At 51.6% G+C, this 57,671-nt stretch carries 64 protein-coding genes (1 of these 64 running past the window's edge); 56 read left to right on the forward strand and 8 right to left on the reverse strand.

Annotated features, from left to right (window positions below):
* The 6 genes from JRN21_09180 to JRN21_09205 all read right to left on the reverse strand — a co-directional run.
* Nucleotides 1–233: hypothetical protein (locus JRN21_09180; protein MDG6989469.1), on the reverse strand; the 233-nt coding region annotated here is incomplete at its 3' end.
* A 366-nt stretch (nt 234–599) separates the two neighbouring features.
* Nucleotides 600–2,348, reverse strand: a complete 1,749-nt coding sequence (gene glmS, locus JRN21_09185) for a glutamine--fructose-6-phosphate transaminase (isomerizing) (GenBank protein MDG6989470.1) — start codon at nt 2,346–2,348, stop codon at nt 600–602.
* 132 nt (nt 2,349–2,480) lie between these two features.
* On the reverse strand, nt 2,481–3,182 hold the full coding sequence (locus JRN21_09190) for a transposase (GenBank protein MDG6989471.1): 702 nt from the start codon (nt 3,180–3,182) through the stop codon (nt 2,481–2,483).
* Nucleotides 3,183–3,206: 24 nt separating this feature from the next.
* Entirely contained in the window at nt 3,207–3,737 is a 531-nt protein-coding gene (locus JRN21_09195; GenBank protein ID MDG6989472.1) for a hypothetical protein, read from the reverse strand.
* Nucleotides 3,718–4,128, reverse strand: coding sequence for an IS200/IS605 family transposase (gene tnpA, locus JRN21_09200; protein MDG6989473.1), 411 nt, complete (start codon nt 4,126–4,128; stop codon nt 3,718–3,720). Before tnpA ends, JRN21_09195 begins: the two co-directional genes overlap by 20 nt.
* Before the next feature lie 74 nt (nt 4,129–4,202).
* Entirely contained in the window at nt 4,203–4,700 is a 498-nt protein-coding gene (locus JRN21_09205; GenBank protein ID MDG6989474.1) for a PH domain-containing protein, read from the reverse strand.
* Between the two features lie 85 nt (nt 4,701–4,785).
* On the opposite strand from JRN21_09205, the gene JRN21_09210 reads away from it, so the two are divergent.
* The 3 genes from JRN21_09210 to JRN21_09220 are packed head-to-tail and all read left to right on the forward strand — an operon-like array spanning nt 4,786 to nt 10,615.
* Entirely contained in the window at nt 4,786–5,238 is a 453-nt protein-coding gene (locus tag JRN21_09210; GenBank protein ID MDG6989475.1) for a hypothetical protein, read from the forward strand.
* Nucleotides 5,231–6,418, forward strand: coding sequence for a hypothetical protein (locus JRN21_09215; protein ID MDG6989476.1), 1,188 nt, complete (start codon nt 5,231–5,233; stop codon nt 6,416–6,418). The genes JRN21_09210 and JRN21_09215 overlap by 8 nt, the downstream gene beginning before the upstream one ends.
* Before the next feature lie 33 nt (nt 6,419–6,451).
* Nucleotides 6,452–10,615 (forward strand): TraM recognition domain-containing protein, encoded by a 4,164-nt coding sequence (locus JRN21_09220; protein ID MDG6989477.1) that lies wholly within the window; start codon nt 6,452–6,454, stop codon nt 10,613–10,615.
* Nucleotides 10,616–10,666: 51 nt separating this feature from the next.
* Here the strand turns inward: JRN21_09220 and JRN21_09225 are convergent, their stop codons facing one another.
* The gene (locus JRN21_09225; protein ID MDG6989478.1) at nt 10,667–11,341 is read right to left on the reverse strand and encodes a hypothetical protein; all 675 of its coding nucleotides are present in this window, start codon (nt 11,339–11,341) and stop codon (nt 10,667–10,669) included.
* Between the two features lie 1,324 nt (nt 11,342–12,665).
* The gene (locus JRN21_09230; GenBank protein MDG6989479.1) at nt 12,666–12,827 is read right to left on the reverse strand and encodes a hypothetical protein; all 162 of its coding nucleotides are present in this window, start codon (nt 12,825–12,827) and stop codon (nt 12,666–12,668) included.
* 1,122 nt (nt 12,828–13,949) lie between these two features.
* Here JRN21_09230 and JRN21_09235 point away from each other — a divergent pair.
* From JRN21_09235 to JRN21_09495, 53 genes are all read left to right on the forward strand, one after another.
* A complete protein-coding gene (locus tag JRN21_09235; GenBank protein ID MDG6989480.1) occupies nt 13,950–14,144 on the forward strand; it encodes a hypothetical protein in 195 nt (64 codons plus the stop codon).
* A 1,011-nt stretch (nt 14,145–15,155) separates the two neighbouring features.
* Nucleotides 15,156–15,773 (forward strand): hypothetical protein, encoded by a 618-nt coding sequence (locus tag JRN21_09240; protein MDG6989481.1) that lies wholly within the window; start codon nt 15,156–15,158, stop codon nt 15,771–15,773.
* A gap of 431 nt (nt 15,774–16,204) precedes the next feature.
* A complete protein-coding gene (locus tag JRN21_09245; GenBank protein MDG6989482.1) occupies nt 16,205–16,924 on the forward strand; it encodes a hypothetical protein in 720 nt (239 codons plus the stop codon).
* Nucleotides 16,925–17,085: 161 nt separating this feature from the next.
* The gene (locus JRN21_09250) at nt 17,086–17,286 is read left to right on the forward strand and encodes a hypothetical protein (protein ID MDG6989483.1); all 201 of its coding nucleotides are present in this window, start codon (nt 17,086–17,088) and stop codon (nt 17,284–17,286) included.
* 1 nt (nt 17,287) lies between these two features.
* On the forward strand, nt 17,288–17,821 hold the full coding sequence (locus JRN21_09255; protein MDG6989484.1) for a DUF1286 domain-containing protein: 534 nt from the start codon (nt 17,288–17,290) through the stop codon (nt 17,819–17,821).
* A gap of 5 nt (nt 17,822–17,826) precedes the next feature.
* On the forward strand, nt 17,827–18,015 hold the full coding sequence (locus JRN21_09260) for a hypothetical protein (GenBank protein MDG6989485.1): 189 nt from the start codon (nt 17,827–17,829) through the stop codon (nt 18,013–18,015).
* 1,166 nt (nt 18,016–19,181) lie between these two features.
* On the forward strand, nt 19,182–20,081 hold the full coding sequence (locus JRN21_09265) for a hypothetical protein (protein MDG6989486.1): 900 nt from the start codon (nt 19,182–19,184) through the stop codon (nt 20,079–20,081).
* A complete protein-coding gene (locus JRN21_09270; GenBank protein ID MDG6989487.1) occupies nt 20,078–20,458 on the forward strand; it encodes a hypothetical protein in 381 nt (126 codons plus the stop codon). The genes JRN21_09265 and JRN21_09270 overlap by 4 nt, the downstream gene beginning before the upstream one ends.
* Nucleotides 20,455–21,963: a CCA tRNA nucleotidyltransferase gene (locus JRN21_09275; protein ID MDG6989488.1), complete on the forward strand. Its 1,509-nt coding sequence runs from the start codon at nt 20,455–20,457 to the stop codon at nt 21,961–21,963. The genes JRN21_09270 and JRN21_09275 overlap by 4 nt, the downstream gene beginning before the upstream one ends.
* On the forward strand, nt 21,960–22,415 hold the full coding sequence (locus JRN21_09280) for a hypothetical protein (protein ID MDG6989489.1): 456 nt from the start codon (nt 21,960–21,962) through the stop codon (nt 22,413–22,415). Before JRN21_09275 ends, JRN21_09280 begins: the two co-directional genes overlap by 4 nt.
* Nucleotides 22,412–23,311 (forward strand): alpha/beta fold hydrolase, encoded by a 900-nt coding sequence (locus tag JRN21_09285; GenBank protein ID MDG6989490.1) that lies wholly within the window; start codon nt 22,412–22,414, stop codon nt 23,309–23,311. Before JRN21_09280 ends, JRN21_09285 begins: the two co-directional genes overlap by 4 nt.
* Before the next feature lie 870 nt (nt 23,312–24,181).
* The gene (locus tag JRN21_09290) at nt 24,182–24,502 is read left to right on the forward strand and encodes a hypothetical protein (GenBank protein ID MDG6989491.1); all 321 of its coding nucleotides are present in this window, start codon (nt 24,182–24,184) and stop codon (nt 24,500–24,502) included.
* Nucleotides 24,499–24,813, forward strand: coding sequence for a hypothetical protein (locus tag JRN21_09295; protein ID MDG6989492.1), 315 nt, complete (start codon nt 24,499–24,501; stop codon nt 24,811–24,813). The genes JRN21_09290 and JRN21_09295 overlap by 4 nt, the downstream gene beginning before the upstream one ends.
* A 3-nt stretch (nt 24,814–24,816) precedes the next feature.
* Entirely contained in the window at nt 24,817–25,074 is a 258-nt protein-coding gene (locus JRN21_09300; GenBank protein ID MDG6989493.1) for a hypothetical protein, read from the forward strand.
* Nucleotides 25,075–25,611: 537 nt separating this feature from the next.
* Nucleotides 25,612–27,441 (forward strand): hypothetical protein, encoded by a 1,830-nt coding sequence (locus tag JRN21_09305; protein ID MDG6989494.1) that lies wholly within the window; start codon nt 25,612–25,614, stop codon nt 27,439–27,441.
* Between the two features lie 261 nt (nt 27,442–27,702).
* Entirely contained in the window at nt 27,703–28,098 is a 396-nt protein-coding gene (locus JRN21_09310; protein ID MDG6989495.1) for a hypothetical protein, read from the forward strand.
* Nucleotides 28,099–28,302: 204 nt separating this feature from the next.
* Nucleotides 28,303–28,860 carry a hypothetical protein gene (locus JRN21_09315; protein ID MDG6989496.1) on the forward strand — a complete coding sequence of 186 codons (558 nt, stop codon included), beginning with the start codon at nt 28,303–28,305 and terminating at the stop codon, nt 28,858–28,860.
* Nucleotides 28,861–29,418: 558 nt separating this feature from the next.
* The gene (locus JRN21_09320) at nt 29,419–30,264 is read left to right on the forward strand and encodes a hypothetical protein (GenBank protein MDG6989497.1); all 846 of its coding nucleotides are present in this window, start codon (nt 29,419–29,421) and stop codon (nt 30,262–30,264) included.
* A 15-nt stretch (nt 30,265–30,279) separates the two neighbouring features.
* Nucleotides 30,280–32,259: a TRAM domain-containing protein gene (locus JRN21_09325; GenBank protein MDG6989498.1), complete on the forward strand. Its 1,980-nt coding sequence runs from the start codon at nt 30,280–30,282 to the stop codon at nt 32,257–32,259.
* A gap of 34 nt (nt 32,260–32,293) precedes the next feature.
* Nucleotides 32,294–32,692 (forward strand): hypothetical protein, encoded by a 399-nt coding sequence (locus JRN21_09330; protein ID MDG6989499.1) that lies wholly within the window; start codon nt 32,294–32,296, stop codon nt 32,690–32,692.
* A gap of 1,071 nt (nt 32,693–33,763) precedes the next feature.
* Nucleotides 33,764–34,126, forward strand: a complete 363-nt coding sequence (locus tag JRN21_09335; protein MDG6989500.1) for a hypothetical protein — start codon at nt 33,764–33,766, stop codon at nt 34,124–34,126.
* 126 nt (nt 34,127–34,252) lie between these two features.
* A complete protein-coding gene (locus JRN21_09340; protein ID MDG6989501.1) occupies nt 34,253–34,468 on the forward strand; it encodes a hypothetical protein in 216 nt (71 codons plus the stop codon).
* Nucleotides 34,469–34,540: 72 nt separating this feature from the next.
* Nucleotides 34,541–34,798, forward strand: a complete 258-nt coding sequence (locus tag JRN21_09345) for a hypothetical protein (GenBank protein ID MDG6989502.1) — start codon at nt 34,541–34,543, stop codon at nt 34,796–34,798.
* Between the two features lie 5 nt (nt 34,799–34,803).
* Nucleotides 34,804–35,253 (forward strand): hypothetical protein, encoded by a 450-nt coding sequence (locus JRN21_09350; GenBank protein ID MDG6989503.1) that lies wholly within the window; start codon nt 34,804–34,806, stop codon nt 35,251–35,253.
* Nucleotides 35,254–35,284: 31 nt separating this feature from the next.
* A complete protein-coding gene (locus JRN21_09355; GenBank protein MDG6989504.1) occupies nt 35,285–35,533 on the forward strand; it encodes a hypothetical protein in 249 nt (82 codons plus the stop codon).
* Nucleotides 35,534–35,535: 2 nt separating this feature from the next.
* The gene (locus JRN21_09360; protein MDG6989505.1) at nt 35,536–35,838 is read left to right on the forward strand and encodes a hypothetical protein; all 303 of its coding nucleotides are present in this window, start codon (nt 35,536–35,538) and stop codon (nt 35,836–35,838) included.
* On the forward strand, nt 35,835–36,464 hold the full coding sequence (locus JRN21_09365; protein MDG6989506.1) for a hypothetical protein: 630 nt from the start codon (nt 35,835–35,837) through the stop codon (nt 36,462–36,464). Before JRN21_09360 ends, JRN21_09365 begins: the two co-directional genes overlap by 4 nt.
* A 26-nt stretch (nt 36,465–36,490) precedes the next feature.
* Nucleotides 36,491–38,917, forward strand: a complete 2,427-nt coding sequence (locus tag JRN21_09370; GenBank protein ID MDG6989507.1) for an ATP-binding protein — start codon at nt 36,491–36,493, stop codon at nt 38,915–38,917.
* Nucleotides 38,918–39,245: 328 nt separating this feature from the next.
* Nucleotides 39,246–40,427, forward strand: a complete 1,182-nt coding sequence (locus JRN21_09375; GenBank protein ID MDG6989508.1) for a hypothetical protein — start codon at nt 39,246–39,248, stop codon at nt 40,425–40,427.
* A gap of 95 nt (nt 40,428–40,522) precedes the next feature.
* Complete coding sequence (locus tag JRN21_09380; GenBank protein ID MDG6989509.1) at nt 40,523–40,777, forward strand: hypothetical protein; 255 nt, start codon at nt 40,523–40,525, stop codon at nt 40,775–40,777.
* Complete coding sequence (locus JRN21_09385; GenBank protein ID MDG6989510.1) at nt 40,774–41,412, forward strand: hypothetical protein; 639 nt, start codon at nt 40,774–40,776, stop codon at nt 41,410–41,412. Before JRN21_09380 ends, JRN21_09385 begins: the two co-directional genes overlap by 4 nt.
* Before the next feature lie 191 nt (nt 41,413–41,603).
* Nucleotides 41,604–41,822 (forward strand): hypothetical protein, encoded by a 219-nt coding sequence (locus JRN21_09390; GenBank protein MDG6989511.1) that lies wholly within the window; start codon nt 41,604–41,606, stop codon nt 41,820–41,822.
* A gap of 59 nt (nt 41,823–41,881) precedes the next feature.
* The gene (locus tag JRN21_09395) at nt 41,882–42,172 is read left to right on the forward strand and encodes a DNA-binding protein (protein MDG6989512.1); all 291 of its coding nucleotides are present in this window, start codon (nt 41,882–41,884) and stop codon (nt 42,170–42,172) included.
* A gap of 45 nt (nt 42,173–42,217) precedes the next feature.
* Nucleotides 42,218–42,487: a hypothetical protein gene (locus JRN21_09400; GenBank protein ID MDG6989513.1), complete on the forward strand. Its 270-nt coding sequence runs from the start codon at nt 42,218–42,220 to the stop codon at nt 42,485–42,487.
* Nucleotides 42,488–42,780: 293 nt separating this feature from the next.
* Nucleotides 42,781–43,539 (forward strand): hypothetical protein, encoded by a 759-nt coding sequence (locus JRN21_09405; protein MDG6989514.1) that lies wholly within the window; start codon nt 42,781–42,783, stop codon nt 43,537–43,539.
* Between the two features lie 6 nt (nt 43,540–43,545).
* Nucleotides 43,546–44,190 (forward strand): hypothetical protein, encoded by a 645-nt coding sequence (locus JRN21_09410; protein MDG6989515.1) that lies wholly within the window; start codon nt 43,546–43,548, stop codon nt 44,188–44,190.
* Between the two features lie 534 nt (nt 44,191–44,724).
* Nucleotides 44,725–44,988, forward strand: coding sequence for a hypothetical protein (locus tag JRN21_09415; protein MDG6989516.1), 264 nt, complete (start codon nt 44,725–44,727; stop codon nt 44,986–44,988).
* A 144-nt stretch (nt 44,989–45,132) separates the two neighbouring features.
* Nucleotides 45,133–46,296 carry a hypothetical protein gene (locus JRN21_09420; GenBank protein ID MDG6989517.1) on the forward strand — a complete coding sequence of 388 codons (1,164 nt, stop codon included), beginning with the start codon at nt 45,133–45,135 and terminating at the stop codon, nt 46,294–46,296.
* Nucleotides 46,297–46,317: 21 nt separating this feature from the next.
* Nucleotides 46,318–47,211 (forward strand): hypothetical protein, encoded by an 894-nt coding sequence (locus JRN21_09425; protein ID MDG6989518.1) that lies wholly within the window; start codon nt 46,318–46,320, stop codon nt 47,209–47,211.
* Between the two features lie 94 nt (nt 47,212–47,305).
* On the forward strand, nt 47,306–47,548 hold the full coding sequence (locus tag JRN21_09430) for a hypothetical protein (protein MDG6989519.1): 243 nt from the start codon (nt 47,306–47,308) through the stop codon (nt 47,546–47,548).
* A 201-nt stretch (nt 47,549–47,749) separates the two neighbouring features.
* Nucleotides 47,750–47,956, forward strand: a complete 207-nt coding sequence (locus JRN21_09435; protein ID MDG6989520.1) for a hypothetical protein — start codon at nt 47,750–47,752, stop codon at nt 47,954–47,956.
* A gap of 31 nt (nt 47,957–47,987) precedes the next feature.
* Nucleotides 47,988–48,605 (forward strand): hypothetical protein, encoded by a 618-nt coding sequence (locus JRN21_09440; protein MDG6989521.1) that lies wholly within the window; start codon nt 47,988–47,990, stop codon nt 48,603–48,605.
* A gap of 290 nt (nt 48,606–48,895) precedes the next feature.
* Nucleotides 48,896–49,603: a hypothetical protein gene (locus JRN21_09445; protein MDG6989522.1), complete on the forward strand. Its 708-nt coding sequence runs from the start codon at nt 48,896–48,898 to the stop codon at nt 49,601–49,603.
* 503 nt (nt 49,604–50,106) lie between these two features.
* Complete coding sequence (locus JRN21_09450; protein ID MDG6989523.1) at nt 50,107–50,586, forward strand: hypothetical protein; 480 nt, start codon at nt 50,107–50,109, stop codon at nt 50,584–50,586.
* A 151-nt stretch (nt 50,587–50,737) separates the two neighbouring features.
* Complete coding sequence (locus tag JRN21_09455; GenBank protein ID MDG6989524.1) at nt 50,738–52,132, forward strand: hypothetical protein; 1,395 nt, start codon at nt 50,738–50,740, stop codon at nt 52,130–52,132.
* Nucleotides 52,133–52,135: 3 nt separating this feature from the next.
* Nucleotides 52,136–52,582, forward strand: coding sequence for a hypothetical protein (locus tag JRN21_09460; GenBank protein ID MDG6989525.1), 447 nt, complete (start codon nt 52,136–52,138; stop codon nt 52,580–52,582).
* Nucleotides 52,579–53,058, forward strand: a complete 480-nt coding sequence (locus tag JRN21_09465) for a hypothetical protein (protein MDG6989526.1) — start codon at nt 52,579–52,581, stop codon at nt 53,056–53,058. Before JRN21_09460 ends, JRN21_09465 begins: the two co-directional genes overlap by 4 nt.
* A 194-nt stretch (nt 53,059–53,252) precedes the next feature.
* Nucleotides 53,253–55,442 (forward strand): hypothetical protein, encoded by a 2,190-nt coding sequence (locus JRN21_09470; GenBank protein ID MDG6989527.1) that lies wholly within the window; start codon nt 53,253–53,255, stop codon nt 55,440–55,442.
* Nucleotides 55,443–55,466: 24 nt separating this feature from the next.
* Nucleotides 55,467–56,207 (forward strand): hypothetical protein, encoded by a 741-nt coding sequence (locus JRN21_09475; GenBank protein ID MDG6989528.1) that lies wholly within the window; start codon nt 55,467–55,469, stop codon nt 56,205–56,207.
* Between the two features lie 3 nt (nt 56,208–56,210).
* Nucleotides 56,211–56,618, forward strand: a complete 408-nt coding sequence (locus JRN21_09480) for a hypothetical protein (GenBank protein MDG6989529.1) — start codon at nt 56,211–56,213, stop codon at nt 56,616–56,618.
* The gene (locus JRN21_09485) at nt 56,615–57,094 is read left to right on the forward strand and encodes a hypothetical protein (GenBank protein ID MDG6989530.1); all 480 of its coding nucleotides are present in this window, start codon (nt 56,615–56,617) and stop codon (nt 57,092–57,094) included. The genes JRN21_09480 and JRN21_09485 overlap by 4 nt, the downstream gene beginning before the upstream one ends.
* A complete protein-coding gene (locus JRN21_09490) occupies nt 57,091–57,456 on the forward strand; it encodes a hypothetical protein (GenBank protein MDG6989531.1) in 366 nt (121 codons plus the stop codon). Before JRN21_09485 ends, JRN21_09490 begins: the two co-directional genes overlap by 4 nt.
* 153 nt (nt 57,457–57,609) lie before the next feature.
* Nucleotides 57,610–57,671, forward strand: the 5' end (the start) of a protein-coding gene (locus tag JRN21_09495; GenBank protein MDG6989532.1) for a hypothetical protein. It continues 2,218 nt past the right edge of the window; 62 of the gene's 2,280 nt are visible here — the first part of the coding sequence; it begins with the start codon at nt 57,610–57,612; the stop codon falls past the right edge of the window.

Consider the following 57,671-nt stretch of genomic DNA (forward strand, 5'->3'; position numbering starts at 1 on the left):
GCAGCCAGGTCAGCAACGACCTTCTCGACGACAAGCGTCTTTCCCATCCCCGGGGCGCCAGTTACTACGATATGCGGTCCTGCAGCGTCGTAGTCCTGCATCGCGAACGCCTCGAATTCGGAGCGAATGGTGGAGTACTCCTCCCCCCTGTACCAGAGCTGGGTTGGATGGAATGACTCGCTCAGAGCCAGCCTGTTCTTGACGACCTGCCTTTGACCCGTCATGCTATGCAAACACCTTTCCAGCACCCAACCGACCATTAATCATCATTATCACGTTTATCACGTGGGGGGTGTACCGATTAATCACGCCAAAAAACAGGGGGTCAGGCACACACCCCTGCTCATACTGGGTTACAATAGGAGAACATGCACTGAACCGCTCGCTCCTTACCCGTTCCAGATTAGACATTAGGCGGGACGTTACGGCATCTCGGTAGGTCTTCTCGGTATTTATGGACGGCGAAATATTATCCCCCAAGGGGAGGGGGGTGTGTCTGGTCGGTCGTGCCTGCAAATCTTTCGGCGCCAACGGGGTATACCACCGGATTTAAGCTGATAGCCTTTCTTTCATGCGTTGCCCAACTCGTCGCTTATGCTCTAGCGCACAGTGACCGACTTTGCAAGGTTCCTAGGATAATCAGGGTTTACCTTCAACCTCAGAGCCAGCTCGTAAGCTATGCGTTGGAGCGGTACTGCTGCTTCTATGGCTCCACATACATCATCCTGGGAAGGCAAGTGAACAACCGCGTCGTACACCTGATCCGGGGTGTTTGTGATGCCGATCAGATTGGCCCCCCGGGCTTTGAGGGCCTCGGCAGCTGTGACTACCTCGGTATGGGACTCTCCACCACTGTCGATACAGAGTACAGGGGTTCCATCCCTGACCACGGCAAGGGGACCGTGCTTGAACTCGCTCGAGACCAGACCTTCGGCATGAACCAGGGCAAGTTCTTTCATCTTCAGAGCTCCCTCAAGTGCCAGGGGGTGCCCGAAGCCGCTCCCTATCATGTAAACATCGTTATGGCCGGCTATAGCCTTGAGAGCATATGAGACGTCAGTTTGCAGCAACGTATTCACGTCGTTTTCTATCAACCCGGCGGTCCTCGCACTCGTGATCGTCTCGATGGTCCTCGCCGCGGAGTACAGGCTCGCCGTGAAGCTCTTTGTTGCTGCTACCCCTATTTCTGGACCGCATTTCATGTCCACAACAACGTCTGACTCTCTGACAAGGGTGGACCCGGGGACGTTGACGAACGACAGGATCTTGGTTCCCTTCTTCTTGGCGGCTCTCACTGCATCGAGCGTGTCAGCGGTCTCGCCGCTCTGGCTAAATGCGATAACAGCATCGTTGGGACCGAGGTTGGAGTTCATGTATCTGAACTCCCCAGATGGGAAGGCGTAAAACCTGGCGCCGTATTTCTGGTTGAGGAGGTTCCTGAAAAAGAGTGCTGCATGGTAACTGCTTCCAGCCCCTACTAGGATGACGTTCAGAGCATTGTCTATCAACTGGCCGGCTTCAACGTAGTCTGATGTTGGTCGAGCCGCTATCTTCGCAAGCACTGCTGGCTGCTCTTCTATCTCTTTCAGCGTGTGATGCCTGTACCCGTGAAGGCCGGCCTCAGCAAACTCCCACGGGAGCTGCACCGGAGCCCCCAAGACAGTAACGCCGTGGGGGTCCACAATCTTGACCCCATACTTCGTTGCCATGAACGAGCAGCCATCGTTGACGAACACCGCTCTATCGGTCCATTTCAAGAACCCGAGAACATCGCTTGACACAAAGATGCTGTTAGCACCCATTCCTATCACGAGCGGAAGACCTCGCCTGGCTCCAGTCAGCACCCCTGCTACCGAGAACAGCGCCACGAACGCGTTGTCCCCCTCGATTTGCACGAAAGCAGCCCTAGTAGCGTAGAGAGGGTCCATGGTCTTGGTGTATGCAGCTTCGATCAGATGGGCAATTACCTCACTATCTGTCCCACTTGAGAACGTGTGCCCTTGCTCTGTCAGGGCTGCCCTCAGTTCCGCATGGTTTGTAATCAACCCATTGTGAGCTACCGCTACACGGGAATCGCAAGACAGGAATGGGTGGGCATTAGCCTCTGTGACACTCCCGTGGCTGGCCCAACGTACGTGACCAATCGCCGCGGTGCCCGGCATTACGACGCTATTGAACGGCATAAGCACGGCTTTCACCTTCCCTACACCCTTCTTGACCCTTATTTCTCCAGCATCGGCAACCGCTATTCCGGCCGAGTCGTACCCCCGATACTCAAGATATGACAGTCCCTCTACCACTATTGGGTATGCTTTTCTGTTTGCGGTGCACCCAAAGATCCCACACATGAAGCCAGAGACACGATAACGATAAAACGGTTGTCAAGCGCAGAACCAAATGTCGTTCCGTGCGGAAGTTATGCCGTTCCGAGAGTGCAGAACTAAAATCTAGCTAGTACCTGTCACTACAGACTCTGTGAACTACCACCGACTGAAGGTCGGGTGGCTTCCTGCTTCGACCACTAAGCTTGCCGAGACATTTGGAATACTGTTGAAGTACTCCAGCATCCAGGTAGCGGCCTTCGTGTCCACAGGCGTGGATTCCCTGCGTTCCGCAGGTATCTGCGACCAAATGTTGATCGCAGCGTTCAGGTCCCGGTCTATGACGAGCCCGCAAGTTTCACACTTGTAGACTCTGGCACCGAGCCCCATCTTATTCTTGCTGCTGCACCAGCAACATCCTTGGGTCGTCGGCTCGAACCTGCCCACCACGACCGGAGTGCGCGGCTTGGTCCTCAAGCCGCTCATTATCCCTCCGATCGAGGAAGAGGCTACCCGGCGGCCCCAAAGCCTCTGCCACCCGGCGACGTTATCCTTCTGGGTGGCGACACAGTCGTAGTTGCTGACGATGTAGCTGGTGACCTTCCGCCTCATATCGCGCCTCCTGTTTGTTATCCTCTCGTATTCTCTGTTCAGCTCTGTGTTTGTCTTCATCCAGTTCTTGCCGTAGAGCTTCCTCCTCGACAGCTCCCGATGAAGGCGCCGGACGCGCTTCGTCAACGGGACCACCGCCTCAACGGCGACCCCGTTGGAAAAGACAGCCTGCCTCTTGACGCCGAAGTCGATCCCGATGGCTTTCTCCAGTGGTTCCGAATCAGTGGTTTTCTTCTGGTAGGTGGTCACGTGGACGAAATAATCCCAGTTGCGTCACATCAGGATGGCCGAAGCGAGTTCGGCCCCTTTCGGAATCTGGCCCGCCCCTCTGACTCTGAGCCTTCCGACGTTCTGTATCCTGAGACGGTTCCCGTCCGATATTTCGTACGTCACACCGTGCTGCTTGAGGGGTATCGAGTCCACCCTGCTCTTGAACTTCGGTTTCCCCGCCTTCCTCCCCTTCTTCTTGGTCGCCAAAAGGCCAATGATGTTATCCTTCGCCCTGTCGATGATCTCCTGCCTCATCTGAGACGAGAGGTTCCGTATCTCCCTGTCCTCGAAGCGGTTCTTGACCTTGACCTGCACCGTCGCGGTCTTGTAGTCAGCCTTGAAGATGCCGACAGCAAGAGTATGGTTGTAGAACCACTTTGCCTCGAGGAACAGGCGGTCGAGGGTACCGACTGTCTCCGCAGAGAGGTGTGACCTGTCGACCTTCAACTCGTACGTCTTACATGCCATTGATTTGTGCCGCTGGATTGTCTCCTGCCGCGTCTTCGCTATCCTATCATTCTTGGGCTCGCTCAAATTTCTTCCCCCACTGGTTCTCGATATACTTCTGGATGGCTTCCGAAGAGACGTTGCCAGCAGTCGACAGGAAATACGACCTGGTCCAGAGGGTCGGCATCTTCAGGAGTTCTGGGAATTCCCCCCTCAACGTGTGGGAGCTCCTGCCCTTGAAGCGCTTGACGACTATCTCAGGTTTTGTCTTGGTGTCGGCAGACACAAAGAGGTGGACGTGGTCTGGCATCACTTCCATGGCGATAACCTCCCAGCCGTTGTCTCTGGCGACCTCGCGCAGGACCTCTGACAGCCTCTTTTTCCTCTTGCCAACGAGCAGCTGCCTCCTATAGCGGGGAGCGAAGACGATGTGGTAGTTGACGAGTTGGACGCTGTGCGGCGTGTGTCTGTACTGCATTTAGATACTCTACAGTATATCTAATCACGTCTATTTAACGCCATGTGTCGCCATTCCAGCCATTCATCCCCGGATTAAAATCCGGGGCTTTCTGACGTCATCTCTGTAATGGGTGCCTTGGTTTCCGGAGAAGCACTGGATGCCTTCGACTCAATGCGCTTCACAACCTCAAGGGGATTTTTGATGTTTACCATAGTTGCAGAATACCCATCAGTGGTATTGACCTCAACCGACCCGATCCCGAAGATCCTAGCAGGAAACGGCATAACACCTACAACACTCGCTATGTTGGACCTGTCGATAGATTTCGACTGTTTGAGTGCAAATCCGACGTTGATCTTCACAGTACTGGTATCGACCGCATACGACTGTGTGCAGTATACCACAACATCATTCCAAATGGCTATGGATATGAGACCCAGAAATATGAACCCCAGGAGCATAATGGTTCCATACTGCTCAGTAGCTGGGAGAGGGACAAGATACACAAGCCCAACTGAGAACAGGAGCAATGCTGCGGCTAGTATACCGGCGCTAAAGGCTGCAGGAATGAGAGTAGGCTTTACTACCAATGGGGTTTCTGAAGGCAACGAAAGAAGTACTACTGAAACCTTTTAACGGTTCACGTCTTAAAAGAACACCAGCACTAATCGGTATATGGTCAATGCTCTGGTAGAACTATTTCTTAACACTCCGGCACCATATCTCCTGATGTTCTATGTCATCGTCTACAGGCACGACCTCGGCCGTTATCACCACCCATTCAGGGACCATGATACTCCTCGGGATTGGGTGCTTGTCTTCAGGAAGATAGGTGTAGTCCCCAAAGACCAGCCAGCACAAGCATACGGCACTGACGCATTGAAGATCTTCCCCGTTGTATTCCTTGGTCTGTTCATTTGGTGGCTAGGACCATTCTTGGCATTCGGAGTCTGGTATCAGGCCATAGTTGCCCAGCTGCTATCGGCTATAGTGCTAATGTCAGCCATAACTCGTTCTCTAGGGCCATCTGCCAACATTGCTCGGCGTGACCATATGAGATATCCGAGACTCGGCTCGAGAGTGTTGCATCTTAGGGGAGACACTGAGCCAGGTGAAAAATATGACTGATAGCAAGGGCTCAAGAGAGCCAATCCGCTTCTTCAACGTAAGTCAGAAAGACGCCCACTTAATGTCGATGCCAAAGTACCCAACTGAGCAATCACTCATAGGCGAGCTGATCTATGCAATAGAGAAAGCCGCTCCCAAAGCAGCCTGGGTGCAATTCTCATTCGTTCAGAAAGATCTTACGGCAGAGCTCACAAACCTCAAGCTTGGCATGCAATCCTTCAAAGCCATGGCAGAAACCCCAGTAGAAAAGCTGGACTACGATGGAAACCCCTATCAAGTGAAACACAAAGAGCTTGGAACCGACTTCTATCGACAAGCCGAAGCAAGGATGGGAAAGATAGACACAGCGGCTCCCCTCCCAAAGATACTCATGGCGATACAGGGAATGTGGATAGGAGACGAATCCAACATCTATGACCTTCCATTCTCCCACTGCTACGATGAGATAGACCACCTAGACGAATTCGTGTATAAAGATCCAAGAATGCTGATAGAACTTATAGAACGAAGAATGGTCACCGACATAACCCCTTATTTCAGAAAATACGGAAACTCGAGACTTGAATCCCCATCATTCATAATCACGCCTGAAGAACTTCCTACATTCATACACTTCCCAACCCCTCCGTCATCGAAAGCCATATCAAGCATCAACTGGGGAATGACGGCTGGATCCATAGAAGTAGGCAAAGCCTGGACAGAAGAGGAAGCAAAACCCCAGGAGATCTCACAAATAATGGAAGCTGTAACCCTCCCTAAGCTCGAAGAACCCCTCTCGAAGGAGGCCGCCCCCAGACTGAAGCACCTGTACTCCTCGGTGCAAAGGACATTCGAAATACTCTACGAAAACGGGTCGACAAAACTCGTCCTCACATCGAAATCCGACGCCGACATGTTCCAATACAAGAGCCACCTGGAGTCGATGTACGGTCCCGTCGACCTTACGCCAGCAGAGAAGGTCCCGAATATGGTATACAGATTACCGGTGATAAAAGGAATCCTGGCAGAGCCCATGCCCCACGGAAAGAGTACTGACACCCCCACCCTGAAGACCGAATACAGTATATTCCCCGTTGAGGCCCCCATTAACGAGCCCGCCGCCCTCCCTCAGCCGGCCGGACCGACACTGCTGTCAGAGAAGAAGGACGAACCGGAACCGTCCCAGCCCGCTCAAATCTGATTCCCGTTTTAAGCACCTCCAGCCTCACTACACGTGCCGGAAGCGCTTGATGTCGACGACCTTAGAGGGCATGCATATGTCATAGGTGCAAGCCTTGAGTACAACGAACCCATAATCTACAAGAAGAACGGTGTAGTGAACATAGGAAAGATTGGCGAAGTTGTTGACAGTTACTACGACTCGCCCGAAATTCAAGGAGAACAAAGAACTTCAGACATCGAAGTGGTGACATTTGACAGGATTACGTACGAAGTGGCATGGCGCCCGATACAATACGTTTATCGGCATAGGTACGACGGAAAGATGCTCAGGTTCGGGCTCGAGTCAGGAAGAGAGGTGACAGTTACCCCCGACCATTCTCTTTTCGTCCTGAAGGATGGCAAGATAACCGATGTCCATTCTGAAGAAATCAAGCCTGGAGACTTCGTAGTTGGCACTAGGAGGATACCCGCAGATGCCACAAAAAACGTATCGATAGACCTGGCCAAGATCGGATACCACAGCAAGGCCGATCATCTCCCTCTGAAGCTAGAGATAGATGAGGAGTTCGCAAGACTGCTAGGATACTACACAGCCGAAGGCAGCGCAACAATGCGAACACACCCACCGAAACAGAGCTATTCTCTTGTGTTTCACTTCGGGCCGGGAGACGAGATCATAATCAAAGACACGGTGTCGATATTACGAAAGAGGTTCGGCGCCAAAGTGGTGGTGGAAAACGAGAAAGGCAGTAAGGGTGTGCGAGTGAGGACTTCGAACAAGATGGCGTGTCAAATCATTTCGAAGTTGGTTGGGAGAGGTGCAAGCAACAAAGTAGTGCCAGAAGCTATCTTGAACTCCCCGCTGGCTGTGCGCGACGCGTTCTATGAGGCGTGGGTGAAAGGCGACTGTAACACTACTATTTCCAGAGATTTGGCTAATGGGGTGTCGTACATGTTGCTGATGGAAGGTTGCATTGACACCATATTTCAGCGCAAATTGTCGAAGAGTATGATAGGAGACAGGATTGTGCAGTCCCGTCATCCGATATTCAGTGTGTCGTTTCCACGCGCCAAAGAGATCAAAACAGGTAGTTGGAGACGCGACCGGGTCGGTGGTAATTTTCGTTACCCAGCTTCACAGCTTCCCAATCCTCTTGTTAACGTCTACAAGAGTACCCCCACCCTGCAAAATCTCCATAGCTACATTAACCAGAGAGCACTAGACCTCATGCAACGTCGTCTCTCCAGTGGACTGTCAACTTCATACTGGTCCCGAGAAGAGAAGAAACAGATGCGGAAAGCTGCACGTGAGCTAGAGGATGTTAACCGCATCACAAAATCCTCTCTCACCTTCTTCAAAGTCAGAACGGTAACGGAAACAAAGTCAAGCTCTTCCTTTGTGTACGACTTGTCGGTAGATGGAAACGAGAACTTTCTTGCGGGGTTTGGAGGGGTTCTATGCAAAAATACCAGAAGTGGCAAGACTAATGCTCTTCTGTATACGATGGATTACCTCTCCAACGAGTCCGTTCAGAAGCGCCTCCCGACGGCGGTCGTCTTCATCGACCCCCACGGAGAGGCGTCCTTCGACCTGGCCACCAGGGTTAAGGACATCAAGAAGTTGTTCATCTTTGACCCAACATATGTCTCTTTTGGCCTGAACCCTCTGGAACTCCCATCATACAAGACAAAAGAAGAGAAGTCATTCCTGATACAGACCCAAGTATCTGAGCTTGCCACGATTCTGAAGGATTTGTTCGGTTCTGATGTCGAAAATAGTCCGCGATTGGTTTGGATTTTCCGTTCGTGCTTGTACTTTCTGTACGCAACCTCTGACGAGGCCCCAACATTCGCCGACCTCTATGCCCTTCTCTCAGACATGATAGCAAGAGATGCTGACGAGCTACAAGATATGCTCAGAAGTGTAGGAATAGAGGACGAACTCATCTCGAAGACCATCGAAGCTATCACCAAGCTCGAATCGGCCGCTTTTACGGCCGTACTCAACAGGATATCCAACTTCGTGATGCCTCCCGACAGTTTGACATCACGTACTTTTTGCGTTAGAAAAAGTACCTTGCCATTCGAAGAGATGATGAAGCCAGGAGTAGTCACGATATTCAGGCTCTCGAAGTTCCATCTTCCTAACGACTTCAGAGTGATGATTACCAACACACTTCTCCTCAAGTTCTATTTCATGATTCAGAAACGTGCACGAGACGCAGAGAGAGATGGCGGTCCGATGGTTCCTAACAACCTAATTTTGACTATTGACGAATTCCAGAACATAGGAAGCCTGGATACTATCGACTCGGTCCTCAGCGAGGCCGCGAAGTACGGGTTGTATCTGATAATGGCGCACCAGAATACCGCCCAGTTGAGGGAGGAGTTGTTCGAAACCATAATGGGTAATGTGGGGCTTGTGATGTCGTTCAGGGTGGGTCCCGATGATGCGCACAAACTTGCAAAATTGATGGATCCGAGCAAGGGGAAGGAGATTGAGACGATATTGCCGAGGCTCCCGAACTGGGTCTGCCTTGTGAGGAAGAACCCGGTGGGCGGGCGAGGGCTGTCCAACGTGATGAGAATCCAGTTCCCGAAGGTCCATGAGCCCGTGAGGACTGTCAACGAGGTCACCGATCACATGAAGAATGTCATGAACCCTGCTTATGGTAATGCAGTTCAGGATCTGAAACCGATCTATAAGGACAAGCTAGAGGAACTCCGCCGAGCCGAGGGGATGCCGCTTGTCAGCCCGCTGCAATGGGGGATAATGACGAAGCTCTTCGTCCAGCACGAGGTCACACACACGGAGATGGTCCATCAGCTCTACAATGAGAACTACTGGGATGGCTCGGTAGTCCAGGGTGGGCTTACTAACTTGCAACAGTTAGGGTACATATCCGGCATGGTGACTACTGATCCTGACAAGCGGGGAGGCGGTTGGAATATCCTCCAGAAGCAGAACAGGGGGGAGATGCCGATAATGAAGCCGGGTCCGAAGTCGCAGGACGAGATGGACAGGTCAAGGGAGATCATATACCATCTCAGCGAGGACGCGAAGAACAAGTTCTTCAGGACTCTGCCTCACGGCCGGCGTGGCGGTGGCAAGCTCCATCAACTGATGATGAATGTCCTGCTCAATGAGTACTGGCAGGGCGGTAGCTGGGTGACGGTGGACACTGGGGACCAGGCTGGGGAGAAGGCTGACCTGTTGGTGTTCTCCCCCAAGGAGAAGATAGAACGCAACAAGAGAGCTGTTGACCCCCTTAACTGGGATAAGTCACCATTCGCCGTGGAGATCGAGACCTACCCGGAGAAAAGCCAGCAGCAGGTACGGCACAACCTCGAGAAGAACGCGAAGAAGGGGTACAAGAAGATCATGTTTGTCGTCAGCAGTCCTGAGCACAGGGTACAGGTTGACAAGATTCTGCGTGACATGGGGTACCAATATGAGCTCAAGACCCTCAACATCTACGAGGACCCAGAGACTTACAAGAAGTATCTCAGCGAGGAGATGAAGTATTTCGGAGAAGAAGGCGGTGCCGAGTACTCGGAAGCAGCTACATGGAAACCTCCGGAGAAGGTAGTAGTTCAGGGTCCACCAAAGAGGACCGAAGCGCTTGACGCTATAGAGGCTGTTATCTCCGCTGTCACGATGGCGGTCGAAGCTGGGGATATACAAACTGCTCTGAGGGAGATGATGAAGGCGGCAGATATTTTGGGCCCTCTCGACGTTGATGATACTCCAGAAGCCCAGGCTGTGAGGGCCAGGTGGAAGGAGTTCGGAGCCTCGAAAGTCTACATGACACCAGCATTGAGGGATGCGTTAATTCACAAACAGCCGGAGAAGCATGAGCCTGCAATTGAGCCACCCACCCCAATCCAAACAAATAAAATCGAACCTGATAAGACACAATCAGATATTATTGCACCAGAATCGCCAAACGGGGTTCAAAACGCGCCTCTTTTAAACAACGGGGCAGTTTTATCGCCAGAAGAATTGGCTCGCCAGACAGAAGAGAAAGACAAGGCATTCAGGATAGAGATCCTCCAGCAGCTGGCCAGGACACCAAATGTCCCCATGTACAAGCTTTCGAAGATGTTGAGCACCTCGGAAAAGAGACTCGTCAAACACCTCCAATACCTCGAGTCCAAGGGCTCGGTCGTCCAATCCGGTGGAGTGTGGCGGCTGGCAGAACGGGCAACGTCATAGAGTAAGTCTGCAGAGCGCCTGGCGATTAGTTACACAACAACTGATATTGCACTAAGCAGCCAGTGCACTCAGGTCATTAGAACTGGGGGCTTGCCTGAACGGCTGGACCTCTATCGACTCGAACCTTAACGACGCGTATAGGTTCCTTTCTGTCCAAATCAAAGACATTTCCAGTGGTACATCAGATCTTTCCTGGGATTCTTGCAGCTTCGCTTCCCATCCGTCTCCCTCCCCCTGGAGCTCAACCGATTTGACCCCCTCAGCCCCAATCCTAGCCACAGGGGGTTTCCCTATCCTCCGGATCAACACCTTGGCCACTTTTTCCAAGACCCCCTCATCGAAGTTCTGGCTTGTCGCCGACATTGGGTATATACTTAACTCCACCTTCGTTGCGTCTAGCAGGATCTCCCCAACAAGGGGCACCACACCATCAGAGGAAGTAACATGTTTACGCCCCGTCTTGCTGTCTACTACCAACAAGGCAGGGGTGTCTCCAAGATAGGCAAGCCAGAGCCTCAAGGCTTCGGTGAACGCCTCGTTCTGGAATCCTCTGAGCTTCCCGGAGCTGCCGTCCTTGACCACCCTTTGTACGGCGTCTAACAAACTCTTGTTAACACGGATCGTCGTCTTGACCTCAACATCGTCAACCGCTGATTGCATAACCGGCTGCTCGGGTTGGACGGCAGGCGGTTGGGCCACCTGGGCCGGCGGATGTGCTTCTGACACGGAAAACAATATCCCCTTATGATTTAACGATGGAGTAGTTGACGTCCAATTCCTCCAACTGGAGATGGCACTATCAGATGCTGGACCATTTATGCCTATCTCGACCGACTGAGTTGATGATGGCATGATTGTCATAACTCCTTATATAGAAACAGGAGCTAACTTATCCGTCGTTCGCGACAAAAATAGTACGTTATGCCTAGTGGTATCTAAAATAAACCTAGCTTCTTGCTGGGTTATTCGACGTCCAAACCATTGGACGCCCACTTTTTGAGCTTCCTTGCTCATATCGAGATACTCTTGGCTGTCGTACTATCGCATACGCCTTTGCCCCGGATTAGCAACAATCCAAATTACCCGGGCTACGAAGAGACCTGGTCTAGTACCGAGACATCGGTACCATGCTGGAGCCTCACCTTCCAGCAGCAACTGCCAAACTAAGGCAGATGCGATCAGAGGATACGCAATATTTGAGCCACTTATCGGCTCCTGATGACTCCCAGAACACGGAGTCGACATTAACCAGCCACAACCGTTGGCCGAAACTTTGCAGGTAACCCTGCAGTCTTTGACAGCCAATTGACGACTAAGATTGTGGCGATCTGGTATACACAACAACGGGCACCCAGGAAAAAGACGATGGACACCTGGTATATGCCCTTGATTTGCAGACCGGAAGAACACACCCAGGAGACGACAGCTTGCCCTATGACGGCAAGGTTCTTACCTGGTCTGCACGAACGCATGCTCTTCGACATACAACCAGAACTAGTGGAAAGTTTGGGATGTTGGGACGGAATTAGAAAATGGGGACCTCATATAGGGCGCGCACCCTATACGCAGCGACTTTGGGAAAGTAGTCGTCCCTCCCGTCGTGCGCCCAACGTCCAAACCCACAAACAGTATCTGGTATGTGCCGATTAAGTGTCGAAAGACACTAGCATGCATCCTGATAGCAATAGACCCGGTTCCCCAAGCTGAGAGCCCTGTATTTTCACAAGGCTATGATCCGCCGGGTCCTTTGCTCAGAAACTTATGATCATTGACGGAGCACAACCTGCCAAGTCGGCCACTTTTGCCGTAGATGCAGTATCATCACCGTTGCGCTCCTTGGTGAGGGAACCGCCCCCCACTTACCTTTTTGCTTATCTCTGATGACAGCCTACTGTCCCGAGGCTCTAGGAGCAAGACCGAGAGACTCTGACTTCCGTGCATTATCTCGCCTGGAAGCAGTAACCGAGTTCCTAATACCAAAGTCCGTGCATTGGCCTGGCCCTGCTGAGCTACCCGCCCCATAATAGCGGGAGCATTGGAAGGCAGGAGCCTACTGACCATCAGGCGGGCTTCCGGTTGTTAAGAACTCAGGAGCATGTAATGCCGCATGCAGAGACCATAACTCAAAGGAGTTGAGAACCATGAACATAAAAACAATGTGCATAGTTATGTGTGTTGTGTCTGCATCCACTGCAGCAATTGCCATCTTCATGATGGTACATGGATACCCACATCCACCGGGCTTTTTGCCACCAATTCGTGCATTCGCGTCATCTAGGAACGTGGTGTAGGATGAGAGCAACAACTACACTGGCAATAGTTGCAGTAGCTGCGGTCATCGCTCTGTCGGTGCTGTTCGCAATGTCAACAACATTCAGCTACACCAGTAGTAACACAGTCACTAAAGGAAATACTATCACCACAACCTATTGGTCAGTGGCATCCTCAGTGCCAACTATCACCAACTCAGCAGTATCTATCAGGGCGCCAATTACTGTAATCACACCAAACGAGATGACAACCTTGGTAGTCATAGCGTTAGTGACAGGATTGGGCTTTCTCATTGGCCGGCATTTGGGACTACACCTCACACAGACTCGTTCGCCCCAGGCGATCACTTAGGCACCATACAAGGTACAATAAGTGCAGCATAGGAAAGGCGGATCTAACCAATCTGGCTTTTCCTACTCCTGTTCTGATGGAGTCAATCCGCTCAAAACCTCTAGTCCAGAAATGGATTACTCTCGAAAGGGAGATGACTCCACATGAGGTTGTGAAGCTGGAAGTCGGTTGCAGAGACAATCCTGTAACAACCGACTCAAAATAAGCCATTCAAATCACGAAACAGTCCTGACAGCAGAGCGGCAGGACGCCGCTCCACCGCCGGACCCCGACGCTGCTTAGAACAGCGTCCATTGCATACCTTTGCCGGGTATGCAACTTTGTAAAAGGGGTTTGGATATATAAGCTATGCGCTCATTTAGTAGGTGCAGGGCTTCAAAAGTGTGGAGAGCACGGCTTCTGTGTAGCAGCTGTCACGTCTGTCACTGAGATGGAGGGCGACGCCAACTGGGTTGAAAGGAGGTGGTACTTTGGCGTCAGTACAACCACGTATGTCGGAACTCCACAAGGAGTTCAGAGCTGCCTACGACGACCGGGACTACATGCCGGGGACATTCATGTTCTCGACAACGGAGGTGGACTCGGAGTGAGCGGGCTGGTCGAGGTAGCGAGCCCAACAAAGGGACTGTCAGAGTACTACGACGAAGGCTCTGGGGTCTTCATCGGCGTCGGCGTTCCCAGCGACAACGCGGAAAGCTGGTAGATAGTGCCGTTGGACATTATCTCCCAGGTGCTAGAGCCGCACGTTGGACTCGAAGAAGCCGAGGACGTCATCAATGCAGTGTGGGAAGACCCCACGGCATATTGTGAGTCTGCAGTCGAATGGGCTGAATGCGTCCTTGAAGACGCAGACTACCGTGCCAAAACGTCTTCAGCGGCACTGAAGTGGCTGGCTAATCTCAATTAGCCACCATCCACTTTCTGACCAAGTCATTGTCTCCAAACCAGCCCACTATGCCTCGAGAGAGGGAGACTTGGCTCGCTGGTGTGAGAGCAATCCCGCCCAAATGCTCCTGATAGCCCAGGAGACGGGGTGGAACGGGTTCGAGAAGCCCGGAATGATCGCATCCTGTATGGCGGCCTCCATTGTGAGTTGCCTGGCCCGGGTGCTGGACGAAATCCTCGTCAGACGCAAGAAAGCCTTCTGAAGGCGACAAACTTGGACGAAAACAAATGTGCACGAGACGCAAACTGGCATGGACCAATACTAGAAGACCCTAACCTCATCATAGAGGTAAAGCAGACCAGGGTTGAACAGGTTGGTCCATGCCACTACTGTAGTTCCTTCAGCGGAACTCAGGCAGAGCTGTCTAGGCACTACCAGGGAATCGGAATGCCGCAGTGTACATACTATCAGAACTCTGCGTTCTTAAGTGTGAGCACGCGGTCCCGGCCTGGAGACGACTAGGACAGCACCAACCCAAGCCCTGGCCTACAAGCTAGGGCCGTTTATGGTAATCACACGGCTCCATATTTTCACACCGTTCATGTGTGGAGCGAAGCGGCTGGTATCCGCATCTTCTGCTTACGTTAGCAGATCTCTACCCCAAATCCTGGATAGGTTACGGCTTTCCAACTAGAGCTCAAGGGAGCCGCATAAAACTCAGACCTTGAAACAAGAAGCTCTCCGCAGCCGCCCCATCCCTACACGGGTGGCATAGGTCTCAGCAGCCAAAGAGTATGAGGCTGCGCAGGTCTAGCGAACCAAATCGCAACGACCGGGAGATGTGGGTTGCCAGAAGGGCATCCCGGTCTTACGCTAAAATGAAAACCTACTTCGGTATACTGCCGTAAATCAGTCCCTAAGAAGTTCCTGGTTGGCATCAGGAGCAGAGGCAATTATTGCCCGGACCGCCCGCTAGGGCTATTCGTTATTGTGGGTATGTCAAATACCAAACCGACGGAAAACATCGCTGGGATGACCGCCAATTTTGAGAACGGCGGTCTTGCTCAGGGAAAGGTGGGTGACTACTACTTCCACATCCATCACGGCGTCCTCGTCGAGCGGCTCACCGAACCACTCGAGAACAGGATCGCCTACATAAAGGCCAACAAGCCTGCCAATGAGATCGCAACCAGATTGCGGCTCATCAGACCGGCAGTAGGAGTAGAACAGATCTTCAAGGCCTACGACGAGGTAATGGTACCTGCCTGGAAGACCTACAGCGAGGCAAAGGCATCTGCCGGGAAGACCTACTACGAGGTAAGGGCATCTGCCTGGAAGACCTACGACGAGGCAACGGCATCTGCCTGGAAGACCTACGACGAGGCAACGGCATCTGCCTGGAAGACCTACAGCAAGGCAAGGGCATCTGCCTGGAAGACCTACTACGAGGTAAGGGCATCTGCCTGGAAGACCTACGACGAGGCAACGGCATCTGCCTGGAAGACCTTCAACGAGGCGGTGGCATCTGCCGAGAAGACCTACGACGCGGCGGTAGCACCTGCCAGGAAGGCCTTCAACGAGGCGGTGGAGGCGCTGCATGCTGAGCAGTGCCCCAACTGTCCATGGAATGGGGAGACAATCTTCCCATAGGACCTGCTCTGGCCCCAATTCATTGGGGCCTTTTTTGATTGATACGTAATCCAAGCGCCTATGATGCCCTGGTCTAGCACCCAGGCCTGAGGCAATTATCGCTGCTGATAGTGTAACAGCTACCAGCGTGGGCTGAGCTCAGCTCACAATAGTGGGTGTCATATGCAAACTCAGTTGCAGCACCAGACGAGCCCCCGTGTAGGGAGCATAAGTGCGGCTTCATCCGCATCCCCCGCTGACAACAGCGGTCTCCTGCCACCAAAGCTGACATATGAATATCGGTGGCCACGGGTGGTCAAGCAGATCACCTGGTACGACTCGACCGACTACTATCCGGAGGACAGAATCGCAACCTCCGCAAAACCATCGCCTCAGTTCGTCGGCGGCTATATGCTGCTGGTGAATGACAACAAGGAGGAGTGAGAATAGTCTTGTGTGAACTTCTCACAATCGAAATGGAAGACATGGCAACATCATTCCTCCGACGGGTGTACTCCTACGGTGACTACGTGGGTGTGCCTCGCCGCGACAAGGAAGGCAAGGAGACGCGCATCTCCGATGTCTGCGATGCCCTCTGGGCCAGAGGTCTCCTAGTAAGGGACGTCGAGGATCCAGAGTATCTGTACTACAACCTCTCGGAAGGCGGCAGGAAGGTCGTCGAGACCATCGGCGCGTTTCCGAAGGCAGTCGAAGCCATGTGTGATAAGCTCTGGTTCGACTGTCCGGACCAGCCAACTGCCACAATCCGAGCAACATACCAGTGCGCCGTGAAGTCATGCAGAGCCAAGTTCTCCACCATTAATGAGCTCAAGGGCCACTACAGCAACGAATCATACCAAGACGACGGCAGCTTCAACTTCACAGAGAAGAGCCCAGAGCACAACGCGTTCCGGAAAGCCTGGATCGGCGTCATTGATGCCTATCAGTACGGGACGCACCCGCTCGCCAAGGAACACAAAGACCACTTTGCCCCATGGAACGGACCATACGCCCAGTATCGTCGCTACAACCGCATAGGTGCTCCAATCTGCCAATGGTGCTCGATGGGAATCCATGAGCATGGCGCAGAGGAACGCGGCGGCAATGATTGCAAAGTCATCCTAATCGAAGGTGGGCAATGCAATTGTTGGTGGGGATATCGGAGGGACTAGATATGGACCAAACACAACCATTTCCATACAGAACGACGAAGACTGACCCTGATGATTTGGAGTTTTGGCTTCGGCCAACAGATCCAGATCTTGGCAGAGCCTTCCTCAGACGCGCTGCGTTTGCCTATCAGTACAGTATATCACCATACGAAGACCTACTCATGGCAGCCGTCGAAGCAAAGACAATCGCAGAAAAAGCGAAGCCACTCAGCGAAGAACAGATCCACATGACCAAGGTCGCAACATGCCTCCTCAAGTTGGCGGACGCCGTCTTCGATGATTGGGGATGTGACCATTGGTCCCCCCTTGTTGATGACGACGGGATGCCATACCTGGAAGCAACATACCAGGAGGTAACATAGAATGCGTCTCTTCACACACACAATCTTCTCATGGGGTGTAGGCTTGCTGCTCTTCCACATCATAGAAGTGCGGTTTGATCCTCTTCTCATGCTATGTTACGGTCAGTTCTTGTGGGCATACATGTTTGCTGTTTCTTGGCTTGGAAATCATATGATCGACAAGCTAGGGCACGGCATCACCCCGCAGGGATACCCGAAGCGCCTCCCACGCACCCACTCTGTCTTCACAGCCCCAATCTGGGGAGTCCTAGCAACTATCATAGTGATACTAGCAGCATCACAAATTCCGTTCTTCTACGTCCCCTTCTACTGGCAGGGTGTTGTTATGATCGGGGTTTTCGTAGCATACTCTCACCTCTTCCTTGACTCATTGACAATGGCCGGCGTCTACTTCACAACAAATCGCATCGACCTCATGCACCTTAGCTGGGACAGCCCAGTTGGCAATGGGCTTGCCATACTGGCTGGTTTTGCGGCCATCTACGTGGTGTTCTTCCAGCCATCTCTGATGCATACGCTGATTTCAATGGGGTAAGTACATTGGAATACACAGAGCCAATAGCAAAGGAGCTTGAGACTTATGCCCATGGTCTCGAGTGCAACGCAGAGATTTCAACAACTGAAAAACAGCATGCCTACAGAAAAGCTGGCCGGGCTTATACACTAGCCAGCCTCTACGACGATGCAAAGCGCATGGAAGAAAAGGCAGTATCACTGAGTGCCCTGTAGGGCACCTTCCCCCCTTTGGCCCCAATGGCTCACCTCCACGTGGTGGGGCCGGACTCTTCGCAAGCAGAGACAGCCTGAATTGACAGGCATTACGAGCCAACAATATACCCCTCAGCGTTCTGAGAGGACGTTGAGACGTTATTGCTTGCTCCGGTAAGAGGAGCAGCATTGGCAGTGCGCACACGCGCATGCGGCAATCATACGCAGCCAAGAGAGATTCTTGCGTAGACGCCGAGGCCAGGCATAGTCAGATTAGTAGCGCCCAGGTCGATAATTCCTCCTGGTGACATTGTCTGACAAGTCCATCGGCCTGCGAGCGTCCGCAACGGGATTGTCTCCCGCAGATTCCTCCGCTGTATGGAGAACGCCAGCCAACAATATCTCTTACCTTCGCCAGCTCCTGGCTAGAGCAGGTCGTCGTAACCGAACTTGTCTGAAAGCTAACGGATACCACAAGCGCCACTCCAACACCATACATTGGGTGGAGTACAGAGAAAACAGGCGCCCAAGCAAGATGACAAGTAGCCCAGGTTGTTCGATTGGTCTCGAACGACAGCTAGTCCTAGGCTAGCAGCTAAACCCCTTTGCCTGACCATTAAGATGCTCGTTGAAGCCGGCTTCTTGACTGGCTGCGCCCTTCTTTCAGTGGCAACAGCAGCCAAGCAACGAGCATCTCAAAGGCAATTCCTTCAGAAAGGGGTACCAAATCCGGTACTGGATTGCAAATAATCGCAAGCTTCGATGTGCACCATTTTCGTAGCATATCATAGCTTCCACACAGCTAGTCACTGTGAGACCAACGAGGTTATCTTGTAATCTGCTTTCCGGTTTGGTCGAATCAACATACATAGAACGTATGACATTGTCGAACACGCGTCCAAAGTTACCTGCAAGATCCCCGTTGGAATCCAATCAACGGGTCCGGCTTCAATAAAAAAGTGGGGCAACCTTCTACCATTCGGAGGGGCCACATATTGCAGGGTTCACCTTCTGGACAAGCCGCTCGTGGTGTCATACTTACTTTCAGAACTACTAGTAGGAAGAGGGCTGGAGAGGTCTCCTGGGTTATTGCTCCCAGGGTTCTCCAGAACCCCCACGCCGTAATCTGACGGGCGAAAGCCCGGCCTCCCCGACTAGGAAAACCTAGCGGGAGCGAGGTAAAGAAAGTGAGTGCAAGTTCACTTCCAAATACGGGTGCCTCAGCGGAGGCATCAAATAGCTTCACTACCACAAGTAGTGATTCCCCTCAGTATGTCCTGGTACAGGACATCTGTAATGCAGCAAGCAAGCACTTCAATGCACTCGATTCTGGCAACGACATCTCCGTCTCGGTTGCAGTGAAGGGCTGGGACTTTCAGAGGGAAGAGAAGGCAATAATGGCTGTAGTTGAGAGCGGCCAAGCCGATATCAACGCAGCGATGGCCACTCTGGAAGCCCTGAGAAATGCCGGCGTCGTGATGTCTGGCACTGACGGTGGGAAGGGAATGAGGGCGGAAGACGCCTTTCAGCGCGCCCTTGTGGATGCTGGTCTGCAGACATACTGCAGATACAACACACGCAAGCGTGATGAAAGTGGGCTGTCAGCCTACATCGATGTCCACATACTCGACCACGCGTTCGCTATGGTCGTTACTGACAGTACGACCAACCGCAGTGAACCGGCACTAGTCTACCTCCCAGGGAGCACTGTAGTCTTCGAGCTGAAGTACGTCAGACGCAGCTGCGTCGGCGAAGAACTCGAAGAAAGGCTCAGAGCAGCACAGGAGCAAGCAGAAGACGAAGGGTACCTAGCAAAAGCGTCAACGACACTCCTTGTCTATGGCAACGACCTCGGGTTCACCTACAAGGTACTCGACATCGAGTCGAAGCGGGCCTCTATTGGTGCGAGGATCAGTGCACAAGTGAGAGAGAGGCACAACCAACGCTGGACACACAATCACACCAATGGCTCTCCTTACGAAGAGGTAGAAGCACTAGTCATAAAGCGAGAATTCGCCCAGAAGCGCAAGAACAATCGCCGCGACTCGGGCTCGCTTTATACAACACATGGAGGCTATTCTAGATGAGCTTCCAATACACCATCCCAGCCGAAGTCAGACAAACTCTCGGCGTAGGCCCCGAGCCAGTTCTTCAGAAGAATGACGGGTGCCCATGGAAATTGACCCCTAAGGAATACGCCCTGATGGCTGCTGATGCAAAACATGACCAAGAAACGGAAGCGAGGGGTAGAAGAGAGAGGGCCAGGCGAGAAGCCGAGTTTCTCAGGGTCCACAAGTGTGAACCCAAGTTGTTAGACCCGAATACATGCCTATGGTGTAGCAAATCTATGCCGCTTCCTCCAAGCAAGAGCGAACGCCTAAGAGCAATCCAGGCATCAAATATGAAATCGTCGGGTAGGAGGTCGGCCTACTACGACGCCATACTCAGGAGTGACAAGAGATGACAAGTCCCAAGAACACAACAAGGGTAATTGAGCTCCCGCCAGAGATAATCACCATCCTGGCACAGGTAAATGACATCTCCGTCAGGACCACAGGGATACCTGCGTACATCACCGGCGGATTTGTACGTGACCACCTCTTGGGGATTGGAGACTACCACGACATCGATGTCAGCGTCCCGGACGCAGATGCCGTGTTCAAGCTCGCCAATTTGAAGTTCGTGCCTTCCGGCGAAAGCAAGACAGAGTTCGGTGTCCAGTCAGTGTTCGTTCCGCTTGGTAGCGGGGTGACCGGCAGGCTCGACATCGTACAGCTAAGGTCGGAAGCATATAGGGCTGACTCCAGGAAACCAACAATCAAGCCAACCACTGACATCATCTTCGACCTCTCTAGGCGCGACTTCACACGCAATGCCATCGCGTGGAAGCTGGTCTCCTTCAATAATGCCAGTGTTACGGTCGAGGAAATCGACCCATTCAACGGCATAGGCGACTTGCTCTACTACAAGGTAATCAAGGCGGTTGGCGACCCAAACGAGCGCTTCTTCGAGGATCCCCTGAGGATCATGAGAGCCGTACGGTTTGCCACCAAACTTGACAACGTCGTCATCGACATCAACACACAGAAGTCTATCACCAGCAATGTCAATCGCCTACAGGATGGCGGACCAGTATCCAGAGAAAGGATTGTCGACGAGCTTACCAAGATCCTCGTCCTGCCAAATGCAGGCAAGGGTGTCAAAATGCTCTTCGACCTCGGGATACTCCAATTCCTCATCCCGGAGTTTGCCGAAGCTGGAAACATCCGGCATGACAACCGCGGGGGGCACCATGGCGAAACAATCATAGAGCATACCGCCGAGGCGGTATCACGAATAGCTCCAGAACCAACCCTGAGAATAGCCGCTCTCTTACACGACGTCGGCAAAACCAGTGTCTACAGTTCAGTCGACGGAAAGAAGCACTTCTTCGTCAAAGACCCCGAAACGGGAAGAACAGTTGGGCATGAGTCCGTCTCAGCAGAAGTAGCTGCTAGACGCCTCAAAGAACTGAAGTTCCCAAGCAGCATTGTGCGTGAAGTGACCACACTGGTCAAGTTCCACATGAGGCTGCATATGGTCAGCAAGGACAGCGACGAGTCGAAACGCAAGTCTATGGCAAAGGTCTACATCTCTCTCAGGAGAGACGCCAACCTCATAGACAAGCTCATCAAGCTCGGCGAAGCTGATTCGGGACAGTCTTATGCGTACTTCAGCGAACTCCTCAACGAATACTCACATGTCAAGCTTGTCAATGGGCTGGACATACTCGCAATCGAGCCAGGTCTTGACACCACCAATCCAAAGGTCCTTGAAAGAGCACTCAGAGAGACACAGGTACAGCAGTTGAGCAGAGGTTGGACGTTTCCAAAGCTCGTCGGCGTCATGAAGAACAACATCAACAATGCCAAGAAGCCATCCGATGATGCAAGAAAGAGTACTGTAATTGAGGCAAAGGTGGAACAATGACATCAGAATTCGACAATCTCTACGAAATCTTCAAGAAGGCCGAAACCAATTCTAGCCTAGTACCTCTCGCGATATGGCTTGCAGACATATGCATCCCGCAGGCTGATAAGAAGTATGCCAGCAAGTTATCATTCGAGGAGTACGTCAATTGGATGAACAGCTGGGACAAGAAGCGGTCAGACCTGTGGAAGAAGTATGACTACCTCTGCGGGCCAGTTCATCATGGTCTAGCTCATGGCCTAGGCCGCGACGACCCACTTGGAGACCATAAAGTGTTGAGCACAGGAACACAGCAACTCATCATCCTCATCAAGGACCTCCTAACGGGGCATCTACCTCTCAATGCTGGAGAACTGCCTCCTGACGGATACTATCGTTGGGAATACATCCTCAAGGAGTTTCCTGACGCGAAGTTGAAGCTCAAGAGCCTAATGGCAGGAGCCAAGATATGAATACCACAAGCGGCGAACTGATACAGTTCGAAGCTTCTGACGGCCTCATTCTCACAGGATTCCTAGCAAAATCAAAGTATCCTAATGAGACCGTTGTGGTTCATGTCCATGGATTTGGAGGCAACTTCGCAAGCTTTAGCAGTCTCTTCAGGATCTATGGGAGGGCACTCAAGCAGGGGTTCAGTCTGTTCACCATCAACACCAGAGGGGCGGGTCTCAAGACTCGGTTCAGATCAGACAACAAGAGCTTCACAATAGGAAGCTCCAACGAGGTGTTCGAAGACTGTGTCAAAGACATCTCAGGAGCAATCTTGGCGGTAAAGCGACTTGGATTTGAGCGGGTGATACTCTCGGGGCATTCAACGGGATGCCAGAAAGTCACCTATTACCAGTCACTTACACAAAACGAGTCGGTGAAAGGCCTCATACTGCTGGCACCAACCGACGACTACAACGCCAACAAGAAAGACTTGGGGGTTAAATTCGACGCAGCAGCAAGTCTGGCGAAGTCGATGGTAGCTCTTGGAATGGGCCACCAGCCTATGCCTGAAGAGACAGGTGTTCACTTCATGTCAGCAATGCGATTCAACAGCGTTGCCAATCTGGAGAACCCCGAAGCTAACATCTTCAACTACGAGGCACCCAAGCTCAACATTTACTCCAAGGTCGAAGTTCCTGTCCTCGCCGTCTTCGGAGGGCAAGAGCAGTACAGGACCAAACCTGTCAAACAATACATCCAAAAACTCTACAAAGACGGCAACTACCGGTACACTCTAGAGCATATCAATGTCTCAACATTCACTGGCAAGATTGTAGCCGGCGCTGGTCATGGATTCACTGGAAAAGCATCAACACTTTCAAAGATCATCGGAAAGTGGATAATAGAAGGCAAGTAGCCTTCATCCCTTTTCTTTTCACTATCCCTTGACTCACAAGCTGGAGCAATCCAGCTATGGCATGCATGGGCGAGATAGCCCCTCTGTAATGCCCGTACGCGTTCCTAAGTGAACGCAGGTGGGATGGTACACCCTCAGGGTGCAAATGAGTCACCGCGTTGAAAGACAGCCCCACTCAGGGCGCCAGGCGGTAACTGGCAAAGAGCTTTGGCACCGCAAGACTAGGACCCGGAGCGAACTATCCTCAACTCCATGCGCAACTCACCACCGCGCCCCATAGAGGCACCACGGTATCAGTGAGAGCGTTATGAAGGCAGGGACGCTTTGAAGGTACTACATTCTACGGAAGCCAGAGGGTTGTAGGCATGCGGGCGCGAGTCCGCGTGTATCAAGGAGTGAAACAACCATGAAAGTCCGAAGAGAGAACGCAGCAAAAGTAGTCGCCGCGGTTGACAGGATCAGAAAGACTCAACCCTTTGAGTGTTTCAACTGCCATCAGCCGCTGCCGGTGAGTGCACCGATCCAGGATGCCTGGATTGGCAACAAAGAAGCAGCGTACCTGTACATCGAATGCAAGTGCACATACCAGAACTCTCTGTGGAAAGTCATGCACAGGCCTGACCTTCACCACAATGGCGATGCTCTGGTCGAGCTTCCGCATGGGTGCCCGCAGTGCGCATGGGACTAGATTGGAGGAAAGTGAAGAAACATGGACACAGTCCAAGTAAGCGAGACGGCAATCTCGAAGCAAAAAGCGAGGCAGCCAGTGGGTCTTACAGTCAACGACCAAGCAGACCTGCCAACTACACCAAAAGACGTCGTTAACGAGTTCAGTCGCGCCGGTCGATTGATGCAGGAAGTGATCGGCAAATGAGCCTCTCTGGATTCGAAACGACAAAGTCGACGAGGACCAAGCTGAGTCGGGCTCACATAGAGTCGATGAGACCCAGGGCGCGTCAGATCGTTGAAGCCTTCGTTTCCAACATCAGCGACAACTCCTATGACGACAGAGTTGCCCAGAACACATTCTTCTACCTACAAGAGGCACTTCAAAACAATCCAGAAGTATTCAGGCTCATGTTTCAGGAAGTCAGGAAGCTTCCAAGAACATCTGCCCAGCAACAGATGATGCAGATAATCAACACCGCGCAGAGCAGAGGCAAGCGTCGCAAAAGGCGGGAACAAAAGTGACCCCGGAGAGTACAGCAAGGCTCCTTAACTCTCTCTTCGATGTATGTGGCGACTCAAACGTCACATGCACCATCGCAGATAACGAGAACTTCGACCTGGCGATAACTGATGGCAAGGATACAGTCCATGCCGCACTATCGCAGGAAGCAGCTCTTGGTCTTGCCAACTACCTCAAGCGATCGCAGTTGAGGACTGCATACCTCTGGCTTACTCCCATCTTCATGAAGATGGTACCACAACCAGCCAACAGCGTCATCGAAGTCGCTCCAGTCCCTGTTTCAAGGTTGGAGAGAACATTACTGGAGGCATAGTAGATGCGAACATTCAACCCGGAATACATCCACGGCAGCACTGTGCGACGTCTCAACTTGGCTTTATGGAAGTCAGGAGAGACTGACATCAAAGCCGCCAACAACGAGGACGGGATGATAACCGTCCATAAGCTCGAGAGCGGCAAACTGGTGTTGATGGATTGCATCTCCGAGGCAGATGCCAGCAAGTTTGCAGCAGACCTTGAGAGATCTCTCAAGATCAGGCTAGCCTTGATGGCAGACACAACTACAGCCAGATAGTAACAACATAGCGGAAAACGGGTAATTTTATTGCCCCGGCCCGCTATTATATGCACCTCATGGGTCAGCCGACCAGCCGGTAACCAAACACATACCCAAAAGGGGCGGCTAGGCGAGGTGCGGGCACTGTTTTGTCAGCGGCCAATGACCTTTTACCTCTGCGCAGAGGGCTGCGGTCATCCTTGGGCTGATCACCCTTGGATGGACCGATCCGGCTCATGCCCTTTCCTTCGACCTACCATGCACAACCACGGCTTCAACCGTGGTATCTGGAGGCGACAACCCGGTGCCGGGAATCAATGATTGCCGCGCTTCTCTTCGGAGAAGCCTCCGGTCCATGAGAACCGAGAAGGGCAACCTTGCAGAAAGCGTTCTCTGTTCTGCATTGTATGCCACTTTCATTCCCTCTTCTTGAAGTGTAAAACCATACCAAGCTGCCTGAAGCTGATAAATAGCTTCAAGGCCTCCGATATCCAGTCAATTTATCAGAACTGGTGACCAAGTGCTTGGATTACGATGGTTACGTTTTAAGAAGACATGGAGGAATGTGACAATGAGAACAAACAATGGAGGTACAAGGAAGCTATGATTCTGTTAGAAAACTTCCTGATCGCATTCGTCCTCACGGCGATACCACTTTTTGCCGTGTTCGGACGGGTATCAAAGTCAGCACTCACAACCGCCCTTGAGGCGCTAATCTTTTCATTCATCGAAGTCGTCGTCTTCGTTCTACTCCAACTGCCAACACTTCAACAGCTGTTCGCTGTAGCTATGATGGACCTGATTTTCATAGTCTTTTTGAGGCACACCACCTACCACGACCACTACCACTACGATTCACTATCAAACAGCAACAAAAAGAAGGGGTTCAAGGCCACCCAAGGTAAAATCGACGCTTTGGTAATCATCACCCTTCTTGCCATAACCATCGTATTCCCAATAACCATATGGACTGTACAAGCAACAGCATCCAATGCCACATATCTGCAGAACCAGGTAACTACACTGCCCGGCACGGCACTTTTTGCCAATGAAACATTGCCGATCGGAGCAGTACCACTGGTAACTGTTGACTATGCGCGCCAAATCGCCCAGTCTCACATGTCAAGGGATTTCGGTGGATCTGCCCAGATCGTTGACCACGAGCAAATAGTCTACGATCATGCCCCATACTGGGTGTTCACCATAGCCAGCACTAACACTTTCTCTCAGAACTTTGAGAAGGGGTTCATACTGGTCAACGCGGTGAACGGCAGTTACATAGAGGTCCAGCAGCAAACGGCTATCGGGCCTGGTCTTTGCGGCGTCTGCTTCTCAAGTATAGGCGTTCAGACCTGGCTACGCAATACGAACGTAGGAATAGGCAACTGGTACCCACAACCGGTATCAGGTGGCAAAATCCTCTATGTCGAGACCCTAGACCAGCCTGGAATATGGGGCGCGACAACTTTCGCAGGGGGGATCGTGTACAACCCTGACGGTAGCGTCAACACCACATACAGCTCTGTATCCAACGCCCCGTCATACGTGAATCAGCCATGGGACCGGCAATTGCTTGTCTCTATCGCTGGGCAATGGGCTTCTGCAAGGACCACTAGTGGCGAAAGCTGGTGTTCTTGGGGGTGCTTTTTTGGGCAGGCATCAACCTACCGACTACAGCTCGCAACTGATGGGAACTACTCATACGAGCTTATCCCATATCACAACGGGACAGCCGTCATGCTGTTCTTCTCGCCCGCCAATTCCCAGCGGTCGCTCTCTGGCGTCATGGTAGCCAGCGGCAGCAACATCACCTACTACAATCTTTCATCATTCAATTACATCAGTCCATCATACGCACAGTCACAGGTCCACAGTGAGATATGCCAAACAACAGTATGCTCGCTGCATGCGACCCAGCCAATCCTCTATCCTGTTAACGGCCAATTCGTGTACATCACGCCAGTGTACTACCAAGATCCGTCCACTGGAAACTACGTCTTCGACGGAGTTGGTGTAACTGGTGCTGCACAGAATGGCGCAACAGTCTACGTCCATGGAACAGACCCCACAACTACCAGAGACGCGGCACTATCACAATACTTCAACGGGATCATTACTAACACCACAACTATCACAACTACCATCAACGGGACGGTTCAGGCAACATCTTCATACATCCAGAACGGCAACTCGGTCATAGCCCTCAAGGTGAATGGCACGTGGTACACTGCCTCACCACCCTCAGGACCTACGACCACTACCACTGGTAGCAATTCGACCAACCTCAGCTTTGATGACTGGTACACAATCCAGAACATCCAGGTCGGCCAGCAAGTGACGCTGACCGTCAGAGGCACGGCGATAGTCGCCATTAAGGCATCATAGGGGCGCTTAGCGCTCCTCCCGTTTTTTGACCAAGGCACCGGTTCCATACCAGCTTCACCCGAAAGGGGCGACTTGGCGCGCTGGTGTGAGAACAAAAGTCGTCCTACCTGAGAAGCATGGAGAGACCCATGTCTGCTTGCGTTAAATTGGCCGAGCCCCCTATAGGGCAACTTGACCACAAAGACACGCAGGCCGGCATCTCTTCAAGGCTTCCAGAGCGGCGCAACACGACGGCTGAACACATGGAGGTGAAATCAGCCTATGAACCCATCTCAACATGAAGCAATCGAGACGACTGTAACTCTCATGCTTGCGAGAGACATGACAGGAAGCGAGTTAGTAAGCGTCTTCAAGAAGGCCGTAAAATCACTCGGTCTCAACTACATAGAACACGTGATAAGCCAGACTCGCGTAGCAGGTGATGGAAGCTTCACAAACGTGGAAGCACATGCAAAGTCTGGATCAAAAATTCTCGCGCTTAGAAACTCCAGCTCACCGTATATAGCACCACTCAATGGAAACACCACATACAAGACTGTGAACCTGAAGTATTTCAACTATGGGTGCTTCGTATCCCATGGGCAAATCACACAAACCCAATTCGACACCATAGCAAACACCTTGCTAGACGCTAGCCTGGCCGGCGCCATTTCTTGAACACATACGAGCGTTCAAGGCTGGCCAGTTTCCTGTACATCGAAGCAATCATAGCTAGTAGTATAGGGGTTGTGCTCCTCATAATGGCGCCATCGCTTGTGGCTTGGGTCATTACTATGAGTAGTGCAGCCGCACTAACTGTAGCCATGGGTGTTGCTCCTTCCGATTCGCCATCAAGCTAGAACTGTCCAGGAAACACAAGAAGTGATAGAACTGAAATCAATGGACATGGTGTACGAGCGCTTTCACAAGTGCAAAACTCAAAAGACACAACTAAAGGAAATCTCCACTCAGATCAGGCAGATGTTGACATTGGACCTTCCGCCTCTTGAGCAGCGGCTCGCAACAAGGCTGTTAGCAAAGCTTGAAACAGCAATTGAACAGCCAATTGACATAATGACCACGGGATACCCGCCTCTCACAGTGAAACTGCGACCCAGCGCTGTGGAAGATGGGTGCTTCGTAACAGCCATACCAATCTATAACTTCATATCGCTAGCGAAGCGCGGTATAATCAGCAGTATGAAGTACAACACAGAAGAGCATGAGACGGCCAGACTCGCTTTCTATGATGCTACACTTCCACCAGACTCGGTAGACAAATCACTGCTGTTCGCTGCAGCTCCTGAAAACGATGAGCCATATGTGACTCTCGCAACGATACCTCAGAGGGCAATCAACATCCTGAGGGAGAGAGACACAGACTTCCCATTCGGAAGCTTATTGGTATCCGATGACAATGCCCCATCAACTGTGACCTAGATGAAAGAACACACAGTTACAACCGATAACGCAGACTTCGAAATAGCAAAGCAGCTAGCAGCTGTCTGAATCAATTGGGTAGGGCCAAACCGCCCTCTTTTTACCCCAAGCCAGCTCTCAATTGGAAGCGTGTGCGCAGTAACCCTGCGCCCCTGTACCCAGGCTCTGCCACCAAAAACCGGCAGAACTGAGCTGGAGGTAAGCACCATCGAGGTGCTCAACGAATTGGAACATACCCAATATACCGCCACTCTGGTGTCTAATGACACTGGAGCACGCATCTCCCTCGCAGACATTCTGGACGACATTTCTTCAGTCCAGACGTCGCAGCGAGTTGAGACGACCGTCAGCATGTCAAGCAAATCACCTTGGCAAGCCACGAAGAAAACTCCGTTTGAACAAGCACTGACAGAGCTCGAACAGACTGCACTCGAAGCATCGATCCAGGCTAGAAAAGCGCTTACCCCTCAGGAGGAGTATGCGGCTTGGATGAATCCCATGTCGAGTGAGGAATCTCGATTCCTGGCTCTGATCCACGGCACAAGGAGCGACTAAGCATTGCCAGAACAAGTCAGCACGGCAACAGTAGCAAAGGCAGTAACTGGCATCATCATAGGTGTTGGCTCTGCCCTAAATCCGGCGAAAATCCCAATCGTTTCCCTCCTGGGAAGCACAACCGTCGAGATCGCTGGTATTGCCCTTGCAGCTGGCAGTGCTACATATGCGATAGAGAAAACTCTCAAGCACGAGTTTGCCAATCAGGCAGATAGTGTAGCATCACAGGGAAGCCTCTTCCAAACCATCAAGGACCACAATGAGACCGCGATCTCCAAGAAAGGAGCCGCGCTCTACACTCTGTTCAAGGCGGACGCAGACAAAGTGGTCACCAAGATGGTAGACGACTTCAAGGAGATCACCGCCATTCGTGCCGGTGAGGCCCAGGATGCACTACTTTCATCAGCAAGGCACCTGCTTGCCGACGCCGGAATGGCACCTCCAACAATCATCGCCGCTCAGCCCGCGCAGCGCACTGAACAGACGTCACGACTAGTAGCAGCACCAGAGGACGATCTGGTCGCAATACTCGCCGATGCCGCCGAATCAAAGCCTCTGGGTGAACTCCCCGCATCTTGGGGAAGATTGGTCGAAACATGCGGCCTAGTACATAATCCCATACTGAATGCGGCCGCGTTCAAGCACCTTACCGTCAAGGTAGCCAAGCCAGTTACCCCATCGCAGAAGGTAGCGCAAACAAAGGTAGCGCCAACCAGTGCTGGAAGTGGACAGGTCCAAAAACTACCACAACCGCCTCAGGCAGCAGAAGCAGGCACCCCCAACAGCTCAACACCACAAATCGATATGGACATACCTACTGCTGATCTATCAGCAGCTACCCAGGCATAGGTGCAAGTGATCTACATGAACATAAAACTATCGCCAGAGCTAGCAGCTGTATCAGCTAACGCAGAACGCCAGGAACGCAAGTGGCACGAGGCTGAACGCGCACAACGCCAAACCGAGCGCATCCAGACGCCGTCGCCAGTCAAGGTAGATGGTGAATATGATGTCACCATAACCAAGACTAGTAACCGCGGCGATGGCATCGCACTGGTCGAAGGCCTCATAGTCTTCGTCCCCGGTGCCGAACAGGGGTGGCAGGGCAAGGTCAAGGTAACCAGGGTCTTTGAGAGGGCAGCCACTGCTACAAAGGTGGTCGTACGTGCTCCAATGCCCGAGAAGGGAGAAGAGTACGACATCACCATCACCGGTAGCGGCAGAGACGAGTCTGGTATCACCAGAATAAATGGCGTCGTCACCTTCGTCAAGGGCGCGCCTGAAGGCTGGCAAGGCAAGGTGCGGGTCACAGGTATCGGCAAGAGCGGACGTGTGATCTTTGCCGAAAGAACCGACATGCCATCTCCGCCCAGGCAGAGGACGCGGGTATCTTACGGCCTTCTAGGTGAAGAGGGCACGAAGAAGAAGCGCGACGCCAGCAGAGAGAAGACCAGGGCATACAAGACAAAACGCATCCACGAGAGGCCTGCAAGACTTCTCAACCAGTCACTCGTTCTTGACAATCAGTTCTGTGCGGTCTGCAAGGCACAAACTGTTGCTATGAAAGATGTGAATGGTAACATAGTCACCACCCAGGAAGAGCTGGCGGCAGCAAGAGAACTGGGACCAGTCATGAGGGTGAAGATCGCCCACGAGGGATCTCACTCTCCACTACTCAGCTTCCCGGTGCCCCCGGCTCCTAAGCCAGCTAGCACGACCAAAACATCAAAACTACCCAAGCCTCAGGTACAGGTCAAGAAGACGAAACCGTACAAGCAACCCAACCCCAGCTTCAGTATCACCGAACCATCATTCGCTGTCCGCGGAGGTTACTTCAACACCCAGGAGAACAAGATTAGCGATGTACCACCTCGCTTCGTCCCATACGGTGACAACGCGGTCCTCACCACCATCGCCAACAGACCAGGCTCCACAATAGCAGACATTGTAGCAGCCACTGACCTTTCAGTTGCCGAAGTGAAGCAGGAACTCACAAGTCTTGGCTACAAGCTAGACATCACACGCAAGGGAAGGCACTTTGTCCGTGGCCAGAACGACATCCGGGCCAAGGTCGTCACCGCCCTTCCTGCCAAACCAGTAACACCGCAAAGGCCGTTGACTGAAGAACTCCAGAATGTCGCCACCTTCAAGGTGGGTAAGCACGTCCTCAGCGACGAGGCATATACGATATTCATGGATTCTGTAGTCAACAAGAACGCCCTTGCACAATTTGTCAACCAAGACGCAGAGTCCAAGAAACATACCCTAGCAGACCTTGGGTTCATATCATTCGCCGAAGCATACGGCGCCACCAACGAAATACACCTAACACCAATAGTAACCAATGGGTCCAGAGGCTCACTGTATTACTACCCTGTCGGCGGTAATACACACTCCAAGTGCTTCCTGAAGAGCACCAAGAAATGCTTCCACCTCAGGATCATCACCACCAACGGCAGACTCCCACAGACCAAACACGCCATGATCGACGACTACGGCTTCTACAAGCAAGCCTACGTACCTGTCGATGGAGGCGACACCATCCACTACATCGACGGCGAGTTCCGTAACGGAAAGCCCACCATCACTTCCTACAACGCATTCGTTTTCACTGACTTCAGAGACGGCAAGCTCATAGCTACCAGGGACACCGAAAGCAACCCAGCCAGGGTCATCGACAACCTTGTCAAGCTAGGAGCCGCACAGGGTATGCTGACCCCATACGCCCCCATGAAGGGACACTACTACGCAGCCATATGGCAGCCAATGAACAGGGTCGAACAAGCCCAGACAGTAGTCGCGGGAAGCCCACAAGCTTCCCCCGGCTCCACCGGGCGCAACTAGGCTGGCTTATAGGAAACCAAGGAGATACGAGAACATGCCAGAACCACTTACAGTGCAACTCGCAAGACCGCTGAAAGGAGAACAGATCCTGCAGATCCTGAAGGCTGCTGCAGGCAGCTACGGCGCCAAGTACACCGAGTATGTCACAGGCAGAACAATAATACTCGGACGCGGTCAGACCAGGGAAGTATTGGCTGGAATCAAGTCAGGGTCACGGGTCATATCAGTCTACTCTGAGAGGTATACCGGTCAAAGTGACCAGGACCTTTCGATCAACTCCGGCAGACTGTACAGCTCGATAGTGCTCGAGTTCAACGAATGGGGATCCTTCTTACCCCATGGCAAACTCAGAGCCTCTGACACCCAGGTCTTTGCGAAGAGCCTTATGGATGAGAGCCTAAGGCCTGCTACTCCTACCAGCTCTGAGTGGTAAGAGCATTTGCCAGAAACAACAGTACCACCTGGCAGCTCTAACCCTTTCTCTATTTTGTCCCGAACGCCATCACCTCCGGTCCCTGTCATGGGCTCAGGTTCGGGACGCTGAATCGACCATCATGTGCCCACCAGGCACAAGTCGATCAGCCCAGGCCGTATCCGCGCCCTACCTGGCCAACATGCCGGGGTGGACTACGCGGCGGCAACTCCTGGGGTCAACGGCGCTCCAGCCCAAGCGGCTAGGAAGCCGGCTAACGATGGCCAAAAGGGATCCTACCGTCCACGGTAAACACCTCCAACCGTGCAACCACCGATCTTCGCAAGGGAGGAGAACAGAACGGCTTTCCAAAAGGAAGGTGACAGAGGGCACTCCAAGGTGGGATACTCGGGGTCTAACCCCGACGGTAGGAACACCCTTTTTTCGACGTAACTCTTTCTGGTCTCCCAAGTTACGTCGAAAATAGTTTGCCGTCCAAGTCGACAAACGTCGTAGTCCTTTATATATTAGCAAGGGCTCGACATCTGTCAATTCGACAAAAAACACACTCAAGAGTGTTAGAGTGTTCTGTATCTCGTGGTCCAAAATCACGGGATTTTTGCTGTCTGCCCTTTGTGGCTTGACAGCCAACTATTGGTGATCAAAAATGAGTATTCTCTCACCACATTTCGGCCCGAGATCCGTTGAAAAGCCGTGCAAGTCGGCTAGACCATGCAAATGGGCATGGTTGATGGGGTAATCAAGCCCCTCGAAATTGGCGAAACCGCCATCTCCACGCGGAGATGGTTTGCAGGCACGTGCCTGCTCGCCAATCCGGAAGTATTCGATCTCTCAAGTTAATCTCGGGAGATTGGGGCCGCCCCTGTGGGGGCGGTTCCGTTTGCTGGTTCAGGCTGGCTTGTATGGTTGTGGACAACCTTGGCAGTTGATCTATCGAGACTATTGGTGTTTTGCCTCGGCTTATGCGACCGTTTTCTTTCGCATACCTGCTGTATTGCGAGCCTGTCGCCATGCATCTGTATGGGATGTACCAGGTTCGGTCTGTTTTAAGGGCAAAAGGCGAGAGTGAATATGAAGAGCGATCAAAAAGGAGGGTGGAACGAGTTTACGGTCAGGGTTGTTCCTGGTCGGGTGCATTTGGATAGCATCTACTTCGGGAATCTCTTGATTGAGGCTCTTGGTGCGGCGAGAGACGAAGGGTTGGGGATCGGCGGGTTCGAGATCGTGCGGGTTGAGGATTTCAAGTTTACTGCTAGGCTCCTTTCAAGTGGTACCAAATCTGCAGAAATGGTATTGAGGGGTACTCTTGAAGCGCTTCGCGATAGTGGGCATGGTCTTGAGAGCTTTGAGATTGATGGGTTGGCATTGTCTGCTGGCGAAGCCAATGTGGAACAGCCCAATGATCCGCGTGATTCCTGGTCTGACTTAAAGTGAGAAACATGGATGATATACCATATGAGCGCAAGCAGGGTTACGCTGGATTCCGAGGTAATACTGGAGTTGAGGCTGGCGGTGCAGTGCTGACTTTCGTAATGCTAAGGATTGGGAGGAGATAGTAAATTGGCGCGAAATTCTGTAACTCAGACCCGTGATGAATACAAGAAGCAGCTTGGAGAGGAGATTAGGTCCGGGGTTTCTCGGCTTGTGGTTGATGTTAGAGTCCCTCCAGACGGTGTTCATGTGAATATAACGTCGGTGGACCTGACAATAAGAGGCTTGTTTCCGCAGGAAGCAAAGAAGGTCGTCAGACTGTTGAAGGACAACGGTTTGGATTAATGGGCGGCAAACCATGCAAAGTAGCTCAAAGAAGTTCGTGAAAGTCGCAATTGATAGTCGGAGGTAATACAATTGGAAATTTCCAGCAAGTTGTCTGTTGACGATCTGGTCAGGCTGTATGCAGAAGCGGCAGTTAACGACGTTATTGACCCCTCAGATAAGACGTTCGACAGACGCGTAGAGCTCCATAATGCGTTATGCAAGGCCCTTGGTGTGGAGAGTGATAACTTCAAACCGTTAGAGTTCACCGATGGGTACACACTTGACTTCAAGATGGCTGAGAGGATGGTCAGATTGGAAATTCAGCGGCTGAAGAGGAAGACGAGTTGAGAATTATGTCTAACATGCCAATTACCAAAGACGCCGTCTCTGAACTGTATGATTATGCAGCCGCAATCTCCCTGAATGGGAATGAGAATCTAGCTGAAGGATTGCGTGCCATAGCTGACCTAGTAGTGAAAGAACGCAAATTGACCACAGCGAAGCCAACGAGCTTGATGCAGAAGAAGATAGAAGCCTTGTTTGATAATTACGACCTTTTGTCAGAGGTGGGTCATCCAGCAGATTGGTCGGCATTTCGGAACAAAGTCCTCGCTCTTGTCGCCGCAGAAGAGCAGAGTACGCAAGAGGCGGTTGCTATCTTGCAGAAAGCACTCTACAAAGAACAGGTTGCCGACACCCTGTATGTTCCACCGGAATATGTCGAACGAGCAAATCCAGAGTCAGTTAAAAGTGCCATAGCTCTTCTCGCACCCTCAGAGGACAAGGAAGGCAAGACAGAATGAAGCCGACTCGGTAAGAACGGAGTTTGAAATCTTGGAAATCGTAGAACTGAAGCATGTTCCTGATCAGGTGAAGACAAAACTTCTCAACTACCTCGGCTTCGCCGTCGACAAGGAGGGCTTCGTCACCAAGGATGGCCGGCGTGTAGTTGACAAATATTCCGGCGAAGAGGTAACCATGGACAACATGGACATAATGCCTGGTCGCAGAGGTGATGCGGTCATACTGGACCACAATATCTTGAGCCTGGCTTCATACTTCGACGAGTACGGTGAGATCTAGTCTTGAAGATATCACTTGACATTGGCGACGTAGAACTCAAGGAAGTCGTACAGTGCTTCACCGACTATGAACCACCAGCTAGTGGAAGTGGCAACTTTCAAAGGGTGGCTAAAAAGAGATATTCCTGGGCGCTCATAACTGATGACCCCCGCCTTCTAGGCCATATCCTGTATCATCTTGGGCTGGGAGAATTATACAGCCATGTTGCAGGGAAGAGACTCTACGTGACTGGCAGGGATGCCGGTGAACGCATTCTGAGGACGCTGGAGAAACTTGTTAGTACGAAAGAGGTACAAGCAAGATGAGCAAATACACCAAGCAAGATTACTTGAATGTGCTTGCCGAAGTGGCAGAAATTGTGAAGATCATGCCGAAGGGCATATCTCCTAATGGCTACGTCGAAGCGCATGTGAAAGCTCTGGCTAACTCTGAAAATTCGTTCCTTGACGGCAAAGAATTCCTCGCCATGGTCGAACCGTTTGTGGCAGAGCTTCAAACGTGTCTTAGCGGTAATGAGGCGATGAGTGAGTACTATGCTGTGAAGGGAATACTCGCGGCCGCTTCTGATCCGCTGGCTGCTGAAATACAGGTCTGTGAGTTCAACCTCGGAGTCATCGATACTCAGACCAAGATCCTGCGCCAACAGAAGCAGGAGTTATCGCAGGCGTTGGAGCAACTCCGTACCGTTCTTGGCATAGATGTGAAGGCACTGCTAGCTGAGATTGGTTCGGGCATCCAGGATCAGCCAAGCACCTCGGACATGCTAGACAAGATCAAGACTTCAGCAAAGGCCAATGAAATTGGTATGCGGTTAGCCAAAGTCGAGCGGGCAATGATAGTAGACAAGATGGCTTCGCTCAAGAAGAGGCGTGTTGCCAAGGCTAGAAATAACACGGCAACATTACGGCGAACGGCTAGGTCAGGCCGTTAAAAGATGATTACAGGTGAAAGTGTAAAATGAAAGCAATCAACGAAACCGATCTGCTTAGCACCCTGAAGCCGCTTGGTGACGTTCTCACTAGCGTCGACAAGGTACTCAGCAAGGTAGAGAAGACACAGGAACGGATAGACGTCGAACGACGTCTATTCAGGGACATCGACTTGTCCACCGGGATGACCGAAGTCATAGAGAAGCGCAGGAAGAAGAAAGTGAAGGCAAAGGGTAACGGCGATGAAGAGGAAGAAGACGATGCACGATCATTCTTCTTCGATATGTTCCGCAGCGATCGCGACCCTATCAAGTATGTGCATGTAGCCAATCCCCTCGGTCCAATCATGAGGTTGGTCGAAACCCTCGAGCCTGAGTACAGGCAACTCGTAGACAACTTGAAGTCTCTCCAGGCGGTAAGCGAGATCGGGGTGGTCAAGAACTCCATAGGGGCGTCAATGAATATACCACTCCCGAAGACACTCCTCGATGCGAAAGCCCTACTCGAGTCAGGCAACATAAATGCAATCAAGGGTGTTACCAACGCGACTCTCAACAGTGCTTACAACTCTGGAAGCTATCAAGAGATGGACGCCGCAAGAGAATTTGGGGTTGTAGCCAACTCATACACGACCATCTACATGGACTCTCTGAAGACCGCTGCCAACGTGTGCGTAGATGTATTGGGTAATGTCGACAGGCTTGAGCACACCGCCCACGGTGTCTGGGTCGAGACTGAATCGGCCTACAGAACACTGTCAAGGGAATATCTCCACCGCGAAGCCAATCGGGTCGTTCAGAATCCGATCCTAACTAACGTGCTCAAAGTGGTGTACAACGATCTCCCCGGGCTCGAAGAAATCGAGGATGGAGCGAACCTGAGGCAGATTACCCCATACAGCATCCACAAGGCAGAACGCCTCCTGAAGGCGCTCACGAGCAAGGAGGTCTACAGCTACCTTATGAAACCTGGGACCATCTCGTCGACAATCAAGACTCGTCTCACCGAGTTGTTCGAGAGTTATCTCGAACTCGTGGAGACCATGACTACGTTCATGATGTCTCTAAGGAACCTCGACATGGGAAGACGCGAGCAAAAAGACGTCGAATCCTTCGCAAAGTACAAGATCTCCTCGGCGGTGCGGGACTTCAAAGAATCTCTCGAATCATTCGATGGAGTTGACTTCGGATCGATACGAGCCAAGGCCAAGGTGAAGACCAAGACCAAGGGCAAGATCCACGCTCAGATGGCGAAATATGTGAAGATTTCCGGCATGCTGGGAACCATCGCTACCACGCCAGACATGGCGAAGAAGTATGTCATCCAGATCTATGGAATGCACAAGCGGGACAGAGAGAATGCACTTCGGCGTCCAGATGAGAAGGACGAGGACGAGGAGCCTACCTTCTACGAGGCTCAGCAGTCCGCATGGGGTGCTATCGAACTGGTCCCATCCAAGAAGCCCGCGATCAAGTTCGAGGACATCATAGGTGAGTCGTACAAGGAGACCAAGGAACACATAGCCATACTCCGCGAGTACACGAAGTACCCGAGGTTGTACTTGGCTACCAGCCCCAGCCGAACCCTCAAGAGCAACTTGCTCCTGGTTGGGCCCCCAGGCTCGGGAAAGACTGAGGTCTTCAGAGCAATGGCCAGTGATCCGAGGAGCGTGGTGGTAGCTGTCAGTGGCGCCAATGTGCTCAGCATGTGGTTCGGCCAGGCAGAGCAGAACGTAGTTAGGCTGGCGAAGGCGGCCCAGAAGCTTCACGACAAGACCGGCAAGATCGTTTATGTCGCGATAGACGAGATTGACTCGGTGCTCCAAGACCCCTCTGATGGCAACAACCTCGGAGATGTCGTGAGACGCATCAAGAACACGTTCCAGGAGATCATGGACGGTGTCAGGTACTACAGGGGTGTCGTCTGGTGCGGTGCTACCAACCACCCAGAGCTTCTTGACCCGGCAGTCATGAGGAGGTTCTCCTTTGTTGACGCGCCAGGCAATCTGACCATGCAGGACAGGGCAACCATCCTGAAGTACTACACCGCTCTTGGACTCCCACTTGCCAAGGACATCACTGACAAGGACTTTGAAGGGTATGCAAAGCTCATGGACGGCGCTGTCGGTGACACCGTGAGAAAGGTCTCCGATGGGGTCCATGAGAAGATACTCTCCGAGTTCATCAAGACCCATCCCAAGGAAGCCAAGGAGCTCGAGAACTGGTTGAAGAAGAAGGACTTCAACGTCTGGGAGCTCACCAAGCGTGACCGGAAGCATGTCAAGGGCGTAATCGCGAAGAAGATGGTGGTGACCAAGGAAGTCCTCGAGAGCACTCTCAAGGACAAGGTCAAGGCCCCCAACATCGTCCGCGAGATCGAGGTCGCCAAGAAGACCTTCGATGCCTACAAGAATGCAATGGCTGGCTACGGGAAGAGCATACCGCAGTACCAGTAAGCCAGAAAACAAGGGACGCCCTCAGCCAGCATTTTATTCGGCTGAGGGCGTTAGCCCTTGGGTTCCAACTAAGACAGGTGGAGATAGAGTGGAATCTAATCACAATTACCTACCAGGAGATACGAAACCAATCGCTGATGATGTTGGCAGTGGTGAAATTTGTCCCAAATGCGGCAGTACGAACACTACTTCCGAGCTATCTGCCGTGTCGCACTTTGGTGACCAAGATGGTGTCGTAACCATCAGATGCCATAACTGTAAACGCACGACGTACATGCGATGATGACCGGTTCGTGCAGATGAGTGATAGAATGGAGATGCTCTACAAGTGGGCGAACAAAAAGGAAGTACCGACAGGAAGCAAAACGAGATTCTTGACATAATTCAGAGTCTGGTTGAGATCGAGAGTAGGGGAACTGTAGTGTTCGCTACTCCTGGTTCACTTGAACGTGGAATTTATGCAACACGAAAAGGTGCAACTGGGCTAACTTTTGCCAACTATGGGTATGACATGGAATCACGTGCCCACCCAGCCGTCATGTTATACATGGAAGGCAACAGTCACACACACAAGAAAGCCCTAGAGAACATAATGGGGATCACGCGCCTATCATACAAGATGTTCCTCCGCCATTCAATGCTGAATAAGGGAACATTCGAGCCGTTGTTGAGCCGGGTCTACAGTAACATCCTGGGTATCGACAACGACTGTGCTGAAAATCAGTACCAGAACAGAAAGCTTATCATGGACGTGCCGAAATATCTGCAGGATGGCAGAGTAACAGCAGTCTTTGTCTTCGCGTACAATAAGCTTGTGAATCTGTTCGAGAAGTGGCGGCAGGATAATCTGATAGACTACATAAAACTGCACCCTACAACCCAAAACGGAAGAAGAGGGTATATTCTTTGGGCATGCAAGGCTGGCAACAAGAAGGTGCACGACGTCTTTGCAGAATATGCAAAAACCCACGAAGGTCACATTCCTGATTTCGAAAAATGCAAGTGCTCCTTCTACTGCAAGAATGGAGACCCTCTGTTGCAAAAGACGGCACCAGATCCAAATGACTTCGAAACGGTGTTCGTGAAACGCCGTAATAGCTGGAAAGACGCTCCAACGGAAGTAGAGGGTCAAAGAGATGAATGGTGCACCACGTCAGGCACAGGTAGCATCATTAACGTGTCATTAACGCTCGATACAAACGGAAGGTTTGACACTTCGCCGGCACCAGGCCGAGTCAAGATGGCAAGACTGCCTATCATTAACGCAAGCAAGGCGTTAGCGGACAGTATCGCCAGAAACCAACTACTGATACACGGGGTGCCCAAGGCATTTATCGATGATATCACAAACGAAATCCAGTTCTCAGTAAGAGACACGGACCTTGGGCGCATGAACAGGCTTCTAGAAAAACTTGAGACGCACAATGTCTCCAAGTACCCTAAGATGGCCCGGCTCATCGACGCGTATGTCGGAGAAATGATGGAGAAGTACAACGCGTCTAAACAGTAGTTCGATTGGTAGGTCGCCCATACATTTTGTTGGGCAACCTGCCTGTTTTAAGAGAACTAAATCTAGGTGGGAAATTGCCAAGGAATGCACAAAAAGTGAACAAAGAACTCATCGAAAACGGCTTCCCAGAAGCGTTTCTTGATGACATAACGATAATGATGAAGACGATGATGGGCGAAACCAGCACAGAAGACGTGAGTAATGCACGGCACACGTTAGAAAAACTGTCAGAGCTTGATACAAGCAGATTCCCCAAAATGGGGGACCTCTTGGACCAATACGTAAGCGAACTGACGGGTGTCGACGTTTGTGCCCTGAGAAAGGTTGCAGAAGGTGTATTGAAACAATGATAGTACTAGACTGTGAAACGAGCGGATTAGATCCTGTGAAGAACTCTATCGTAAGCATTGGCGCAGTAGACTTCAACAACCCTGCTGATCAGTTCTACGGAGAGTGTAGAGTAAAGTGGGGTGCTGAAGTTAGTGAGAAAGCACTCGCAGTCAACGGTTTCAGCGCTGAGTATGTAACAAAACTTGCCCCAGCGTCGCATAACCAGTTGATGGAGATGTTCAACACCTGGTACATGAAGAAGGATGATAGGACGCTAGCCGGAGAGAATGTGCCCCAGTTCGACCTTCCTATGATCGACGCCGGTTTCAAGGCTGCAGGTATTGATACCAACCTTGGCCACAGGGCTGTAGACATGCATTCCGTATTCTTCGTCCATTTTCTGAAGCTCGGTGTGACTCCCCCGCTCAGAGACGGGCGGACCGCGCTGGGAGCCGACACAATCCTGACCTACGTGGGGCTCTACACTGAGCCAAAACCTCACAACGCCCTCACCGGAGCCAAGATGGAAGCAGAGGCGTTTAACAGACTGATCTACGGTCAGCCCCTGTTCAGGGAGTTCAGCAGTTTTCCCGTGCCCAAGCTGATTCAGGCATCGGTGCTGACTGCACCGCTCGTGAAGCGCGAAATTTACTGATAGGTGACCGGATTGGGTAAATGGGAACCAATAACGGCACCATCGACAGGCTGTGCAAAGATGTGATGTTAAGTTGAGAGACAGATACCTTATGATTCCGAGGCCGCCGATCCGTAACCCACTGCTGCCATTTCCAAAGCCCGGGCAGGATGCGCCTGATATGAATGGTCCAACTACGTTACTGGGGTTGAATGCATAACATGGACTCGTCATCTGGTGTGGTAATCGTAGCTGGGGCGCTGTGTCTGATCGCAGCGTTTTTCATAGGCAGTTGGATTGGAGGGATACTGTTCACCCCCATGGGGGAAGTTCTTGTCTGGCAGTTCCTGATATTGGACCTGGCAGCTCTGGCGTTCCTCGTGACGGGGGTCGGCGGCGTCATCCTGATCATATTAGGGCTACTTCCATAGAGAATAATATAGTAGGTAGCTCTAAAGTCCGTTAAATAGTCAAATGGAGAATGGTGGTAATGAACATACGAGACTTCCGAGATGGTATGCGCAGAGTGGACACCGAAGGCGAGATTGTGGAGCTCTCTGAGCCCCGGTCAGTCAACCTGAGAACTGGTGGCGAGGCACGTGTTGCTGATGCCCAGTTGAAGGATGAATCAGGCCAGATCAAACTCGCTTTGTGGGACGACCAGATCGACCAGGTGAAGGTGGGGTCCAAGGTCAGGGTGACCAACGGCTACACCAACAGCTTCCGTGGGGAACTGCGCCTAAGCATAGGCAAGTATGGAAAGCTTCAGGTCCTAAACTAGGGACACTGAGGCCCCATACCTACTTTTTTCCAAGGCGGTAACACTATGTCTAGTGTTGAACAAACAAGGAAACTCAAGTCGTATGGCATGTGGCAATCGGTAGGATCAGCTTTCAAGGATGGCGGGTTCACCAAGGGAATGGCAATTCTTTACGCGGAACTGGACTTTACCAGGGCATTTGGAACTAAAAAGATGGCGGACGGCGCCTGGAGGAGTCTTGTTCAGTACCTTGTGGACCAGGGCGTGGAAGAACCTGAAGCCGTCCAAGCACTAATTAACGCTTCAGACGCAGTAAAAAATAGGAAGTACGGTTAGTGCCTAAGCAATCTTGTCGTTTTAGGCGCGCAAACATTGGAAAGGTTAGGAAAAATGGAAATCAAGGAATCCACGGGCCGGGCCACGTGCAAGAAGTGCTACAAAGTCATCCAGAAGGGTGGTTACCAAGTTCTCGAAGATACGGTTGATAATTGGAACCATCCAGCAACATATCGATACCACGCATCATGTTACATCGAGGTCCTCGAAGACAATGTGAAGCGTGCCATAGTAACGTTGAAACGCACGAAGAGACAATTGGCCAGTCTTTACGCAAAGCAGGGGAAGACACCATGGAGCAAGTAGCTAACCTAGTTGATGAGACAGAAGTCAGAGAGTTCATAAGACGCTTACCAGAGATTACAGTTTCTCCTCCATCTGTACACATCATTATGATGGCGGTCAGGTCGAGGTTGGCCAAACAGATCACAGGCATCAAACTCAAGGACCTTGTGATGGAAAGAACCATTATCAGACCTGTCTCAAACTGGCGACTTGTATACTTCAACGCTGTATACAATCTAGCCGTTCTGAAGCAAAATGGCCGCTACGAAGAGCGTGATGTGACAGTCGCCCCAGAGGCATTTGCCCTACTAGCTACCCTTTCTCCACGGCGTGTGACGAACGCAGTTGCTGAACTTGTGCGAGAAAACGTCGCATATGCGTTTCAGAACACAACCGTCGGTATGTATGAATTAAGCAAGCAGAACGCACGATTCTTCAGTCTACTCCATCAGAATCCCATTGGTGGGCTTCACTTGGTAACTGTTGATGTGGATGATGCCAGTTATTTCCAGCAATCCAAGGATCTGACATCAACGTTGCCGAGATTCATGACAACAAAGACGTCCCGCGGATATCACATCGTTCTGAACCTGTCCAAAGCAGAGGATGCTCAGGCGTTTTACGACCAAAGGGGATCTCAGGGCATCATATTCAAGCTAAAATCATTACCTGGCGTCGAGATAAAGAAAGATTCGTCAGAACCGATACCAGGAACACAATATGCTAGTCCAACCGATCCCAAGAACATCGTACGAATAGTGGAGTGAGAAGAGTTGAGTAGAAGAATAAAGTTTACGTTGATTAAATTAGGGCTGTATACAGTGTTGGCACTACCTGTACTTGTGATCACCTTATCGTGGCCTGACACATTGGTAAATTTAGCAATCGAGTTTGGCTATTACACACTCATTTACGCACTCATTGCGGTTGTAATTAACAGGTATGCCAAAACCCCGCAATCAGGAAATTACGACATGGCAAAACTTGGCTACAACAAGACCACGCGTAACCACATAGAACGCCTCGCCAAGGAATCTAGAGATGACCTGGAAAGCATCAGGAGTCTGCGTGCGAGGCTTGAAGATGGGGCCATCACTGACAGCAAGAAAGAAGAGATTGTGAAAGCCATAGCCACCAGAGCAATCGACATGCTCGATGCCAGCATGGACTGGTTAGATCATCTCGGGTACAGCAACATGGAAGCGCTTGACACAGAGCTCGATGATCTCGTCAACGAGTCTGAGCACGTGACGCAGGACGTCATGGCATACTGGCTCTACAACAAGCTGAGAGTGTTTGCAGCAAGAGTGGACACCACCATTGCAGACGTTCTTAGCGGCAAGTTGGGAAAACCAGTTTCAGGAACCGTGGTCAGGTACTTGCTTGACGAAATAGACGAAGTACACTACCACGCATAACGCTGTAGCTACAAGATCTGTCGGCACGTTGTAGCCGAGTGACTCCCGAGTCTCGCATCATATTCTGGGTAAGTGGTACAGAAAATGCAAGAAGAGCTAGAGAACATTCTACAAGGATGTCTGAATTGCAGCCTCGGCAACGATATGTTCTGCAGCGACAGTTGCCAGGCATCGTACGAGGACATGATAGAGGTTGGGGACGTAGTAGGATGGCCAGGGTTGATCCCTAATTGAGCCTAACCGAATCCATCTATGCCCCAAGCCTCGTCGATATCGGAAAAACCGGTTCACCTAACAGCCTGTGGCACGTCGGATGGGGCAATGGAACGGCTCTTTGTGGGGTTGTGATGAACGGTGGAGAGCCTGAGGATGATTTTGACAGCAGGAAAACATCTTCCACCCGAAGCATAATGGTGCAAGAGCTCCTCAACAGTGAGAGTCTTTTCCCATTGAGCCTAAGGGATAACCTAGACCCTCTGTGCGCCAGGCTGCTGAGGCAGCGAGTGAAAGAAGTGCCAAGAGTTGACATGAAACATGGACAATATCGTGGAATCTACTGTTGATAACAAGCGGGCTGCTAACTTCATCACTAAGCTTGGTCAGCTAGAAGTTTCCCTGACTGAGACCCCTTGGTACAGGCTACGGAAGCGAAAAGCACTCCAGGACCAGATCAACCATCTAGTGTGGAACCTGTTCCTGTGGTCCGTGTCATACAAGAAGGCCGCATTAGCAAACGACGAGCTGGTAGCTGCCTCCGAAAAGTCAGAGGGGTCCACTGTTGCCCCGGAAGATAACTGAAGCCGTTTGCGTCTGCCGCGGCGCAGCAACCATCGATATCAGAGGGGCGGGCCTGTACTTCGTCATTTGCAACAAGTGCAGAACTATCCCATGCAAGTGTGGGCGGCAGACGACGCTGCTTGACTGGACAGGAGACGAAAGCAATTGATGAAAGAAAACCAATACCAAGATGTAGAAGTCAAAGGGCTGGCTAACACAGTCGCAGAGCAAGACACCGAAGCAAAATCCATACCACTGACTACTTCATGCGTAGCATGCAAGCGGTATGACAGGGGGTACAAGGATTGTGTCTCATATTCATGGCTTTTCGGTGGAAAAAGCAGGAACAAGGACTTCGTAGACAGGTTTGTGTTCCATAAATCTGTCATCGAGACTCCGGCTATGAAAGCTGGCACGGAAGCGCACAAGACTCTCGCGGCAAGCCGCAGGGTAATTAGCGACTTGAACAAGGTCATCGCATCAATTGTTAGCATGAGACGAACAGCATGGAGCGCTGGGCTCATATGCACAACGAGCCGAGGTTTCAGAGGAAGCCCGGACACAGTAGTCTCGCAGCTAACAGAAACTAACGACGGTTACCTTCTCGAGCATTACATCATCGAGGACAAGACCTATCCAAAGAGCGACTTCAGTTATCTTCCACAGGTATGGGGAGAAGCAGAAACACTTACTGACCCCAACTTCCTGTTCCACGTAAGCACTGAAACGCTTGCTGACAGGTTGGAAGGTCCCTCTGTGGTGTTCTATGAACTCCTTGGGCGGCTCTTGCAACTCGCCGAGACCGGCAAGACGCTTCATGTGAAAGTCTACACGGTCCTTAACTTCTACGGAAACAAGGACGGTGAACCCAAGGACAACTACGCATGGCTTGTCAATGGAGAGCCAAAACCAGCAGATGGCTCAATAAGGTCACCGGAGCTGTGGAGCGAGGACTTCAGAGTACTCGACCATGAGAAGTCACTGATCCCTCTAAGGCAGAAAAACTCCAGAATCAAGGCTATGAAGGATGTCACCTACAATAGTGCCGCTCGGCAACTGAGGTTTACGACAAGGCCGCGGGTAGGCATCAATGTTGTAGAAACCTTTCCAACAGAGGGTAACGGCGTAATGGGACTGTACTCTCCGAAGACAGACGACGACAAGCAGGAAGAAAAGAAGCGGATGCGCGCCATCAAGTACGTGATGGCGGACCTGGCAAACTTTGCCAAGGTAACTGACGCCGAAAGAAAACTGAATGCCACCCAAGGGCCCGAGCTCATAGCGGCGGCAAAGATTGGACAGCAGCATGTAGCTGCTGGCAACAATTGATACCAAAAGGTGAAATAAAAATTGGTGTACAAGGGAATGAACGCAAAGACGAAGAATAACGGTGCAGGTATCAGCATAAAGCAGGGCTGGAACCTGGATTGGCAGGGTAAGGCATTGTTCGACACTGACAACCTGCTGGCAGGCATACTGGCTGCACCAAAGAGCAAGTGGGTAAAGGACAACTTTTTCCCCAAGGTCCGTGATGCACTTGACAATGGCAGTAAGCTTGTCATTGCAAGCGTTGATACAGAAGCTCTAGGACTGGGAGACCCACGGTTCCCCCAGGACAAGGTGCTACTGGTTGGTGGTATACAGAAGCTCGTGATCCAAGGCAACGACTTCTACATAGACAAGCCTTGGCAGCCAATGGTCGACTTAAAGGATGTCGACTCAGTAGATGTCGCGAAGAAGATTCACGACCGCGTTCAAGGGGCAGATGTTATGGTAGCCCACTACGCGCAGTATGACATAGGCGTGCTGAAGCTGTATGAACCGGCAATAAGGGAGAGATATGGCGACTTCCAACCACTTCCTGATGTCACCATCGACATCATGTCCCCAGTCAGGTCGTTCAACGTCTCCGCAAGCCAGGCACACATAATTAACCACTTCAACCTTGGCGCCCAGAAGGCCAGCGTCAACATCCACATCTGGCAGGATGCGGTCGTAGGCTGGTTCAACGGAATGTCCTTGGCAGATCGCAAGGCTGCGCTGCTTGAGATCCGTGACACCAGGAACAAGGGATGCCTTGCTGAGAATATCGCCGAGCTGGCGTTCGAAAGCCGCGAAATGGTCTGGATGAACAAGGTCAAGATCAAGGAGACCTATCCTAACAAGAACGCCATCCGGGACATCCTGGGTAGCAAGTTTGGCAAGACGCATGCCAAGCCGATGAAGTCCTTCGCAGGAAAGTAAGCGTCAGCACCAGCGTTAGAACGGGGGCATAGCAAATTGCTAGCCTCCGTTCTAGTAACAGGTCTGATTCAGAAGAATCGAAAGGTGCAAGAGCATGAAGAGTAAAACATACTACGTTGCCGTAATACTCTGGCAGGGCTGTATAGACAGCGTGAAGTTGTGCTCAACAAAGGCTGAAGCACATGCATTCTTCAAGACCAAGACTGGTATCAACTACGCCGAAGCCACCGCACACACAGGCGACGGTAGGTACAACTATGAGAACTGGATAGGTTCTGATATCTTTACCCTGAAAGCTGGGAACCACCAAAGCGGCAATGCCCCGGGGCGCGGTTGAGACAATGATCACCAAGGATATGACCGTAAGACCAAAACCCGGAGCACGAAAGCCTAGTCTAGAGCAGGCGCCCAAGCGGACCGTCATCAAAACCAACTCATGCGGTTGCACCTATGAGAGAGATGCCAATGGCAATGACTATCGGAACTTCCGTGGGTGCCGACGTAATCACGGGCGTGCAGTACCAATAAGGGTGTAATAATGAGCGCCAATACAAAGCTGGTAAGGCCACTCACAAGACAGCTCAACGAAGCAATACGACGTCACGATATCAAAGCAGCCAAGAAGCTGATTGCTGACCACCCCTTCGAAGCCCTCTCGGCGTCGAGGTTCGTTCGGCTCGAGTACCAGGACCTCGTTAAGAAGTGGGCCGCCGACGCAGTAGACAAGGAGGAAGAGAAAGAGTGATGAGGATATTTGGAAAGAAGGCAGACCAGAAATGAACCCATCGCTAGCAGACAAACTGGAGGCGCTGACGAAGAAGAGAGCCATCCATCCGCAAGAAGCACACGCTCTATACGAGTTTGACAAGCGGGTTAGAAACGACCAGTTTCTACCGGGCTCGGCCAAGCTCCAGGAACTGTACGAGGAGACAACGCTGTCCATCGCAGGGCACAACGAGTTCACTTCGTTAATAGCGGAGTACCAAGCTGCAGAGAAGAAGGAGAAGACACTGACGCCGGCGCAACGAGAAGGCATCAGAGTTCAATGGCTGAGGAATGCTATAGAGGCCGAAGCTTGTGCATTCGCTGCTAGGGTCCGTGGTTTCGCAACCAACGAAGATGAATTGGCGCATAGGCCAGTGTTCGATGCCAGCAAGTTGACCAAGCTAGTCAACGACACCGAGGTACCACAGTCATACAAGGCCAACCTTATCCTGGCCATAGAATCCCTCCAGAAGAAAGCAGATGCCTACGACGACAATATGGCAGCTGCACAGCACGTCTGGGCCAGCGGGTTCGGCGGACTGGAGGGAAAGGCGCTAGAGAAGGAGATGAGGGAATTCTATGAGATGGTCACAGGGCTCAGAAACTGCAACTTGGGCCCTGACTTCTAGGCAGGGTGTATCTTGCAAAGCATATCGTTGAAGAGCGCGCTAAGGCAGACTCTCCTGAGGACCATAGACGGGGCAACACCCGTGTATACTGCCATGATGTTGGTCCTCGCTCTCTACACATACTTCTACAGCCATAACATACTCTGGAGCCAATTCGACGTGCTGGGTGCTTGCGCAGTATTCGTGTTCGTGTGGACTTGGGTGTACTACCATTCCAGGAGATGTACGAAGATCCACAGACTCCTTACTGACGATGAGATACGCACACGCGAGTTGAGAGGTGAAAGAACATGGTGAGAACACTAGACGTCAGTAAGACGACAATCCTCATTCTCAACGACCAGGGCAAGGTAGAGCCGCTTCCCAGGATGCCGTACACATACACGAAGTATGTGGTCATGGGGGGCGCCCAAGTCGACTATAGTGCTTCCAACGGCCAGTGGAATGTAACTGTCAAAGAGGTCAGTTCCAAGAAATTCAGTGTAACAATGGACGGCAAGGAACAGGACATCAGTGACGTCAACGCCGTCTGTGAAGCTATCAATGCCCACAAGGACACAGGGAAGATAGAGCCATTAGTGGGACTCTGGAGGAAGCACTTCATCCAGCATTTCCTCGACTTCAAGTTCACGTCAGACACCCAGGCCAACGATGGGGACCCAGTAGGCCGCGAAAGGTTGGACCTCAGCAGGCAAGGGGTCTTTGTAATTCCCAAGACTGTCACAACATGGATCGACTCTTGGATGACCTATCATGACGGTGCAAGGGTCGCCAAGGTCATATTCAAGAAGGACAAGAAAGACAACCACAACTACCAAGTATTCATAAACGGGAACGACGAAGCCGTTTGCCTCACAGGCCGTGATGAGTGTAAGCAGCCATGGCTGCACTTCTTGCCGCCGTCTTACGCCAACAAGCCAATCCGCGAGTGCGAGTTCTGGCTGTTTGGGGTAGATACAGACCAAGAGGATGCAACGGTAGAGCAAGAATTCCAATGACGCGTCTTTCACAACACACAAAGCGCCACTCGTGCCATGACAGTACCAATGGAAGGTTTAACCAATGATCCAACTAGAACTTCCGTGTCAATCTGTCATGGTACATGGACCGTTGTACCACGGCACCGCCAAGTGTTCAGTAGAAAAGATCCTCGCGGATGGAATTCGCCCTACGTCTCAGACATGGCCTCCGGCGGTTCTCGGCAAACCCGTTGAGATAGACTGGGGAAAGCATGCATATCTCACGTCATCGCTTGTTGCTGCAAAGTACTGGGCCGAGCGGAAGGCCCGTAGCATTGGGAGTACCCCTGCCATAGTCGTCAAGACCGACGCCAGCCTTGCCTTGGTCAAGGACCCATTCGCTCCGCTTGGTTTCTGCACGAGCGTCATAATTCCGGCTCGTATGATCGCGGGCACCATGGACCCCCACGCCGTAGAAGGGGCGTACAATCCCTCGCTGGAAGACAGCCCAGAAGCAGATGAAGTGATACAAATGGTAGATGATGAAAATGAAAGTAGTTATCATATTACAAAATCCGTGGGCAAAAGGCTCCCTGAAACAGGGGTACCACCCGTCGACGTGGAAGAAGGAGTTTCTTACAAGTAGAACGGGCAAGCGCTTAAAGAGAATATTTGGGGACCAAGAGTTCAGCGTAATCAATGCCAACCCGACTCTTACTAACACAACAGACGGTAGTTGGTTAAAGCCCAAGGCTGGTATCACCGCTAGAATCAACAAGAAGAAACCTGATCTTGTAGTGATATGTGGAAAACTGGCGTTCAATGCAGTTGACACTGCAAAACTGAGACCGGGAACCAAGACGCATGTAATGAGACACCCTGCTTTCAGGCTCTTCTCAAGAGATATGGAACGCAAGGAAGCCAGGGAGATAGAGGCCATTCTACAGGTCGCTTCAGCCCGTTTTAAGCCGACTCTGATATCAAAAGGGGTGCAAACAACTGCCCTGCAAGAAATGCGGTAAGCCGATAATCGAAATATGTTCAGGGTGTAACCGACAGGTATGCGTCTGTGAGGAGCCAATCGGACCACAGCCCCAAAGGCCAAGGCCATACTACATCGGTGATGCGAGAGCAAGCCGGAAGCTAATCAAAGAGAGTTGAGAGACAATGATATTGTATTCCAACGACGAACTGGCAACGATACGCGAGAACCTGACCGCCGGGACGTTGAAGTTCGAGCTAGGCGGCAAAAGTCTGATATTCTCGAAGTCGAAGTCTCAATTCCCTCCAGGTGCCCCAAGGGAATATCTGCTTCAGAGGAACAACCGGTCACGGTTCCTCGGGTTGGCATTTGACACTGCTTTGGGCGAATTCATCCCAGGCTACCCTCACATCGACAATCCACCAAGGGCTCTTGATGTCAACGCGTACCTGGCATCATTGACCAACGGGTACTTCGAGCACAAATGGAATGGAACGATGATAGGACTTGTTTCCACATCATCAGGGATAGTCTACAGGACCCGCGGGACTATATCGCCTATTGCATTTATCAACGAAATTAACCTGGCGCTCACGAAGAACGCCAAGACTGTCCTCGGAGTCCAAGAACCATCATTCGAGGCATTCAAGAAGCGCTACCAGCCGATATTCGAAGAGGGCAGAGCAAATGGCTCCATCGACGAGATGGGCAACGTGGTCTTGTCGAAGTTCGCCCCGAGCATCATCGAGTCCATGAAGCCGGCGTTCGAACCCAACGGAGTCGATGTAGCAGCCGCGTTCGGGGAGTTAGTGAGCAAGTACAACCCTATCTGCGTCGACCCTCTCCTTTCCAAGGGGATCTACATCGATGCGGGGGACTACATGTACGTGGTCTTCGACGTCCTTGCGAGGACCGAGAAGGGCCTGGAGTTCCTCCAATACCCCTCCATCAATGAGATCGTGCCCCAAAGCGCGAAGGTCAAGGTCGTACAAGGAAAGCCGTTCTCACAGACATCGTTTGCCGAGCTTATGGAGTTCGCCGGCCGCGAAGAAGGCGTGCTGGTTAAGACTCCAAGCTACTATGTCAAGGTGAAGCAAGAAGACGTGTTAGCATTCGAAAGGATGCTAGGACGCGCTTCTACCATACTCGACTGGTCTGTGAAACATGTCTTCGAGAAGGGCGTTGCCTACTCTGATGAGCAACTGTTCGAGGAGAAAGTGCTCCTGAAACCTGAAGAATTCGAACAGGTCAGTGATGCCGTGTTTGCTGAGATGGAAGAAGCCGGCTTCGGCGTAGAGCAGCTCATCAAAGTCTACTCCACGAAGGGGGCAACCGAAGAACAAGCGAAGGCAAGCATCCAACGGTATGTAGCCAGGAAGGTCGATGAAAACCTCATGACTATCGTCGTACCGAGGATCTTTGCAAGAGGCGTGCCCATAAACACGCTCTACCTCGAGATCCCGAAGTACATTGACCTAGGCGATGTCCTAACCTTCGACACTCGACGGCAGAAGATGGTACCTGTTCCAGACTACGCGAAGATGCTCTCTGGAATCTACGGGCGGACAATTGCAAGGAAGGGATAGAAAATGCGCAACACAGACGTAGTGATACAGGAAGTCCCGCACCGAGAGCAGAGATACCCCACCGTTGGCGACTGGATTCCACCCACCAAGACCAGGCCAGCCAAGATCAGAGCTAGCCGGATGAAGGACAGGCGGTACACTTTCCTCGTGGCGCTCCACGAGCTGGTCGAATACAAACTGTGCAAAGAAGAGGGCGTCACCGACGAAGAAGTGGTTGACTTCGATGTGCAGTTCGAAGAGGAGCGCAAAGCGGGTCTGCACAGAAAATACGACGAACCAGGCGACGATCCAAGGGCACCATATCAGGCTCAACACAAATTCGCCACAAAGATAGAGATGTTGATGGCGAAGGAGCTCGGGGTCAGCTGGGCGGCCTATGAGAAGACTGTGAACTCACTGGGCATACGGAGGAAGAAGCACACGTCAAAGAGAAAGGCGACCAAGAAATGAGCCAGACACTCACAGAGGCCCTCGCGGAAAAGATATTCACCGCACTGGCCATAGCCGAATCTGAGGCCGGCGAAGAGCAGTACTATGACGATGTCAGATCTGCCCTGTATGACCTTTTCCCAAGCCTCAAGGGCAAGCATGAAGCGATAGCCACCGCCAGAAAAGCGTCTGCAGAAGAGCAGTGTGCAGCGAGGAAGGAAATCACTGACGAGTGCATAGGCGCTCTCGACCAGGCGGCGCCATTACTTCCTCAGATCAGGAGGTTCTTCTCCACCAACTATGCCAATAGGCGCCTTTCGGACCACTTCTCTGACGGGATATGCCTAGCTGCAGACATCTGGAGATACGCAACTCCCGAAGTCATAGGGCAGCTAGTAGACGAAGTCCAGACGAAAGACTGGTTGGGGCTCGCCGATCTGCTGGAAGGCGATTCCTTCGAAATAACTCAAGAGCCTCGTAGCGGGGTCGTATCATAATGAGCGAATTGCCAGAGTCGTGTGGTTTGCAAGCATACAATGAATTACAAAGACTTGCAGACTGTTCCAAGATGGGGACCTGCGCCTATTGCGCCAAGTCGTTCCAAGAGACGCGGACCTCACCTACGCAAACATTCTGTGATGATGGGTGCAAGGCTGCTTACTACAAGAAGACTTTCGGAGTAGCTGCGTGAGTGATAGAAATGGATAAGAAAGAACACAAACAAGTGTATTATGTTCCAGAGACCCCGAAGGTAGACCCTTTGGCTCTTAACCAGAATGAGATCAAACTTGACGACACCCTCAAGAGCATAGTAAATGAGAATGGCCTGATCAAGACAGAGCTCGAAACTGATGTGGTCCTGAGCAGGATAGCGAAGGACATATACAAGAACTACCTCGCTGGCTTCCGTGAAACGTATGCCAATGCTGTAACTGCTTGCCAGAGCGCAGCCGAGACGTTCAAATCCACACCAACGATCGAAGTAACACTAGACAAGGACATGCGCATGCTCCGCATCAAGGAGATTGACAGCATGGGTGTGTCGCCAGAGGCCTTCAAAGACATCTACCGCGTAGTCGGGCGAACAGGCAATGCAGACGGCAAACGCCTCGGACAGTTCGGGTTTGGAAGGTTAGCATGGGTAGCTCTGTCCGACAGGATGATATTCGAAACAAAGTACAGAACTGTAGACGGTCGAACCGGGTCATACGCTCTTGAGAACAAAGAAGGTCTTGCTTTCGCCCCGTTGCGAGCACCAGACATCGATGATTTCGGCACTACACTATCATTCTTCCTCTACGAGAACCTAGACCTCAGCCGCCTTGAGAGCTACATCAAGACTGCCGGGCAACTTGTCCCTATCAAAACGACGCTCAAAGTCATCTCAGACGGTAAGGAGATAGTAACACCTCTTACAATGACGCCCGAATCAATACTTGACGCTAACATCAAGAAAAACACCCATAACGACACCAAAATACTCTCAACCGAGATGCTGACCTACAAGGATAGTGAAGTAGAAGTCTATGGGAAGCTTGCCGTAGGCAAGTATAGTTGGACCAGCGCTGACACCGAGTGGGAACAATACAGAGACCACCTCTATGCATACGCTGACTATAGGCTTCTTGGCATGCCAATAGACCAAGACCGCAGTTCAGGTCCATTCACGGCACTGTTGGTTAACATACTCGATGAGAGGAAGTTCCAGCCAACAGCAGACCGGGACAGGCTCAGAGAAGACACAGCCCAAGCTCTGAGCGAGAAGCTGGTGCAAGTCTTCAGGAATATGCTTGTCCAGAGATTGTCAATGAGCACATTGACTGACTACATGGCGTTACCAAAAGAATGGAAGATCATCTTCGATGTCTACGCTCGTAACTTTACCATTATGGGTGACCATCCAATTATACAGATGATTACTACAGAGGTATCTACCCGTGGGATGAGCGAACGATGGAAGATACCGTTAGGACGAATGCTAAACCTCATACCCAAGGAACGACTCTTTTTCTCGCTCAACGGCACACCAGGGCACTACTTGCCAAAGGTGCAATCAATTGTCCCGAATGCTGTGGCTGTAATTATCCACGACGAGGAGACTGCCAAGGCGCTAAGGGACTATGGAGTCAGAGATCTGAAAGAGTTCGGAAAGGGTAAGAAAGTAGCTTCTGTAGAACCCATCGACTACGTCATCTATCAGTCTAATAATTACACGGCACGCAAACGCGCATCGAAGCAGGAGCTTCCAGAAACGACCATAAAGATCCCAGATGGGAGGCTTCTCGAGGAGTACATCCGCCGGATCGGGAGATTCCGCCATGACTACGTTGTCACCAGGGACATGAAGCATCTCGACGGAATCGGAATAGGTCTGGCGGCATTCATGCGCAAGGTGGGAACCAAGATCGTGACAACCAGCGAAGGCCCTATGGCAGTTAAGGACATACCAAAGGACATGTACCCCATGCTATGCGTCTATGACATGCCCGACACAGCCCAACTCATGTTCAAGGGCAAGACAGCAGCGGACCTATCGCTTGGTGAGCCATGGGAGAGCAACAACAACACTCCTGTCATAGGAATACTTGCTGACGCTAACACGATCTTTGAAGTCATGTTCTACTTCGAGGAGCGAAGACGACAGTTCGAGCTTGACACTGAAGGGTCCATAATCTCCAGAGCCTATTTTGGAGATAACTGGTACTCCAGAGGCAACTTCTACGAGCACAACCTGTCAATACTACATGTGTACCTCATGTGCAAGGACAAAGAACTTGCCGGCTTATTCCAGATCGCCATGGGTGATGCCAACAACTACGAGGAAATGGTTAAACGCCGGACCAAAGTCCTCGACACGCTCGCGCATCTCGACAAGAGCTGACTTGGTGTTATTAGTTAGGAGATAGTGAAACAGGAAATGAGTGCAGAAGAAAATCCATTCCTGATGCTCATCACAGACTACAAGAAACCCAAGTCATTGGCAGAGCTCGAAGCCCTCACGTCGGCTTCGGGCTTGCCACGCTACTTCAGCAAGACCTCCATAACTCCTGATCGTCTCCTTGATTCGAAGCACGTGAACTACATATTTGCCACGGACGGGTGGAGCGAAACCAATGTCACAATACAGAGTCTGAGAGCATCACTCCCAGACTTCGTGACTGTAAGTTCCAAGGCAACCAAAGTTGCCGTGTCAAGCAGGATAATGCGAGCACTGGAGAGATCAGTTTCGTATGTCGCAGCAGAGAACCAGCGAGCATTCTTCCTCATGGAATCGGCTAACAATGGTCATTACCTTACCACCCTCGACTTCAAGAACAAGGTCTGGGCGACCAATTGCCCAGAATACAACAATGTAGACAAGAAAACAGGGGGTCGCACAATCAGGTTCGATGTGTGCAAGCATTTACTTTCGGCAATTCCCTACTACAGAGCTGATATCCTAGACAAGTCGAGAGTGCCACTTTCAGAGAAAGCTGCATGGATGGACACCTATGATAGGTGCTACAACAAGGGGCAAGCCTTCGAGGCCAACTGGATCTACTACTTCGTCAAAGAAGTTATTCCCAAGCTAGGATTCAGCGCAGGCCACTACGACAGTGGTACAGACGTCAACGAGGCAATAGGATATCTCGAGAGGAAGGTTTAGAGCATGTATCTACAATGTAACAAGTGCCAAAAGGAAATCGAAGCGGACTGGATCATCTGCCCCACTTGCGGAAATCCACTAGATGGCAACTCAGAAGTCGCCATTGTCGAGAGCGCAATAAAGGCTTGGCGCAAGGAAACCAAGGCAAAGTATGTGCCATCACCTTCTGAAGAGACCCTCTACAGTATGTTCCAAGAAGGTAATGGGTACATCTACACGCTACGCGACGAGGACTGTGAAATATGTGACTTTGGCGCGATGGCTGTAATCGTGGCAATCAAAGGGTCAACAGTACCAGTTTCGATTTGCGCCAACTGCGGCCATGTTCAGAAGCTGGGGGCCAAAGAAGCACATGATCGTGGCTTAACGTTCACCCAGATGAATAAGGAGCAGAAGGAGACCAAGCCTTGAGCAACCCAAATGACAATAGGAAACTTCTAGCGGTATACCGCTTCGAGTACAGCTATGATGGCGTCCCCTCGTATTCCCTTGCCACAGTATGTACAGACCAATCTGGAGTTGAAGACTTTCTCCGTGATAACAGGTTCTTCAATCCTTCCGTCCACACTGTCTTCAAAGTGAATACGTTAGGACCTAACCCCAAACGGGTTAACACTGAAATTGAATACAACAAAGAAGACGACAGTCCAGACGTCGTATGCCCGAAGTGCCCTGCTCCGCTGAATAGTATCTCGATCTTCCCTGTTGACATCGACGAGATGGGTAACCCTACCAGCGACTATTCCAAGAGAACGAAGGCGGCATGGATGCATGGGAAGTGCAAGACGACATTCCCGATTGAAAACGTTGTCAGGTACTACAACGAAAACGGGAAGATGGAGCGGGAAACCCCATTTCCACCTGAACCATCAGAGGGGCCACAATGAAACAGAAGCCAGTGATTATGACAATCACGGTGGAGCCTCCAGAGTCATTCAACAGAAGGGTGATTACGAGACTCGATGTGGGCTACGATGTACTCTACGACTTTCCAAAACCGCCCTATGAAAGACTCGTGCGAGTTTTGTCGATCAAACACGTGTTGAGCAAGGGTTGGCTTAACCATCACAGGTACACATGGGATCTCTACTACGTGAAGATGAGAATATGTGATGGCCAGCCCGGCGCCGGCAGGATCTATGTCGATAAACATATCCCAGCCGACAACGTCACCTACGTCCGCATAGAACCCTATGGCATGGTAAGTAGCCTTCTGAAGGACAAAGGGGTCCTGAAGTATCAAGAGTGAGACAATGCCTCGTTACGAAGAATCAACTCATGTGGCGGCAACGAAGTGCCCTGAATGCGGGGAAGAAGCTGTCTACGCTACCCTCATAACCGACACCATAACGATGCGGGCTGTCGAGTCGTACAACTGCAAAGATTGTGGAGTTGAATGGAATTGAGCGCGCAAGAAACAGAAAAGAAGTATTATACGCCGCCGGCCGCAGAACAACCAGTACC

Source organism: Nitrososphaerota archaeon (assembly GCA_029785825.1).
In the GTDB taxonomy this organism is placed as follows: Archaea; Thermoproteota; Nitrososphaeria; order Nitrososphaerales; family Gagatemarchaeaceae; genus UBA183.

Bases quoted from the DNA above. Each gene is read 5' to 3' on its own strand.
- glmS (MDG6989470.1), bottom strand. From the start codon at position 2,348: ATGTGTGGGATCTTTGGGTGCACCGCAAACAGAAAAGCATACCCAATA.
- tnpA (MDG6989473.1), bottom strand. From the start codon at position 4,128: ATGCAGTACAGACACACGCCGCACAGCGTCCAACTCGTCAACTACCAC.
- JRN21_09210 (MDG6989475.1), top strand. From the start codon at position 4,786: ATGGTCAATGCTCTGGTAGAACTATTTCTTAACACTCCGGCACCATAT.
- JRN21_09215 (MDG6989476.1), top strand. From the start codon at position 5,231: ATGACTGATAGCAAGGGCTCAAGAGAGCCAATCCGCTTCTTCAACGTA.
- JRN21_09230 (MDG6989479.1), bottom strand. From the start codon at position 12,827: ATGAAGATGGCAATTGCTGCAGTGGATGCAGACACAACACACATAACT.
- JRN21_09240 (MDG6989481.1), top strand. From the start codon at position 15,156: ATGACCGCCAATTTTGAGAACGGCGGTCTTGCTCAGGGAAAGGTGGGT.
- JRN21_09250 (MDG6989483.1), top strand. From the start codon at position 17,086: ATGGCAGCCGTCGAAGCAAAGACAATCGCAGAAAAAGCGAAGCCACTC.
- JRN21_09255 (MDG6989484.1), top strand. From the start codon at position 17,288: ATGCGTCTCTTCACACACACAATCTTCTCATGGGGTGTAGGCTTGCTG.
- JRN21_09270 (MDG6989487.1), top strand. From the start codon at position 20,078: ATGAGCTTCCAATACACCATCCCAGCCGAAGTCAGACAAACTCTCGGC.
- JRN21_09275 (MDG6989488.1), top strand. From the start codon at position 20,455: ATGACAAGTCCCAAGAACACAACAAGGGTAATTGAGCTCCCGCCAGAG.
- JRN21_09280 (MDG6989489.1), top strand. From the start codon at position 21,960: ATGACATCAGAATTCGACAATCTCTACGAAATCTTCAAGAAGGCCGAA.
- JRN21_09285 (MDG6989490.1), top strand. From the start codon at position 22,412: ATGAATACCACAAGCGGCGAACTGATACAGTTCGAAGCTTCTGACGGC.
- JRN21_09290 (MDG6989491.1), top strand. From the start codon at position 24,182: ATGAGCCTCTCTGGATTCGAAACGACAAAGTCGACGAGGACCAAGCTG.
- JRN21_09300 (MDG6989493.1), top strand. From the start codon at position 24,817: ATGCGAACATTCAACCCGGAATACATCCACGGCAGCACTGTGCGACGT.
- JRN21_09305 (MDG6989494.1), top strand. From the start codon at position 25,612: ATGGAGGAATGTGACAATGAGAACAAACAATGGAGGTACAAGGAAGCT.
- JRN21_09310 (MDG6989495.1), top strand. From the start codon at position 27,703: ATGAACCCATCTCAACATGAAGCAATCGAGACGACTGTAACTCTCATG.
- JRN21_09325 (MDG6989498.1), top strand. From the start codon at position 30,280: ATGAACATAAAACTATCGCCAGAGCTAGCAGCTGTATCAGCTAACGCA.
- JRN21_09330 (MDG6989499.1), top strand. From the start codon at position 32,294: ATGCCAGAACCACTTACAGTGCAACTCGCAAGACCGCTGAAAGGAGAA.
- JRN21_09335 (MDG6989500.1), top strand. From the start codon at position 33,764: ATGAAGAGCGATCAAAAAGGAGGGTGGAACGAGTTTACGGTCAGGGTT.
- JRN21_09350 (MDG6989503.1), top strand. From the start codon at position 34,804: ATGTCTAACATGCCAATTACCAAAGACGCCGTCTCTGAACTGTATGAT.
- JRN21_09365 (MDG6989506.1), top strand. From the start codon at position 35,835: ATGAGCAAATACACCAAGCAAGATTACTTGAATGTGCTTGCCGAAGTG.
- JRN21_09370 (MDG6989507.1), top strand. From the start codon at position 36,491: ATGAAAGCAATCAACGAAACCGATCTGCTTAGCACCCTGAAGCCGCTT.
- JRN21_09385 (MDG6989510.1), top strand. From the start codon at position 40,774: ATGATAGTACTAGACTGTGAAACGAGCGGATTAGATCCTGTGAAGAAC.
- JRN21_09390 (MDG6989511.1), top strand. From the start codon at position 41,604: ATGCATAACATGGACTCGTCATCTGGTGTGGTAATCGTAGCTGGGGCG.
- JRN21_09395 (MDG6989512.1), top strand. From the start codon at position 41,882: ATGAACATACGAGACTTCCGAGATGGTATGCGCAGAGTGGACACCGAA.
- JRN21_09400 (MDG6989513.1), top strand. From the start codon at position 42,218: ATGTCTAGTGTTGAACAAACAAGGAAACTCAAGTCGTATGGCATGTGG.
- JRN21_09405 (MDG6989514.1), top strand. From the start codon at position 42,781: ATGGAGCAAGTAGCTAACCTAGTTGATGAGACAGAAGTCAGAGAGTTC.
- JRN21_09415 (MDG6989516.1), top strand. From the start codon at position 44,725: ATGGACAATATCGTGGAATCTACTGTTGATAACAAGCGGGCTGCTAAC.
- JRN21_09430 (MDG6989519.1), top strand. From the start codon at position 47,306: ATGAAGAGTAAAACATACTACGTTGCCGTAATACTCTGGCAGGGCTGT.
- JRN21_09435 (MDG6989520.1), top strand. From the start codon at position 47,750: ATGAGCGCCAATACAAAGCTGGTAAGGCCACTCACAAGACAGCTCAAC.
- JRN21_09440 (MDG6989521.1), top strand. From the start codon at position 47,988: ATGAACCCATCGCTAGCAGACAAACTGGAGGCGCTGACGAAGAAGAGA.
- JRN21_09445 (MDG6989522.1), top strand. From the start codon at position 48,896: ATGGTGAGAACACTAGACGTCAGTAAGACGACAATCCTCATTCTCAAC.
- JRN21_09450 (MDG6989523.1), top strand. From the start codon at position 50,107: ATGAAAATGAAAGTAGTTATCATATTACAAAATCCGTGGGCAAAAGGC.
- JRN21_09460 (MDG6989525.1), top strand. From the start codon at position 52,136: ATGCGCAACACAGACGTAGTGATACAGGAAGTCCCGCACCGAGAGCAG.
- JRN21_09465 (MDG6989526.1), top strand. From the start codon at position 52,579: ATGAGCCAGACACTCACAGAGGCCCTCGCGGAAAAGATATTCACCGCA.
- JRN21_09480 (MDG6989529.1), top strand. From the start codon at position 56,211: ATGTATCTACAATGTAACAAGTGCCAAAAGGAAATCGAAGCGGACTGG.
- JRN21_09490 (MDG6989531.1), top strand. From the start codon at position 57,091: ATGAAACAGAAGCCAGTGATTATGACAATCACGGTGGAGCCTCCAGAG.